Raw genomic sequence first — 54960 nt, 5'->3', positions numbered from 1 at the left:
GCCCGTGTCCTACCGTCACCCGCATGACGAGAAAGCACAGGGCCGGCGACCCGGCCTGGATGGATCTGCGGATGGCGGCCGACGACGACGCCACATGGACAGCGCAGGAGTTCTACCGGGAACTCTTCGGCTGGGAGTTCCACACGGAGAGCGACGACGAGGGCTGGATCTACCGCGGCAACGACATCGTGGGAGGCTGCCATCTCGGCGGTGACGGCTCCGGATGGCGCGTGTACCTCAAGGTCAACGACCTCCGGGCGAAGATCCGGAGAATCATGGGCACCGACCCCTGGCGCAACATCACGCTGCACAACTCGCAGGAGAACCCGACCGCAGTCATCGAGGTGCACGACTCGATCGGCCTGTGGGAGGGTGACGGTGGATTCGTCTGGGATGAGGGGCACGGCACACCCGCGTGGATCGACCTGTACTCGTGGAATCACCGCAGCTCGAAAGCGTTTTACGCCACCCGTTTCCGGTGGCGCTGGGTCGAGGAGTACGAGCCGAAGATCACCATGGGCGGCCCACCCTTCTACCACGCCACCGAGCGCGCCGGGATCACCGAAGAGGTTGGCTGCATTCCCACCCCGTCGTGGACCATGCCGGGGTGGAGCCTGCACATCCGGGTCGACGACATGGAGAAGGCCCTCGAGCTGGTCCCGCGACTCGGTGGTGAGACGCTGTACGGTCCGTACCGGGCACCGGCCGGCATGCTGGCGGGAATCGTCGACCCGGCGGGGAACCAGCTCGGCCTCATCTCCGGCGACCGGGTGGACCCGTGGGAGATCTGGGGCGGGCCACCGCGCATCATCCCGCTGGAGGAGTTCTAGTCCCGACAGCCATCCTCTTCCCGATCAGGTAGCGTTGACCAGCGGATGAAGGGAGGTGCCGCCATGGCCGACGTCGATGCCCTCGACCGTCTGGAGAAGATCATCCGTGCGGACGGGGGAGTTCCTCCGGAACGCGCGGCGGAGCTCTCCGAGCTTCTCGACGATCCCCCGATCAAGGACGTCGTCGCCCTCGTCGAGCGTTCCTCGGCGGTCCGTGCGGCGGTGATCCTGCGTCTGCTGTCACGGCAGCGGGCGATCGCGGTGTTCGATGCACTCGACGCCGCCCATCAGGCGGATCTCATCGACGCCCTCGGCGACGAGTCGGTCACCGATTTCTTCGGGGAGCTCGATCCGGACGACCGGGTCTCGCTTCTCGACGAGCTGCCGGCCGAGATCGCCGAACGGTTCATGCGCACCCTCGACACGACGGAGCGTGACATCACCGGTGTCGTCCTCGGTTACCCGAAGGGGTCGATCGGTCGTCGCATGTCGCCGGAGGTGCCGCACATCTACGACGACATGACCGCCGAGGAGATCCTGCAGAAGCTGCGGCGCGTGGCGCCCGACGTCGAGACGATCTACACGCTGCCGATCATCACCCGCGACCGGCGCCTGGTGGGCGTGACCTCGCTGCGCGACCTGTTCACGGCGGAGGGGGCCACCCCGGTGGCCGACCTCATGGCGACGCCGGTGTTCGCCCACGCGCAGGACGAGGCGGAGGCCACCGCCCGCTGGTTCGTGCCGCTGGACATGCTGGCGATGCCGGTGGTCGATGAATCGGAACGCCTCGTCGGCGTGCTCACCTTCGACGACGCCGCCGACATCCTCGAGGAGGCCGACTCGGAGGACACCGCCCGATCGGGTGCCTCCGAGCCGCTGCAGCAGCCGTACCTGTCGACGCCGCTGGTGAAGATCGTGAAGTCGCGCATCGTGTGGCTGCTCGTCCTGGCCGTCTCTGCGCTGCTCACGGTGCAGGTGCTCGACACCTTCGAGGACACCCTTGCCGCCGCGGTGGTGCTCAGCCTGTTCATCCCGCTGCTCACGGGCACGGGCGGCAACACCGGCAACCAGGCGGCGACGACCGTCACCCGTGCCCTGGCCCTCGGCGACGTGCGACCGCGGGACGTCGCCGTTGTCGCGTGGCGTGAGATCCGCGTGGGCATGCTGCTGGGTGCCGTGCTCGGTTCGCTCGGTTTCGTGCTGGCGACGCTGGTCTACGGGCTCAGCATCGGCATGGTCATCGGTTCGACGCTGCTGCTCGTGTGCACGTTCTCGGCGACGGTGGGTGGGGTCATGCCGATCATCGCGAAGAAGGTCGGGGCGGATCCGGCGGTGTTCTCCAACCCGTTCATCTCGACACTGTCGGACGCGACGGGCCTCATCATCTACTTTCTCATCGCGAAATCTGTACTCGGACTCTGATGCTTCTTCCAGCTTCCGTTTAAGTTCCCGATCCCCCCGAACTGGGGGGATTTTCGTCGTCGCAGAGGCCTTTTTCGGCAGGTGAAGGTCGTATTCCCCAATGGGGTGACCTGATGCACTGGATTGGCCAAAAGTGGTGTCGTCCATTTATGTAACACGTAGGAAGTGCTCTCAATTTTGCGATCGCTTCACCCAGTCCTGTTAAAAACACACCACAGAAGGATCGTGCACCCACCATGAGCACTCCTCACTCCGACGTGGAGACCCGAAAGGCAGAGGCGGCGGTCGAACCGGCACCGGGCGACCTCAGCGAGACCCGCGACCCCCGCGAGTGGCATCGCCAGGCCTTCGGCATCATCCTCGGTCTGGTCCTCGCGGCCGTCGTCTACTTCATCTTCCCCTCCGATGCCCCCGAGACTGTCATGCAGTCCGCCGGCGCCGACCCGGAGACCGATTACTCTCATCAGGCCATGCGTGTCGTCGCCGCCACCACTGTTCTCATGGGTGCCTGGTGGATGACCGAGGCCATTCCGCTGGCTGCGACCGCACTGCTGCCGATCGCGATCTTCCCGCTCGCGGGCGTCGCGGCGTTCGCTGCCGTGGGCTCCCCCTACGCCAGCTCCACCATCTTCCTGTTCATGGGTGGCTTCCTGCTGGCTCTGGGTCTGCAGCGCTGGAATGTGCACCGCCGCCTGGCGCTGGCCGTCGTTCTGGCCGTGGGCACCAGCCCGAAGCGACTGATTCTCGGCTTCATGATCGCCACCGGCTTCCTGTCCATGTGGGTGTCCAACACCGCGACCGCCGTCGTCATGCTGCCCATCGGCCTGTCTGTGCTGTCCCTGACCGCCGGCCTCGTAGGCGGTATGCGCAAGCAGAAGAAGTTCTCGACCGCCCTCATGCTGGCCATCGCCTACTCGGCGTCGATCGGCTCCCTGGGTACCCTCATCGGTACCCCGCCGAACGCCCTGCTCGCCGGTTACATGGCGGAGTCCCACGACATCGTCATCGGTTTCGGCCAGTGGATGCTCGTCGGTGTTCCGGTGGCCGTGATCTTCACCATCATCGCCTGGCTCGTGCTCATCACCGTGTTCAAGCCGGAGATGGACGAGATCCCGGGTGGTCGTGAGCTCATCCGCGAGGAGATCAAGAAGATGGGCCCGTGGACCCAGCCGCAGATCTCCGTCACCATCATCTTCGTGCTGGCCGCCCTGTCCTGGGTCTTCATCCCGCTCATCATGGACTGGACCGGTTCCGCCCTCGGTTACAACGACGCCATCGTCGGCATCATCGCCGGCCTGCTGATGTTCACCATCCCGGCCGACGGCAAGACCGGTGTCCGCCTGCTCGACTGGAAGACCGCCAACGAGCTGCCGTGGGACGTCCTGCTGCTGTTCGGTGGCGGCCTCTCCCTGTCCGCCATGTTCACCAACACCGGCCTGTCCCTGTGGATCGGTGAGGCCGCCAAGGGCCTGCAGGTCCTGCCGACCTTCCTGCTCATGGGCGCCGTCGCCCTGCTGGTCCTCGTACTCACCGAGTTCACCTCGAACACCGCGACCGCCGCGACCTTCCTGCCCATCATGGGTGGTGTCGCCGTCGGTATCGGTCTCACCGGGGCCACCGAGATGAACGTCCTGCTGCTCACCATCCCGGTCGCCCTGTCCGCCACCTGTGCGTTCATGCTGCCGGTCGCGACCCCGCCGAACGCCATCGCCTTCGGCTCCGGTTACGTCAAGATCGGCGACATGATCAAGGGCGGTATCTGGCTCAACCTCATCGCGGTTGTCCTCATCACCCTGGCCGCCTACTTCATCGCCGTCCCGGTCTTCGGCCTCGTCGTCTAAAACGGTCCTGACCTGGCGATTTGTCTGTTCTGACTGCTGCCATGTAATGTTACATCTCGTTGCACGGCAGCAGCCGGACAGCAAGCGCCCGTAGCTCAACGGATAGAGCATCTGACTACGGATCAGAAGGTTGGGGGTTCGAATCCCTCCGGGCGCACCATTGTCAATCCCGGTTCCTCGCGAGGAACCGGGATTTTTCATGCCCCGAATGCACGCCGGTTCCGCGGCACCCGGGGGCACACTCGAGTGTTGATCCCCCTAGAAGATGTCGATGCGCGCACCCAGGGACTCGGCCTGGACGAGCTGGCTGACCCAGCCGGCCGCGCCGGGGTGGAGGCGCAGCAGGGGGCGGGAGGAGATCTTCACGGGGGAGACGGATTCGCCGCGGGCGCCGTGGCGGGCCTCGAAGCGGACGCGCGCGGCGTAGCCGGAGTCGGCGAGCTGCGAGATGTCGGGGCGGGGCTTGGCCAGGGAGGCGCGGGCGTCGTTGAGCAGGTCGAGGGCCTCGTCGAGGGCGACGACGACGGCGTCGGCGTTGGTCTCGCACATGGCGCGCACGAGGGAGGGCTGGGTGCCGGCGACGCGGGTGGAGTCGCGGAAGCTGCCGGCCGCCAGGGACTGGGCGAGGGCGCCGCCGTTGTCGCCGACGATGGCGAGGGTCTCGGCGAAGACGTGCACGAGGTGGGAGATACGGGCGACGGCGGCGTCGTGGTGGTCGACGCGGGCGGGGATGGCGTCGGCGCCGACGGCGAGGATCATGCGGACGACGTCGGTCCACAGGGAGATCCACTCGTCTGAGGCGTCGGGGGCGTGGTCGTAGGTGATCACCCAGGCGGCGCGGGTGAACAGGCCCTCCTGGGAGGCGGACCAGCCGGAGTCGGCGGTGCCGGCCATGGGGTGGCCGCCGACGTAGCGGTCCTGGAGGCCGCGTTCCTTGACCAGGGCGTACACCTCGGCCTTGACGGAGACGACGTCGGTGAAGCCGCAGGAGGGGGCGTGGTCGACGATGGCGTCGAGCATGCCGGGGATGGCGGGCATGGGGGCCGCCATGACGATGAGGGCCTTGTCCTCCTCGGCGCGACGCAGGGTGTCGGCGAGGTCGTCGGAGGCGTCGAAACCGGCGTCGTTGGCGGCGCGGGCGCCGGCGCCGGAGCGGTTGTAGCCGTAGACGTGGACTCCCCGGGCGGCGAGGTCGCGCATGAGCGAGCCTCCGATCAGGCCCAGGCCGAGGATGCAGATGGAGCGGGTAACGTTCGTCGAGGTCACCTGACAAGTGTCCCACAACAGGACTAGTCTCACCGGTATGGAACACGAGGAGTACGGCCCGAGCTTCGCCGTCACCGCCACGCGGGTGGACGGCCACTGGCAGGTGCGCGCCTTCGACGACGACTTCTCCTCGCTGGACACCTCGGTGAAGGCGGTGCTCGCGCTGCGTAGTGAGGGTCCGGCCTTCGCCCTGCTGTGCGTGGACGACGATTATTTCGTCATTGTCCGCCCCACCCCGAACGGCGTGCAGGCGCTGGTCTCGGACGCGACGATGGCGGTCGACGATGATTTCGCGGCGGAGATCCTCACGGAGCTCGACGCGGAGATCCCGGACCTCGATCCGGATGAGCTCGACGACGTCGACGGGTGGGCGGACGGTGATTTCGACTTGCTCGCGGATCTGGGGTTGAGCGAGGAGGTGCTGGGGGTCATCGCCGACGATGATGATCTGTGGCCCTCGGAGCAGCTGGTCCGCATCGCGGAGGAGCTGGGCTTCGCCGATGAGCTTGTCGACGTCGCGGGGCTCGACGATTGATTCTGCCCCGCGAGGAAGGTCTGGAACGCGCGGAGCGTCTCATGCGGCGCGCCCTGGAGGTGGCCCGCACGACGCCGCCCGGGGATGTGCCGGTGGGGGCGGTGCTCTACGGGCCGGACGGCCGTGAGTTGGCGGTCGCCACGAATCGGCGGGAGGCCGACGGCGATCCGACCGCGCATGCGGAGGTGCTGGCGATCCGGCGGGGCGTCGATAAGCACGGCGACGCGTGGCGTTTGACCGGGTGCACGCTCGTGGTCACCCTGGAACCGTGCACCATGTGCGCGGGCGCGCTGCTCGGCGCGCGGGTGGGGGAGCTCATCTTCGGGGCGTGGGAGCCGAAGACGGGCGCCTGCGGCTCGCTTATCGACGCCGTCCGTGCCCCCGGTCAGCTGCATCGTCCGCAGGTGCGGGGCGGGGTGCTGGAGGGCGAGTGTGCTGCGCTGCTGGAGGGCTTCTTCGAATCTTTACGTTAATGTTATGCGCCATTCGACATGCGTCGGTACAGTGGGATCTACGTCACATCAACGAAAGGTAATGACATGAGCATCGGAGACAAGGCAGAGAAGCTCGGCGGCAAGATCAAGGAGGGCGCCGGCAAGGTGACCGACAACGAGCGCCTCGAGCACGAGGGCAAGGCCGACCAGACCAAGGCCGACTTCAAGGAAGGTGCCCGCGAGGCTGGTCGTGACGTCAAGGAGGCGGGCGACCGCATCCTCGGCTCCGCCCAGGACGCCAAGCGCGACCGCTAATTTGTCAGGCCGCGACACGCTCGTTTAGTCTTGACCGAGGTCGTCTCATCGACCCGAACAAGGTGGCGTGTCCGAGCGGCCGAAGGTGATCGCCTCGAAAGCGATTGTTGGGTAACCCCCAACCGAGGGTTCAAATCCCTCCGCCACCGCAGTGTGAAGGCCCCGACCGATGGTCGGGGCCTTCGTTCATGTCGGGGTGCCTCGGTAGACTGGCCGTGTTTGGTTGTCTCTCACATGAGGAAGCCCATTTACCGTGGCTAAATTTCTGTTCAAGCTGGGACGCTGGTCCTTTCACCGCAAGTGGATTGTCATCCTCCTGTGGCTGGTGACGCTGGCCGGTGTCGCCGGTGCCGCCGTCTCCTTCCAGAAGCCCTTCTCCAACGAGTTCTCCATCGGCGGCACCCCCGCGATCGAGGCGACGAAGGTCCTGGTGCAGAAGTTCCCCGAGGGCGGCAACCCCGTCAACGCGGCGGGCGTCAACGTGGTGTTCGCCGCGCCGGAGGGCGAGCAGCTGGCCGACCCGGAGAACTCGGCGGCCATCGACACGGTGGTCACCCACATCCGGGACAACCTGCCGGACCTCACCGGCACGGAACGCTTCGGCAACCCCGTCGAGGTCTCGCCGGCCCTCCAGGAGGGGGTCGTCGAGATGATGACGGAGCAGGGTCTGCCGGAGGAGACCGCGCGGGATGACGCGTACAACCTGCGCATGCTCTCCGACGACGGGCGGATCGGCTACACCACCTTCACCATTGACGTGCCCTCGTCGATGGACGTCACGGACGAGCACCGGCGCATCGTCAACGAGGCGATGGACATGGGCCGTGAGCAGGGCATCACCGTGGAGGCCGGCGGCGCCGGTTTCGGTGACCCCATCACGGTGAAGACGAGCAGTGAGATCATCGGCCTGGCGATCGCGTTCGTGGTGCTCATCGTCACCTTCGGTTCCCTCATCGCGGCCGGTCTGCCGGTGCTCACCGCCGTCATCGGGGTGGGCATCGGCGCGCTGACGATCATGATCGCCACGGCCTTCGTCGAACTCAACAACATCACCCCGGTGCTGGCCGTCATGATCGGCCTGGCCGTGGGCATCGACTACGCGCTGTTCATCCTCTCCCGCTACCGGGCGGAACGCACGCGCATGCCCGCCGACGAGGCCGCGGGCATGGCGGTGGGTACCGCCGGATCCGCCGTCGTCTTCGCGGGTGCCACGGTCATCATCGCGCTGGCCGCGCTGACGATCGTCAACATCGAGTTCCTCACCGCGATGGGCCTGTCGGCCGCGTTCACCGTGTTCGTCGCGGTGCTCGTGGCGCTCACGTTCATCCCGGCTCTCCTCGGCGTGCTGGGCGACCGCACGTTCAAGGGCCGCGTCCCCGGTGTGGCGGGCAACCGTCTGAAAAAGGACGTCCGCGACGGGAAGCGCCGCCGCGCGAAGCCGACCATGGGCAACCGCTGGATCCGCTTCGTGCGCCGCGTCCCGGGCCTGGTCATGGCGGTCGTCGTGCTCACCCTCGGTGCCCTGTCCTACCCGGTGCTCAACATGGAGCTCTCGCTGCCCTCGGACTCCACGTCCAACCTGGACACCACGCAGCGCAAGTCCGCCGACCTCATGGCCGAGGGATTCGGCGAGGGCGTCAACGCCCCCTTCCTCGTCATCGTCGACGCGGACGACGTCAACCCGGACGCCCCGGCCCTGGCCCCGCTCGTGCAGGCCCAGGAGTCGATGGCGGCGGAGGGGGAGCCGGTGGATCGTCGGGAAGCGGCGGTGACCAGCTCCTACCTGTACACCGTCGGCCAGCTGAAGAACGTCGGCGGCGTGCAGCACGCGCAGCTCATCGGCATGAACCCGGACACCAACGCGGCGCAGATCCTGGTCACCCCGTTCACGGGGCCCGACGACCAGTACACGACCCAGGTCTCCCACGCCCTGCGCGAGCAGGGGGAGCAGATCGCCGACGCCACGGGCGCCGACATCGGCCTCACGGGCCTGACCGCCGTGCAGATGGACATCACCGAACGGCTCTCCGGGGCGATGCCGCTGTACCTGGGCATCGTCGTCGGACTGGCGATCTTCCTGCTGCTCGGCGTGTTCCGCTCGGTCATGGTGCCGCTCGTCGCCGGCCTCGGCTTCCTGCTCTCCGTGGGCGCCGCCTTCGGCATGACCGTGCTCGTGTGGCAGGAGGGGCTGTGGGACCTGGTGAACACCCCGGCGCCGCTCATCTCCTTCATGCCCATCTTCCTCATCGGCGTCACCTTCGGTCTGGCGATGGACTACCAGGTCTTTCTGGTCACCCGCATGCGCGAGCATTACATCAACCTGCGGGTCAAGGCCCACGAGAACCCGGACCCCGACACCCCGCGGGCGGTGTCCCGGCTCGACGCCGTCGAGGAGTCCACCATCGTCGGCTTCACCCGCGGTGCCCGCGTCGTCACCGCCGCCGCGCTCATCATGATCGCCGTGTTCATCGCGTTCATCGACCAGCCGCTGCCGTTCATCCAGATCTTCGGCTTCGCCCTCGGCGTGGGCGTGTTCTTCGACGCCTTCTTCGTCCGCATGGCCCTCGTGCCGGCGACGATGTTCCTCATGGGCAACGCCACCTGGTGGATCCCCCGCTGGCTCAACCGCCTCATCCCCCGCATGGACATCGAGGGCGCCGCCCTGGAGAAGGAGTGGGAGGAGCGGCACGCCGCCGAACAACTGCATCGCAAGGAAATGGAGAAGGTCACCCCATGACCGACCTGTCATTCACGCTCGGGACCGAACTCGGCTCCGGGCCCGGCCGCCACGGGCGCACCGGCACGATCCACACCCCGCACGGGGACATTCAGACGCCGGCGTTCATCCCGGTCGCCACGAAGGCCACGGTGAAGACACTTACCCCGGAGCAGATCGAGCAGACCGGCGCGCAGGCGATCCTGTCGAACGCCTACCACCTCTACCTGCAGCCCGGCGCCGACATCGTCGACGAGGCCGGGGGAGTGGGGCGCTTCGAGAACTGGTCGGGGCCCACCTACACCGACTCGGGCGGCTTCCAGGTGATGAGCCAGGGTGTCGGCTTCCAGAAGACGCTCACCATGGAGCAGAAGGACGGCCAGGACTGGGGCCGCGAGAAGAAGAGCATGGCGCGCGTCGACGAGGAGGGCGTGGACTTCGTCAGCTTCATCGACGGTTCCCGCCACCGCTTCACGCCGGAGATCTCCATGCAGATCCAGCACCAGCTCGGCGCGGACATCATCTTCGCCTTCGACGAGCTGACCACCCTCATGGACACCCGCTCGTACCAGGAGGCCTCCGTCGAGCGCACCCACCGGTGGGCGGCGCGCTGCATCGACGAGCACAACCGCCAGACCGCGCTGCGCGAGGGCAGGCCGCTGCAGTCGCTGTGGGGTGTCATCCAGGGAGCCCAGTACGAGGACCTGCGCCGGCAGGCCACCCGCGATCTCGTGGAGCTTTCCGACGCCAGCGTCGCCGCCGGGCAGCGCGGCTTCGGGGGATACGGCATCGGTGGGGCGCTGGAGAAGGAGAATCTGGGCACGATCGTGGGGTGGGTGTGCGATGAACTGCCCGTCGACAAGCCGCGTCACCTGCTGGGCATCTCCGAGCCGGACGACATCTTCACCGCCGTGGAGGCGGGCGCGGACACCTTCGACTGTGTCGCCCCGACCCGCCTGGCGCGCCGGGGTGGTGTGTACACCCTCGACGGGCGTCTCAACCTGGTCAACGCCGGGTTCAAGCGGGACTTCCGCGGTATCGACGAGGAGTTCGGCGGCTACGTCTCGGAGAACTACTCCCGTGCCTACCTGCGGCACCTGTTCAAGGCGAACGAGTTCCTCGGGATGACGCTGTGCACGATCCACAATCTGAGCTTCATGATCAGGCTGGTGGACAATGTCCGCGCCTCGATCGAGGGAGGGTACTTCGAGGAGTACCGTGCGGAGTTCATGGGCCGGTACTACGCGAAGAAGAAGTAGTGCCTACGCCGGCAGCGCCCAGGCGCGGGAGCCGGGGGTCGACAGCCGGACGCGTGTACCCTCCGGGTGGACGTCGGACTCCTCCGGGTTGGCCAGGCTGGCCAGCAGCCGCTGACCCTGCCAGTCGAGCTCGTAGTCGATGCGCTCGCCCATGAACGCGGAGACCGTGACGGTGGCCAGATCCCCGGCGTCCGGGGTGTCCGGCTGGACCGGCGTGAGCTGCAGGGCCTCGGGGCGGATGAGCAGCACCGCCGGGGCGTGGCCGTCCGCGAGGTCGGGGTGCGCGGGGACGGTGATCCCCTGCCCGAAGGCGGTGATGCGCGCCCCGTCCTCCTCCACGCAGGCGTCGTCGACGTCGATGAGGTTGGCGCGGCCGACGAAGCCGGCGACGAAACGGGTGGCGGGGCGGCGGTAGAGCTCGGAGGGGGAGGCCACCTGCTCGATGCGCCCGGCGTTCATGACGACGACGAGGTCCCTCATCGCCATCGCCTCGGACTGGTCGTGGGTGACGTAGACGGCGGTGGCCCCGAGCTCGCGCTGCAGCTGGCGGATGCGCAGGCGCATGCGCTCGCGGAGGGTGGCGTCGAGGTTGGACAACGGTTCGTCGAAAAGCATGACCTGGGGGCGGGTGACCATGGCGCGGGCCAGGGCGACGCGCTGCTGCTGGCCGCCGGAGAGCTGGCCGTGAACGGACTCGTACCCGCGTCACCTTTCCCCACGCATATTAAAGTGCCGTCAACTGCACATTAATATGCGGTGAACTCAGTAGCCTTCCCGCTTCTTCACCCACGCGATCGCCGCGTAGGTCAGCGGCAGTAGCGCCACCTCGATGAGCGTCTTCCACAGGAAACCCACGACCACGTAGTTGATGAGGTCGGCGACCGTCGCAATCCCGATCACCGGGGCCGCGATGAGGCAGAACAGCAGGGTGTCGCCGAACTCACCCACCACCGTCGAGCCGATGAGGCGCGCCCACAGCGACTTCTCGCCGGTGCGCTGCTTGATCTTCACCAGCACCCACGAGTTGAGCAGCTGTCCCACGACGTACCCCGTCAGTGAGGCCAGCACGATCTGCGGCACGAGGCCCAGGATGTGCGCGAACTCGTCCTGCGAGCCGTAGAAGTCCGCCGGCGGCAGCCAGATCGCCACGTAGAACGACACCACCGCCAGCAGGGTCACCGCGAAACCGGTGAAGATGGCGCGCCGGGCCGCCCGGAAGCCGTAGCACTCGGCCAGGACGTCGCCGAGGACGTAGGCCAGCGGGAAGAGGAAGAAGGCGCCGTCGGTGATGAGCGGGCCGATGGCCACGCCCTTCGTCGCCAGGATGTTGGAGATGAGGAACACCGCGACGAAGAACGCCACGATGATCGGGTAGTAGCTGCGCTGCAGGGGGATGAACCGGGTCGTGGTCATCCCCTGCCCAGGTGCGGGATCGGTGTTGGTCACGACAAGGATGATCCCACACCGCTGCTGCAGAGCGTGGGCGGGTTCCGTCATTCCCGCTACTCTGGAATCATGACTGAGCATGCCGGCCGTTACGCCCCGTCGCCTTCCGGAGACCTGCACTTCGGCAATCTCCGCACCGGCCTGATCGCCTGGCTCTTCGCCCGGCACACGGGCCGGAAGTTCCTGCTGCGGGTGGAGGACATCGACACGCAGCGTTCGACGATCGACTCGGCGCACCGGCAGATCGACGATCTGCTCACGCTCGGCCTCACCTTCGACGGGGACATCCTGTACCAGTCGGAGCGGTTCCCCGCGTACCAGCGGGCGCTGGACATGCTCGGCGCCCGCGGTCTGGTCTACGAGTGCTACTGCTCGCGCAAGGACATCCAGGATTCGGCCCGCGCCCCGCACACGCCTGCCGGTTCCTACCCGGGCACGTGCCGGGATCTGTCGGATGCGGAGCGGGAGGTGAAGCGGCAGGAGCTCGCCGCGCAGGGCCGGACCCCGGCGCTGCGCCTGCGGGCGGACGTCGACGAGTTCACCGTCGAGGACCGCTACCACGGTTCGTACACCACCGAGGTCGATGACTTCGTGCTGCGGCGCGGCGGCCAGGCACCCGACTGGGCGTACAACCTGGCGGTCGTCGTCGACGACGGTTATCAGGGCATCGACCAGGTGGTCCGCGGCGACGACCTGCTCTCGTCCACCCCGCGCCAGGCCTACCTGGCGACGCTGCTCGGCATTGATCTGCCGGAGTACGCCCACGTGCCGCTCGTCGTCAACGAGCAGGGACAGCGTCTCGCGAAGCGCGACGGTGCCGTGACGCTGCGCGAGATGCTTCTCGACGACCCGGTCCACCGCATTGTCGAGAAGCTCGCCGCCTCCATGGGGTACCCGGGCGTGAACACCCTGCAGAAGCTCCGCGACGTCTTCGATCCGGCGGATCTGCCGCGCGAACCGCTGGTGTGGCGCTGATCACCTTGGTAGTTTTGTCCGTATGAACCAGGACAAAATCGCCGAGCGCATCGTCGCGGACACCCTCGACGCCATCATCTACTGCGACCGCTCCGGCACCATCGAACTGTGGAACGCCGGCGCCGAGCGCATCTTCGGCTGGACCCCCGCCGAGGCCGTCGGCCAGAACCTCGACATCATCATCCCCGAGAAGCACCGCGACGTGCACTGGAAGGGCTGGGAGCGCGTCATGGAGACCGGCGAGACGAAGTACGGCGCCGACCCGCTCGCCGTCCCCGGCCTGCACAAGGACGGCTCCACCATGTCGCTCGAGTTCTCCATCATGATGCTTCACGACGACGCCGGCCGCATCGAGGGCATCGCCGCCATCCTGCGCGACGTGTCCAAGCGCTGGAAGCGGGAGAAGGAGTTGCGCGCCCGAGTCCGCGAGCTGGAGTCGCAGAAACCTTAGAGCAGGCTAAAATCCGGGGTGTCCTGAATGTCCACAGACAGTAGGGGCATCATGCACTCCAGCATGACGTCGCGACTCGCGGCAGAATTCCTCGGAACCTTCGTCCTCGTCTTCGGCGGTGCCGGCAGCGCCATCTTCGCCGCCTCCGTCCTCGCCGGCGACAACAGCAACATCAACATGGGCATCGGCTTCGTCGGCGTCTCCCTCGCCTTCGGTCTCACCGTCCTCACCATGGCCTACGCCGTCGGCCACATCTCCGGCGGCCACTTCAACCCCGCCGTCACCCTCGGCGCGGTCCTGGCCGGGCGCGTCGAGCCCGCCGCCGTCGTCCCCTCCTGGCTCGCCCAGCTCATCGGCGGTGTCTCCGCCGGTGGCGTCCTGTGGGTCATCGACTCCGGCAAGGAGGTCTTCTCCGCCGTCGAATCAGGCTTCGCGACGAACGGTTACGGCGACCTCTCCCCGGACGGCTACTCCCTGGCCGCCGTCCTCATCGCCGAGACCGTCCTCACCGCGATCTTCCTCTACATCATCCTCGGCGCCACCGACCGTCGCGCCCCGCAGGGCTTCGCCCCCGTCGCCATCGGCCTGGCCCTCACGCTCATCCACCTCATCTCCATCCCGATCTCCAACACCTCCGTCAACCCGGCCCGTTCCCTCGGCGTGGCCGTCTACGCAGGCTCGGAGCCCCTCATGCAGGTGTGGGCCTTCTTCGTCGCCCCGCTGCTCGGTGCCGCCATCGCCGGCTTCACCTACAAGTTCCTCTTCCCGGACCAGTCGGATCACCTCATGGAGGACATCGGAGCCCCTGCCGAGGTCCGCTAGCGCCCGACAGGTAGATCGCCGGTACGTTCCGCGATTCTCGGGGTGGAAAAACCGCAGAACGTACCGGCGATCACCCTTCCCTGCGTCGAAAAGCACTTCAGGGCCTCCCACCAACGGTGGAAGACCCTGAAAGTCATCTGCGGAGGATGTGGGATTTGAACCCACGAGGGTATTGCTACCCGCACGCGTTCCAGGCGTGTGACATAGGCCGCTAGTCGAATCCTCCTGAGCACCACAACCGCGGTAACCGTGGTCGCTGTGTTCTCGTGAAACAGTACACAACATCGCGCTGAAAACACAAATCGCAGGTCAGGGGCGTCGATAAGCGGGGGAGTTGGCTCTTCACGGCGGGCATGGGTTAGAGTTGTCGGCAGGATCCCGCGCGGCGTTCATCTTGTGAACTCCCCCAGGGCAGGAATGCAGCAAGGGTCAGCGAGCTCTGACGGGTGCGCGGGATCCCCTTTTTTGATTCGGGGGAATCTCACTTTGCGGCGTGAGCGTCTAACATTGTGGCCGAACACTCCCGATGGAAGGCAGGCCCCTAACGTGACGCTCCTCGACTTCGAATCCGACCGGCTCGCTGAGTTCGCGGCGCAGGTCCGCGCAGAGTACGACGACCTCAAGGCCAAGAACCTCAAGCTCGACCTCACCCGCGGCAAGCCGTCCTCCGAGCAGCTCGATTTCGCCGAGCATCTGCTGGCGCTGCCGGGGGAGGATGATCACACCGACGCCGACGGGGCGGACGTACGCAACTACGGCAATCTCAAGGGCATCCGTGACATCCGTGAGCTGTGGGCCGACGTCCTCGGCGTGGATCCGGAGCTGCTCATCGCCGGTGACGCCTCCTCGCTCAACATCATGTTCGACCTGGTGTCCTGGTCGTACGCCTTCGGCAACAACGACTCCGAGCGTCCGTGGCGCGAGGAGGAGAAGGTCCGCTGGATCTGCCCCGTCCCGGGCTATGACCGCCACTTCACGATCTCCGAGCAGTTCGGCTTCGAGATGGTCACCGTCCCGATGCTCGAGGACGGCCCCGACGTTGACGCCATCAAGGAGCTGGTGAAGGATCCGCAGGTCAAGGGCATGTGGGCGGTGCCGGTGTTCGGAAACCCGACCGGCATCACCTTCTCGGAGGAGGTGTGCCGTGAGCTCGCCGCCATGGAGACCGCCGCCCCGGACTTCCGCATCGTGTGGGACAACGCCTACGCCGTGCACACCCTCACCGACGAGTTTCCGCCGGTCCACGACGTCGTGGGCATGGCCGCGGAGGCCGGCCACCCGAACCGTTTCTGGGCGATGTCCTCGACCTCCAAGATCACCCTCGCCGGCGGTGGCGTGAGCTTCTTCCACTCCTCCCGGGAGAACCTCGACTGGTACCTGTCCCTCGCCGGTGTCCGCGGCATCGGCCCGAACAAGGTCAACCAGCTGGCCCACGCCCGCTACTTCGGTGACGCCGAGGGTGTCCGCGCCGTCATGCGCAAGCACGCCGGGTCGCTGGCCCCGAAGTTCACCCGCGTCCTCGAGATCCTCGAGCGTCGTCTCGGCGAGTACGAGGTGGCCCGCTGGACGTCCCCGCAGGGTGGTTACTTCATCTCCCTCGACGTCATCGACGGCACCGCCTCCCGCGTGGTGGAGCTGGCCAAGGAGGCCGGCATCGCGCTGACGGGTGCGGGTTCCTCCTTCCCGCTCAAGGATGACCCGAACAACCGCAACATCCGCCTGGCCCCCTCGCTGCCCCCGGTGGAGGAGCTGGAGGTCGCCATGGACGGTGTGGCCACCTGTGTGCTGCTGGCGGCCGTCGAGAAGCTCGGCGCGTAGATGAACCGCGACGACACCATCTACTGGATCGACCAGCTCATCCCAGGTGAGCTGGAGGTCGGCGAGGATGTCGTCACCGCGGATCTCGGCGACGGGCAGGCTGTGGCGGTGACGCTCGGTTTCGCGGACGTCGACACCGGGCTCGTCGCCGTCGACGAGGGCATCGACGTGCGTTCGGAGCTCATCGTCGTGGCCCGCGCAGACGCAGCGGATCTGACGGCGGTGCTGCGGGCGGCCGTCGGGAAGCTCACGGCGGCGGGCGGGATCCTGCCCGCCCAGCCGGGCACGATGCTGCCGCAGCTCATCGAGGTCGACTCCGTCGGCCATGCCCTGTTCGTGCCCCCGTACCTGTGGGGCGGGGAGACGCCGCGTGTCACGGAGCCCGAGCGGCTGACCGTGCTGCTGCAGCTGGTCATGCTCACCGACTCCGAGTACGCCTACGCCGTCGACGAGGGCCCGGGAGCCCTCCAGCAGGCCCTGGGAGAGGCCGGGATCGATCTGCTCGACTGGACCCGCTAGCCGGGTAGAGTTGGCGCCGTGGCTCTCTACAGGAAATACCGTCCCGCCTCCTTCGCCGAGGTCGTCGGCCAGGAGCAGGTGACCCGACCCCTGTCGGTGGCCCTCGACTCCGGTCGCATCAACCACGCCTACCTGTTCTCTGGTCCGCGTGGTTGCGGCAAGACCTCGTCGGCGCGCATCCTGGCGCGCTCCCTCAACTGCATCGAGGGGCCGACGTCGAACCCGTGCGGCGTGTGCCCGTCGTGCGTGTCGCTGGCCCCGGGCGGGCCGGGCAACCTGGATGTCACGGAGCTGGACGCCGCGTCGCACCGCGGTGTCGACGACATGCGTGAGCTGCGCGATTCCGCCATCTTCGCGCCCGCCGAGTCCCGCTACCGCGTGTTCATCATCGATGAGGCGCACATGATCACCCGCGAGGGTTCCAACGCGCTGCTCAAGATCGTGGAGGAGCCGCCGGAGCACCTCATCTTCATCTTCGCCACGACGGAACCGGAGAAGGTCATCGGCACCATCCGGTCGCGTACGCACCACTACCCGTTCCGCCTGCTCACGCCGCAGTCGATGCGCGGGCTGCTGGAGCGCACCGTCGCCTCCGAAGGTGTGCACGTCGACGATTCGGTCTACCCGCTGGTCATCCGCGCGGGCGGCGGTTCGCCGCGCGACTCGCTGTCCATCCTGGACCAGCTCATCGCCGGCTCAGGCCCGGAGGGCCTGACGTACGAGGTGGCGTTGCCGTTGCTGGGCGTCACCGATCTCTCGCTTATCGACGCCGCCGTCGACGCCCTCGCCACCGGCGACCGCGCCGCGCTCTTCCAGACCGTCGACGACGTCATCGAGGCCGGCCACGACCCCCGCCGCTTCGTCGAGGATCTGCTCGAGCGGCTCCGTGACCTCATGGTGCTGCAGGCCGTGCCCGACGCCTTCGACCTCGGGCTCGTCGACGCCCCCACCGACCGCGCCACCGTCCTGTCCGGGCAGGCCTCGGGTTTCACCGCCGGGCAGCTCGCGCAGCTCGCCGCCACCGTCAACGACCGCATCGCCGACATGCGCGGAGCCACCTCCCCGCGCCTGCTGCTGGAGATCCTCTGCGCCCACCTGCTGCTGCCCGCCGCACCCGTGCAGGGTGCCGGGGGAGTGGCCGCCGTGGCCGCCCCGGCGGCGCAGCCCGCCCCGGCTGCCGCCCCCGCCTCTTCCGCCTCCTCGGGCAAGGTCTTCGAGCGCCCCTCCGTGCGTCGGGCCCGCGAGGAGGCGGAGAAGAAGGCGGCCGAGGCAGCTGAGGCGGCCCGCGCGCCGTCGCAGCCGTCGGAGCCCCAGTCGGCACCGAAGCCGGAGTCGGCACCGGAGCCTGCGGCGCAGGCGGCCCCCGAACCGCCGAAGGCCCCCGAGCCGGCACCGGAGCCCGAGCCGGTGCAGGACCCCGTCGAGACGCTGCGTTCCCGCTGGTCCGCCATCCGCGACGAGGTCGCCCGCCAGAACAAGGTGGCCGCCATCATGCTGGCGGAGGCCCGCGTGCTCGGCCTCAAGGACGACACCCTCGTCCTCGGCCACAACACCGGTGCCCTGGCGGAGCGGCTCAACGCGGAGTCGAACAACGCGGTCATCGCGAAGGTGGTGTCCGAGGAGGCGCGCCGCGAGCTGCAGGTCCACTGTGTCATCGGTACCGACCCGGCCGCCGCCGGGTTCAGTCCGGTCGAGAAGAAGGAAACGTGGAACCCGCAGTCGCAGGCCCCCGCTCCGCGTGAGACCGCAGGCGCCGGCACCGGCTCTGCCGGCAGCGCTGATGCCCCCGAGGAGCCCGAGAGTCCGGCCCCCGCTGAGACACCCGCCGACCCCCCGACGACCTCGTCGTGGGGGAAGCCGCGTGCTCTCGGCGGTGACGCCTCCCCGGCTCCTGCTCCCACTCCCGCGAAGCCGGCACAGACACCACCCACCCCGACACCGCCCGCCGCGGAGAACAAGCCCTCCTGGCAGCGCATCGCCGAACGCGGGCGGGCCAACGCCGCCCGTCAGGCCGCCGAGCGCGCCGCCCGGCCCTCCTTCGACGACGGGGTGCCCCTGCCGCCGGAGCCGATGGACGACCATGAGGCCCCGCCGGAGGAACCGGCACCGGCACCCGCCCCGGAACCGCAACCGGCGGCGTCAACGGTGACGGCGGCGACGTCGCAAAGCGAGGAAGAGGAGGAGATGCTGCAGGCCGCGCAGGAGCCGGGCAACTTCGACCGGCGCGACGCGACGACCATCGCGGTGGAGCTGCTGGAGCAGGAACTCGGCGCGCGTCGCCTGTGAGTCGGTAGACTTGCCGACGACAAAAACACTCCCGATGAAAGGCACCACCATGACTCAGCCGGATATGTCCCAGCTCCTCGCCCAGGCCCAGGAGATGCAGGCCAAGCTGCAGCAGGCGCAGCAGGAGATCCTCGCGACCGAGGTCACCGGTGAGGCCGGCAACGGTCTCGTCAAGGTCACCATGACCGGTGGTGGCGAGGTCACCAACGTCGTCATCGACCCGCAGGTCGTCGACCCGGAGGACGTGGAGACCCTGCAGGACCTCGTCACCGGCGCCTTCCGCGCCGCCCACGAGCAGGCCGGCAACCTCGCCGCCGAGAAGATGGGTCCGCTGTCCCAGGGCGGCGACCCGTTCGGCGGGATGCTCGGCTAGTCACGTCACCCGCAACCCCCGATTCGGTTGAATCGGGGGTTGTCGTTATTCTCCAACTGGACCACCGAAGAAAGGCGACCACGTGTTTGAAGGACCGCTGCAGGATCTCATCGACGAGCTCTCCCGGCTGCCGGGTGTCGGGCCGAAGAGCGCGCAGCGTATCGCCTTCCATCTGCTGGCCGTCGAGCCGGACGACATCAACCGTCTCACCGCGGCGCTGGAGGCCGTGCGCGACGGCGTGACGTTCTGCCGCATCTGCTGCAACATCTCCCGGCAGGAGGTGTGCCGCATCTGCGCCGATTCGGGCCGCGACCGCGGGATGATCTGCGTCGTCGAGGAGCCGAAGGACATCCAGGTCATCGAGCGCACCGGCGAGTACAGCGGCCGCTACCACGTCCTCGGCGGGGCGCTCGACCCGCTGGCGAACGTCGGCCCGAAGGACCTCCACATCACCGAACTGCTGCAGCGCATCGGCGGCGTGCTGCCTGACCGGGAGCTTGCGGACTCGACCCCCGACACCCCGCTTCACGACGTCGCGCCCGTGATCCACGAGGTCATCATCGCCACCGACCCCAACACGGAGGGCGAGGCCACGGCCTCCTACCTGGCGCGCCTGCTCAAGGACTTCCCCGACCTGGTGGTCTCCCGCCTGGCATCCGGCATGCCGCTCGGCGGCGACCTCGAGTTCGTCGATGAGCTGACGCTGTCGCGGGCGCTGAGCGGACGTCTGCAGATCTAGGACGCGGCCTCGTCGAGGAGGTGGTCGGGCACCTCCGTCACCAGCACGACGGCGATGTCGTGGGCCTTCCAGTCGAGATCGCGGACCCGGTCGCGCAGGTCCTCGAGATCCTCGGCGGTGGGGGTGTGGCCCTCGGCGACGACGAACAGTTCGATGTGCAGCACCTGCCCGAGGTCACGGGCGCGGACGGCGGCGTCGGTGACCCAGGGGGTGTCGGTGGCGCAGCATTCGATCCGTTCGATGAGCGGGTTGACCTCCTCGCTGTCGTGGGTGAGGGCCTGGATGTCGGTGAGTCCGGTGATGGCGGACCTGAGGTTGCGGTAGCCGTCGCCTGCGATGGAGACGCCCACGAAGATGGCGGCGAGCGGGTCGGTCCACCACAGGCCGAGGCCGATGCCGAGGACGCCGATGCTGGTGGACACGGCGGTCATCCAGTCGGCCTTGCTCATGTCCGCGTCGGCGTAGAGGGCCTTGTTGTTGAGCACCTTCGCGTAGCGCAGTTTGTAGCGCGCCAGGACCACCGGCGGGATGCCGAAGAGGCTGACGACGACGATCATCACCCACCCCGCCCAGATGTCGTGCCCGAACAGCACCATGATGCCGATGGCGGTGCGCTCCCCGGCCAGCACCCCGCGCGCGGAGTCGAAGATCAGGAGCGCACCCATCGCGAGCAGGGCCGTCGCGGACACGAGCTGGCCGATGCCGACGGCGCGGTGGTGGCCGTAGGGGAACCGGGCGTTGCGCTTGTGGCGGATGAGCCGCATGGCGATGAGGAAGGCGATCGGCGGCAGGAAGGTGAGCGCGTCCTCCACCCAGGCGGCACGCATGGCGTCGGACTGGCCGGCGACGAGGGCGGTGAGGGCGACGGACGGGATGAGGTAACCGATGGAGGCCCACTCGACCCAGATGGCCTTCCGGGAGGTGCGTTCGATGTCCTCCGGCATGTTCTCCGGTGTGTCGCGCAGGTGGCTCACGGGGATTCTCCTTCCGCGGTGGCGTGCGCGCCGGAGTCGCGCAGGTGGTCGGGGATGTCGAAGACGGGGACGACCTGGACGTCGTGGAGTTTCCAGTCCAGCTGGTGCAGCTGGCGGCGCAGGCTGTCGAGCTCGATCATCGTCGGATCGTGTCCCGGTACGGGGACGACGAGCATCTCGACGTGGAAGACATGCCCCTGGTCGCGGACCCGGGCCTCGGCGTCCGCCACCCAGGCGGTGCCGCGGGCGAGGTCCTCGGCCTCGCCGATGAGCGGGTGCTCCTCCTCGTCGAAGGTGAGGGCGCGGGTGTCCAGGAGATCCTGCACGGCGGCGGTGAGGTTGTTCCAGCCGTCCCAGACGATCGACGCGCCGACGACGATCGCGGCGACCGCGTCCGTCCACCACAGGCCCACCCCGATGCCGAGCACACCGACGATGGTGGCCAGCGCCGTCTGCCAGTCCGCCTTGGCCATGTCGGCGTCGGCGTAGAGCACCTTGTCGTGCAGCGTTTTCGCCAGGGCCAGCTTTTTCCGGCCGAGGATCACCGGGGGCGAGGCGGTCGCCGCCATGACCGCGACCATGAGCCATCCGGCCCAGATCTCCTGCCCGAAGAGCACGGTGAGGCCGATGGGCGGGCGTTCCCCGGCGGTCAGCCCCAGGACGGAGTCGACCACGAGGAACCCGCCCATGAGCAGCAGCGCCGTCGCGGAGACCAGGTGCGCGGCGCCGATCGAGCGGTGGTGCCCGAAGGGGAAACGCCGGTTGGCGCCTATGCGGATGACGCGGGCGGCGACGAGGAAGGCGATGGGCGGGAGGAAGGAGAGCAGGTCGTCGAGAAGCGCGGCCTGCATGGCCTGGGACTGGCCCATGACCAGGTAGATGAGGGTGGCGCTGACGACGAGCAGGCCGATGGTCAGCCACTCGAGGCGGATCGCCTGCCGCAGGGCCCGTTGCTGTTTCTCCGGGAGGGCGTCGTGTCCGGAACCGGCGGCCGCCATCAGATCTCCCCGTGCTCCCGGGCGAGGTGGCGCTCGAGGGCGACGAGGAGCTCGTTCTCACCCATCCGCAGGCCCATGACCTGGTCACCGGAGTAGGGGCGGGTGAGCGCCATCTTGTCGGACCAGGGGGCGTCGGCCGTGAGCCCGCCGATGACGACGTCGAGCTCGCCCTCCTTGGTCATGTCCGCGAGGACACTCTCCGGGCCGGTGTGCCACTCGATGCGCGCGTCGATGCTCTCGGCGAAGGAGGTGATGAGGTCCGCCTCGGTGCCGGTGATCTCCCCGGCGTCCCCGATGGTGGTCCACGGGCGGTGCTCGGAGACGCCGACGACGAGGGTGCCGCCGGTGGCCCGGTCGAGGGTGCCCTCGGTGTCGGCGGGGATGGCCCCGCACGCACCGAGGGCCAGCCCGGAGGCGGCGAGCAGGGTCAGAGTCCAACGGCGCACGGGCGCACCTCCCACATATAACAGTGTGAATATGTGGGGTTCAGTGTACCGCTGTCCGGCTCTACTTCAGCCGCTCGAGACGCAGCTTATCGACGACCGCGATCTCCAGCGGCTCCAGCTCCCCGAGCGCGACGCCCATGGCGCGCGCCAGCAGCAGATCCGCAAGCTGCGGGTTCCGGGCGAGGACCGGGCCGTGCATGTAGGTGGCGATGACGCTGCCCTGCACCGCGCCCTCGGCGAAGCGCTGGCGGGTGCCGTCGGAGACATCCGCAGAGGCGGCGACGTCGCAGTTGCCGATGCCGCGGGTAACCCGACCCAGCGGTTCGGCACCGGGGCCCAGCAGGGTCGCTCCGAGGTGATTCTCGAAGCCGGTGAGCGGCTCTGTGAGGTCGGCCGTGAGGCCGGCGCGGGTGGGCGTCGAGGTGATCTCGCCGATGGCGCGGGTCTGCAGGGCGACCGTGGTGGCGTCGATGAGGCCGAGGCCGTCGATGACGCGACCGCCGGCGCGGAAGGACTCGCCGAGGACCTGCAGGCCGGCGCACACGCCGAGGATCGGGCGGCCGGCCCAGGCGGCGCGGGTGAGGCCGCCGTCGGCGATGAGGTGCTCCGCCGCCAGGATCTGGGCGGTGTCCTCGCCGCCGCCGAGGCAGTAGAGGTCGAGGGACTCGGGCACTGACTCGCCGAGCTTGACGGGGAGGATCTCGGCGTCGACACCGCGCATGCGGGCGCGCTGGCGCAGGACGAGGGCGTTGCCGTCGTCGCCGTAGGTGCCCAGGACTTCGGGAAGCACGAGTCCGATGGTGAGGTCAGCCACGGGTGGTCTCCTTCTGCAGGGCGGCCTTCAGGTCACGGAAGGCGGTGTAGTTGGCCAGGACCTCGATGCGCCCGGTGGGGCAGGCGAGGATCGCCTTGAGGGGGTCGGGGATGAGTTCGTGGGAGATGTCGGCGTAGGTCAGGCGCACCGCCAGGTCGGTGCCGCGTTCGCCGGCGGCCTTGACGGCCAGACCCTCGAAGTCCTCGAAGCGGACGTCCCACAGCCAGGAGAGATCCTCGCCGTCGGCGACCTGGCCGTTGACGGCGATGACGAGGCCGTCCGCCGAGCGGTCGACCATGGACAGGGCCTCCTGCCAGCCGGCGGGGTTCTTGGCCAGCAGCAGGTGGATGTCGCGCTCGCCGAGGCGGATCGTCGAGTAGCGGCCGGCGACGTTGTCGACGGACTCGGCGGCGGCGACGGCGTCGGCGAGCGGGACATCGCAACCCTCCACCGCCGCGGCGATGGCCTGGGTGGCGTTGCCGCGGTTGGCGCGGCCCGGCAGCTTGAGGTCCAGTGCGGAGTCACCGTGCGGGGAGGACAGGCCGTCGTCGGTGATGGTCCAGGTGGGGGTCGGGCGGCGGAAGGTGCGGCCGTCGGGCAGCGGCTTGACCGCCCACCAGTCGTCGACCTCGCGGACGACGTGGCCACCGGTGCGCGGGCAGGAGACGGAGTCACCGATCCAGCCGGCACCGGCGGAGACCCAGACGACGTTAGGGGCGTCGTAGGCGACGGAGGTCATGAGGACGTCGTCGCAGTTGGCGATGACGAGCATCTCCGGATTCGCCATGACCGCCCCGCGCAGGGCGCGCTCGATCTTGTTGATCTCACCGACGCGGTCGAGCTGGTCGCGGGTGAGGTTGAGCAGCACCAGCGCCTGCGGGCGGAGACGCTCCGCGACCGAGGGCACGTGCAGTTCATCGACCTCGAGCACGATGTGTGAGGCGTCCTTGCCGGCCAGCAGTGCGGAGATGATGCCGGCGTCCATGTTGTCGCCGCCGTCGTTGGTGGCGACCGTGTGCCTCGTGCGGACGGCGGCCGCCAGCATCCGGGTGGTCGTCGACTTGCCGTTCGTGCCGGTGACCAGCACCGCCGGACGTCCGCGACCCAGGTTCTCCATGATGGACGGGTCGATGGCGTTGGCCACCAGGCCGCCGATCATGCCACCGGCACCGCGGCCGGTCAGGCGCGAGGCGGTGGTGGCCACCGTGGCGGCAGTGGTGGCCGCCCGGGATCGCAGGCGGCGCAGGACACCGGAACGTGGGGAACTCATGCCACCACAGTAGTCCTAGCGTCCGGCGCGGTCCTGCACCCGCGTCACCGCGTCGAGGAACTCCGCGTCGGTGAGCAGGGGGATGCCCTTGCGCACCGCGTGCATCGCCTTGCCGCGCAGATTCTCGGTGTCGTTGCACACCATGACGCTGGTCGTGCGGGTGAGTTTCTCCGAGTAGACGAGCTCGGCTTTCATGCACGCCTCGATGAGTCGGTCGGGGTCCATCCCGACCTCGGGGGCGACGACGACCTCCATGCCGCGCACCAGGTTCTTTCCCGGGACGTGCACGCCCGGGTTGGGGTGCGGGCGGGGTGCCTCCATGGCGTCGACGCGTACGTGGGAGCGCTGCAGGCCGAAACGGTCGGCCCGCAGGTCATCCGGCGTGGTCGCAGCGAGGTCGCCGCGGTCGCGGAGCTCGAAGAAGACGTCGATGAGCAGGTCGTTGATCTCCCGTGACGTCTCGTGCTCGGGGCGCTGCGCACGCTCGACGGTGGCGACGGGCGACGGCGCGTCGATGCCCAGGGCCGCCGCGAGGTTGCCCAGGCGGGTGTCCGGCAGCGGGATACGCTGACGACGCGCGGTCGCCAGCGTATCGACGATCGCCACCGGCTTCGGAACGTGCCCCACCCGCTGACGCCGACGTCGGCCCCGACCCCGGCCCCGCCCGCGGGAACGGTTGGAACGGGCGGCGGCGTTCATGGCGCGCCGGGCCTCGGAGACGAGGAAGCCCCACACGCGGGGGGCGTTGTGGACGACGAGGGTGCGGTCGTCGAGAAGCCTGTCGAGGGTCTTGAGCACCTGCGAGAAACGCTGCCCCTCCGCGACCTCCTCATGGGTGAGGCCGTGGAAGTGGTGCGGGCCCGGATCGCTGCCCGGGTTGAGAACGGCGTGGTACTCCTCGCCGATCTCCCCGTCCTCGTCGAAGGTGAGGACGTCGACGGACACGAGACGACCCGTCGACGGGTGGATCCCGGTGGCCTGCGTGGTCACAGCAACGAACGGGTACGCCGGCGCGGGCGTGGACTCACAGTCGCCGTTGATCATGGTCATTGTTCAGAGTCTAGTGCGTGCGAGGTGGGACAACGCCGACAGGTTAGAATGTTGACACGAACTTAACTGGGAAAGGGGCGGGTGATCGAACGGTGCGGATGTCCGAGCTGAGCAGGATCAGTGGGGTCAGTGTCCCCACCATCAAGTACTACCTGCGTGAGGGTCTGCTGCCCTCCGGCGAACAGACCAAGGCCAACCAGGCCTCCTACTCCGAGTCACACCTCACGCGCCTCAAACTCATCGCGGTGATGAGCGGCATCGCCCGCCTGTCCCTCGCGGAGATCAAGATCGTCCTCGATGAACTCGACGGCCCCGGCAGCGTCGTGGACACCATGGCCGTCATGCAGAACGCCCTCGCCGGCCGCCCCTCCCGGGAGGCGGAGGCCTTCGCGGAGGATTCCCGGAGGATCCTCGACACCATCGTCGACGACCGCCAGTGGAATGTCCGCCGCGACTCCTCCGCCTACGAGGCCGCCGTCAGCGCCCTCTCCGAACTGCACACCACCGACCTGCAGTGGGACTGCGAGATGATCGGCCAGTACGCCGCCCACGCCGAGGCCATGGGCGCGCTCGACGTGCAGACCCTCACCCTCGACGGATCCTCGGACAATCTCCTCGTCCAGATGGTGACGGGTACGCTCCTGCGTCGCCAGCTTGTCGACGCCCTCATCCTCCTCGCCCAGCAGCACACCACTCGTACGCGCCTCGGGGTGGAATAGCGGAAAGGGGAGTGCGCAGTTGCGCACTCCCCTTTCCACGTCGGGCGATTTAGACGCCGCCGGCCAGGACCGGGGCCTCGACCTTCAGGGCACGGTTGACCGCGGAGGTCAGGGCCTTGATGGAGGCGCGGGTGATGGAGCCCGCGATGCCCACGCCCCACGCGGCGGAGCCGTTGACGGTGGCGTAGATGTAGCAGGCGGCCTCGGCGTCATCGCCGGAGGAGCGGGCCTGCTGGGAGTAGAACTGGACCTCGGCGTCGATGCCCAGCTGCTCGAGGGCGTTGGCGTAGGCGGCGACGGGGCCGTTGCCGGTACCGGTGATCTCCTTCTCGGAGCCCTCGTGGATGACGGTGGCGGTGACGGTGGCCTCGTCGGTGTCGGTCTCGGCGTTGACGATGCGGATGGAGACCTCCTCCACCGGCTCGGTGACATCCAGGTACTCGGTGGCGAAGACGTCCCACATCTCCTTGGAGTTGACCTCGCCGCCCTCGGAGTCGGTGATCGCCTGGACGACGGAGGAGAACTCGGCCTGCATCTGACGCGGCAGGTTGATGCCGTGGTCCGTCTTCATGATGTAGGCGACACCGCCCTTGCCGGACTGGGAGTTGACGCGGATGACGGCCTCGTAGTCGCGGCCGACGTCCTTCGGGTCGATGGGCAGGTAGGGGACCTCCCAGACGGCCTTGCCCAGCTCCTCCCAGGTGACCTCGGTGTTGTTGGCGCCCGGCTTGACCTTGTCGGCCATGGCGTCCAGGCCCTTGTTGACGGCGTCCTGGTGGGAGCCGGAGAAGGCGGTGAAGACCAGGTCGCCGCCGTAGGGGTGGCGCTCCGGGACGCGCAGCTGGTTGCAGTACTCGACGGTGCTGCGGATCTGGCGGATGTCGGAGAAGTCGATCTGCGGGTCGACGCCCTGGGTGAACATGTTCAGGCCCAGGGTGACCAGGCAGACGTTGCCGGTGCGCTCACCGTTGCCGAACAGGCAGCCCTCGATGCGGTCGGCGCCGGCCAGGTATCCCAGCTCGGCGGCGGCGACGCCCTCACCACGGTCGTTGTGGGGGTGCAGCGACAGGATGACGGAGTCACGGCGGTCCAGGTTGCGGTGCATCCATTCGATGGAGTCGGCGTAGACGTTCGGGGTGATCATCTCGACGGTGGACGGCAGGTTGATGTTGATCGGGTTGTCCGGGGTGGGTGCCATGACCTCGATGACGGCGTTGCAGACCTCCAGGGCGAACTCCAGCTCGGTGCCGGTGAAGGACTCCGGGGAGTACTGCCAGCGCCAGTTGGTGCCCGGGTAGTCCTGGGCGATGGTCTGGATCAGCTCGGCGGCGTCGACGGCCAGCTGCTTGATGGCCGGCTTGTCCTTGCGGAACACGACGCGGCGCTGCAGCTCGGAGGTGGAGTTGTAGAAGTGCACGATGACGTTCTTCGCGCCCTCGCACGCCTCGAAGGTGCGGCGGATGAGGTGCTCGCGGGCCTGGACCAGCACCTGGATGGTGACATCCTCCGGGATCATGTCCTTCTCGATGATCTCGCGCACGAAGTCGAAGTCCGTCTGGGAGGCGGAGGGGAAACCGACCTCGATCTCCTTGAAGCCCATCTGCACGAGCAGGTTGAACATGCGGCGCTTACGCTCCGGGCTCATCGGGTCGATGAGGGCCTGGTTGCCGTCGCGCAGGTCCACGGCGCACCACTGCGGGGCGACGGTGATCTTCTTGTCCGGCCAGGTGCGGTCCGGCAGCACGATGTCCTCGACCTCCTCGGCGAAGGGGCGGTAGCGGTGTACCGGCATGGAGGAGTTGCGCTGCTTGTTCCAGAAGCGCTGGCCCTCGGCGCGGGGGCCGTCCGGGGTGCGGATCTCGGAGGGGGCGGAGATGAAGGAGTCGTTCGGGGACATCGGAGTTTCCTTTTCGGGTCTGTCTGTGGCTGCGGACTACCAGGGGCCGGCAACGGCCTTCACTGTAGTAGCCTGCGAGGTCTCACCGCTGATGAATGGGGTGTTCAGCGGGAGCAGCGACCGGCAACACCAAACTCCGCGACGGGGTGCCGGTCGCTTCTCTAGTGGACCTGGGACCCGCCGCGGCGAAGAAGAAGGAGGTTCGCGCGGGAGAACATGCTGTGAAGTCTACACACTGGCGAGGGTGGCGCAATGCATAACTGTGAAGAATCACGAAACCCCTGGCCAGACCCTCTGGTGGAGGGTGGTCAGGGGTGTGGTCGGGTGATCCTTAGACCACTGCGGAGAGGTATTCGAAGGGTGCCTTGACCCAGTTGAAGAGGAACTCGAAGGGGAGGATGGCCCAAGAGCTGACGAAGGAGCTGAAATCCATGGTGGATCCTTTCGGTTGGTGTTGAACAGGGTCCACGCTAAGAATCTGATCTAGGAGACCTATGACTTTCGTCTGGGGAAATTGTGGCAACCCGGGGCTTGGCGTGCAGGTTGCCTGCTGCGGGCAGAAAGAACCCCTTGGCCCCGGTTTTCCGGGGTCAAGGGGTTCGGGGCACTCCCTTAGAAGTGGGAGATGACGACCTGGAACGGCCACTGAATCCACTTGATGAAGAACTCGATCGGCTCGATGAGCCAGTTAACAACCTCTGTGGAACCGTGAAGCATGTGGTGCTCCCTTCTGTAGACAGATGTACTGCTACTGATGCTACGGAGGGCGGGCACCTACGGCAATGATGAATTCCGCAGAATCAACAATCCCGCCCGACCGGCGAACCGGTGGGGCGGGAAAGAGTGAAGATCAGGTGAGCTTACTTGGAGGAGCCCTCGGTGGACTCAGAGGAACCCCCGGTGGAGGACAGCAGGCCCTCGAAAGCGCCGAAGATGCTCTTGACGAAATCGACGATGCCACCGAAGAGGTCGTCAGAGAAGGCGGAAGACAGAGCCTCGGCGAAGTCCTTGATGTTGTCCATGGTGGACTCACTTTCTTGAGAAGTTTTTGAACCGTCGGTCGCATTAGCCACACACGCAACGACCGGCAACCCCGCGGGGGTGCCGGTCGGGGTGTCGAGAAAGCTAGACGAGGGAGCTGAGGAACGGCCAGGCGTTGACGACGGAGGACGCGAGGCCGTCGAAAAGCAGGAAAAACGGAAGCGGAATGACGCTGAGCATGTGGGTCTCCTAACAAAAGTGGGCTCACTGGATAGGATGGCGCGGTGACCGCCAGCCAGCCGAGGTTTCGCCTGCTTATCGACGCCGCCTTCATCTTCCTCGTCGGCGCCGTGTTCCGGGTCCTTCTGCTCGGGGTGATGGCGCGGGCGAACGACGACTCGGTGGACGGTCTGCTGGGGAAGTGGGACGCGCAGTACTACCTGGCGATCGCGGAGTACGGGTACTTTGAAGCCCCCGTCACCACGGATGTGCCGGTGCACCACCGGACGCTGGCGTTCTTCCCCGGGTTCCCGCTGCTGGTGAGGGCTGTCCACCAGCTGACCGGACTGGACTTCGTGACGGCCGCCATCCTGGTCAACCTCCTGGCAGGCGTGGCGATGACCGCCGGGGCAATGACCATCGCCCTGCGGATGGGTGCCGACCGGTGGGGGCGGGCCGCCGCCGGCATTCTCGTGTCCGCGGCGCCGATGTCGATCACCTTCTCCATGCCGTACACGGAGGCCCTGTTCGGGGCCCTGGCGTTCTGGGCGCTCGTCGCCCTCATCGACCGCCGATGGGGATGGGCGGCCGGCCTCATCCTGCTGCTCGGGGGCACTCGCCTGACGGCGGTCGCGCTCATCGCTGTGTTCGGCCTGCTCGTGCTGCTGCGGGCGCGCCGGGAATGGCGGGCCTGGGCCTGCCTGGCGGCGACTCCGTGGTTGCTCATCGGCCACGTGGCCTGGGCGAGCTGGCACACCCGCGAAGCAGGCGGTTACTTCGGGATCCAGGCGCAGGGGTGGCACTCGGGCTTCGACTTCGGCGCAGCCACCGTGCGCTGGGTGTGGGAGGTTCTCACCACCGGTACCGACGCCGGGTACTTCCTCACCATCGCGGTGATGCTGGTCTCCGTCGCCGCCCTCATCGCTGCATGGGGGCGGGGGCCGGCGGTGGTGTGGTGGTTCGCGGCGATCCTCATGGCCACCGTGCTGCTGTCCGACGGGATCATGCACTCCCGCCCGCGCCTTCTTCTTCCGGCGGTGATCCTCATGCTGCCGTGGGGGCTGTGGGTGGTCGACAGGCTGCCGCGGTGGGGGAGTGCCCTGGCCGGGGTGGCCTGGGTGGTGTTCGGGGCGTGGTACTCCGCGTACATGCTCGCCGTCTTCGACTGGGCGATCTGAGCGGTTTCAGGCCAACTTGGCGCGAACCTCCCCCCGCTCTGGGTTAGTTGCCGTGGAATGTACTGGCGGTCGGAATGTGTGCCGGGCCCCGGTGGCGTCGATAAGCACTCAACTGACTCCCTTGCGGGAGAGCACCACCGTCGCCGTCACCATGGCGATGAACGCCAGAGCCATGAACAGCCATCCGGAGACGGTGGATACCTGGAATTTCTCGCCCAGCACGAGGTAGCCGAGGGAGAAGGCGACGATCGGTTCGGAGATCGTCATGGCGGGCAGGGAGTTCTTCAGTGCGCCCGCGTTGAAGGAGTACTGCTGGACGATCGTTCCCAGGGTGGCGCCGAGGATGAGGGCGTAGGTCTCCCAGTTGGTGACGATGGCCCACACCCCGCCGTGGATGAAGATGTCGACGAAGGCCTTGCTCAGCACAGCGACGTAACCGAAGAGGGCACCGGTGACGATACCCAGGAGCAGGGCCTTCTCCCGGCGGATCTGCTTCTGTGCCACCCGCTCCAGCGTGATGAGCACCACCGCGCCGACCGCGAGGGCCGGCAGCCAGCGTTCCAACGGGGGCTGCGGGTCGCCGGGCAGGGGACGACCGAGCATGACCAGCACGGCGACGCCGATGGTGAGGGTGCCCGCCCAGAACATCTCGTGCGCGGAGATGCGGCGGCCGTCGTATTTCGCGGCCAGCGGCAGGGTGAACATGAGCGACAGCACGAGGATCGGCTGCACCACGAGCAGGGTGCCGAAGCCGAGGGCCACCACCTGCAGGCCGTAGCCGAGCAGGGCGGTGCCGGTGCCGGCCCACCACAGGGGCCGGGAGATGGCGTTCCAGAAGGGCGAGCCCTTGAGGGAACCGTCGGAAGGGGCCTGTTCAGCGATGCGATGGCGCACCACGGTGCCCCACGCGATGGTGAGGGCGGAGGCCAGTGCGAACAACACGGCCAGCAGATTGCTGTGCACGCAATTAACCATAGTGAACGCGCCTGAACGCGCAGGGTGGGGCACGCGCACTCAAGTACTCGTCAGTGCACGTCACCGGGTACGATGAAGCAGAACTTTGGCACCCCAGACGAAAGGCGGCCCACACTGTGGCTCTGATCGTTCAGAAATATGGAGGCTCCTCCCTGGAGACGGCGGAGCGTATCCGAGCCGTCGCCGAACGGATCGTCGCCACGAAGAAGGCCGGCAATGACGTCGTCGTGGTCTGCTCCGCGATGGGCGACACCACCGACGAACTCCTCGACCTGGCGGCCCAGGTCAACCCGGTTCCCCCGGCGCGTGAGATGGACATGCTGCTCACCGCCGGTGAGCGCATCTCCAACGCGCTGGTGGCTATGGCGATCGCCTCGCTCGGCGCGGAGGCGCAGTCCTTCACCGGTTCGCAGGCCGGTGTGCTCACCACGGAGCGTCACGGTAACGCCCGCATCGTCGACGTCACCCCGGGGCGCGTTCGTGAGGCGCTCGACGAGGGCAAGATCTGCATCGTCGCCGGTTTCCAGGGTGTGAACAAGGACACCCGTGACGTCACCACCCTCGGTCGCGGTGGTTCCGACACCACGGCCGTGGCCCTGGCTGCGGCGCTCAACGCGGATGTGTGCGAGATCTACTCGGACGTCGACGGCGTGTACACCGCCGATCCGCGTATCGTCCCGAATGCGCAGAAGCTGGAGAAGCTCTCTTTCGAGGAGATGCTCGAGCTGGCGGCCGTCGGTTCGAAGATCCTGGTCCTACGCGCCGTGGAGTACGCGCGTGCGTTCAATGTTCCCCTGCGAGTTCGCTCGTCTTACAGCAATGATCCCGGCACCCTGATCGCCGGTTCGATGGAGGATATTCCCGTGGAAGAAGCAGTTCTCACCGGCGTAGCTACCGACAAGTCCGAGGCCAAGGTCACCATCCTGGGCATCCCCGACAAGCCGGGCGAGGCCGCCACGGTGTTCCGCGCTGTCGCCGACGCCGAGATCAACATCGACATGGTGCTGCAGAACGTCTCCTCCCTCGAGGACGGCACCACCGACATCACCTTCACCTGCCCGCGTGCCGACGGCCCCCGCGCCATGGAGCTGCTCAAGAAGATGCAGGCCAAGAGCGGCTGGTCGAACGTGCTGTACGACGATCAGGTGGGCAAGGTCTCCCTCGTCGGCGCCGGCATGAAGTCCCACCCGGGCGTCACCGCCGACTTCGCCGAGGCGTTGCGTGACGCGAACGTCAACATCGAGCTCATCTCCACCTCGGAGATCCGCATCTCGGTGCTCACCCGCGAGGCCGATCTGGATGCCGCCGCCCGCGCCCTGCACGAGCGTTTCGAGCTCGGCGGCGACGCCGAGGCCGTCGTCTACGCCGGCACCGGCCGCTAGTTCACCCTTCTACCAGGAGATTTCATACTTATGACCACCATTGCTGTCGTCGGTGCCACCGGCCAGGTCGGTCGCGTGATGCGATCGATCCTCGAGGAGCGCAACTTCCCGGCCGACAAGGTCCGTTTCTTCGCGTCTCCGCGTTCTGCGGGCACCACCCTGGAGTTCCGCGGTGAGGAGATCACCGTGGAGGACCTCACCCAGGTCACCCCGGAGTCCGTCGCCGACGTCGACATCGCCCTGTTCTCCGCCGGCGGTTCCACCTCCCGTGAGTGGGCCCCGGTGTTCGCCGAGGCCGGCGCCACCGTCATCGACAACTCCTCCGCCTGGCGCAAGGACGACGAGGTCCCGCTGGTCGTTTCCGAGGTCAACGGCGCGGAGGCGAAGTCCCCGTCCAAGGGCATCGTCGCCAACCCGAACTGCACCACCATGGCCGCCATGCCGGTGCTCAAGCCGCTGCACGACGCCGCCGGACTCACCCGCCTGCACGTCTCCTCCTACCAGGCAGTCTCCGGTTCCGGCCTCGCCGGTGTGGAGACCCTGGCGAAGCAGACCGCCGAGGTCGGCGACCAGAACGTCGAGCTGGTTCACGACGGTTCCGTCGAGGCCCCGGCCGACCTGGGCCCCTACGTCGCCCCGATCGCCTACAACGCCCTGCCCCTGGCCGGCGCGCTCGTCGACGACGGCTCCCTCGAGACCGACGAGGAGCAGAAGCTGCGCAACGAGTCCCGCAAGATCCTGGGCATCCCGGGTCTGCGCGTCGCCGGCACCTGCGTCCGCGTGCCCGTCTTCACCGGCCACACCCTGACCATCCACGCCGAGTTCGAGCGCCCCATCACCGTCGATGAGGCCAAGGCCCTGCTTGCCGACGCCCCCGGCGTCGAGCTTGTCGACGTCCCCACCCCCCTCGAGGCCGCCGGCAAGGACAACTCGCTCGTCGGCCGCATCCGCCAGGACCAGTCCGTCGACGACAACAAGGGCCTCGTGCTCGTCGTCTCCGGCGACAACCTGCGCAAGGGCGCCGCGCTGAACACCGTGCAGATCGCTGAACTGCTGGTGTAGCGGCTTTTAGATCCGAACACCCTCCCGCCGGCGACAGCCCGGGGAGGGTGTTCGTCATTTCCCGGAGAGGACTTTGGGGTGAAGTGGCGGGTGATGGTGGTGGGGTGCATGAAATGAGCGGCAGTTCACGCAGTCTTTATTTCAGGGCGAAGGGTCGTCGTCACTGCTCCCGGTCGTCGGGCCGGGTGGCCTCGATGAGGTCCTTCCGCGCGCGGGCGACGCGGGAGCGGATGGTGCCCACGCGGACGCCGGCGATCTTGGCGGCCTCTTCGTAGGTGTAGCCGAGCACCTGGGTGAGGATGAGGGCCTCGCGGCGTTCGGGGGGCAGGGCGTCGATCAGCGTGCGGGCGTCGATCCACTCGGACCAGGAGGAGGCGTTTGCGCCGTCGACGGGGGTGGTTGCGGCGGCGTCCTCGTACTCGGTGACGGACTTGCGGGGGCGGGCCATGTCGTGGCGGATGTTGTCCACCCACACGCGGCGCGCGAGGGAGAGCAGCCAGGTGCGTGCGGAGGAGCGGGCGGCGAAGCGGGGGAGGGCGCTCATGACGCGGAGGTAGGTCTCCTGGGTGAGGTCGTCGGCGATGTCGCGGCCGCCGAGGTGGGCCAGAAGGCGCCAAACGTCGTCCTGGGTGGCGCGGATGAACTCCGTGAGGGCACCGCGGTCACCCCGCCCGGCGCGGAGGGCCAGGTCGGTGACGCGGGCGTCGTCATGGGCGGAGTGCTTCGTCACGCTTAACGACGTTACCAGTGCAAACGGCAGGCAAATGTTTGGATAGGTACCCTGGGGTTGCGCGGCTCACAATATGGGCCTAGGCTATCAACCAGCAGCCACCGATAGGTGGAGTAAATTATCAATCGAGAAAGAGGGAGCCATGAGCGACCAGAACTCCAAGGCGAACGACATCGTCGAGCGCGGACTTCGCCCGAACGTTACCGGCCAGACCACCCGCCACAACGGGGCACCGGTGGCCTCCGAGAACATCTCCGTCACCGCCGGCCCGCAGGGCCCGAACATTCTCAATGACATCCACCTCATCGAGAAGCTCGCCCACTTCAACCGTGAGAACGTTCCGGAGCGTATCCCGCACGCCAAGGGTCACGGTGCCTTCGGTGAGCTGCACGTCACCGCCGACGTCTCCCAGTACACCAAGGCCAAGCTCTTCCAGCCCGGCACCGTCACCCCGATGGGTATCCGCTTCTCCACCGTCGCCGGTGAGAAGGGTTCCCCGGACACCTGGCGCGACGTCCACGGTTTCGCGATGCGTTTCTACACCGAGGACGGCAATTACGACATCGTGGGTAACAACACCCCGATCTTCTTCATCCGGGACGGCGTGAAGTTCCCGGACTTCATCCACTCCCAGAAGCGCCTCGGTCGCAACGGCCTGCGCGATGCCGACATGCAGTGGGATTTCTGGACCCGCACCCCGGAGTCCGCGCACCAGGTCACCTACCTCATGGGCGACCGCGGCACCCCGAAGACCACCCGTCACATGAACGGCTACGGCTCCCACACCTTCCAGTGGGTCAACGAGGCAGGCGAGGCTTTCTGGGTGAAGTACCACTTCCTCTCCCGCCAGGGCGTGGAGAACTTCACCGACGCCGAGGCTACCGAGATGGCCGGTATCAACGCCGACCACCACCGCCAGGACCTCTACGAGGCCATCGACCGCGGCGACTACCCGGTCTGGGACGTCAAGGTCCAGATCATGCCGGCCGCCGACGCGGAGAACTACCGCTGGAACCCCTTCGACCTGACCAAGACCTGGTCCAAGAAGGACTACCCGCGTATCGACGTCGGCCACTTCGTCCTCAACCGCAACCCGCGCAACCACTTCGCGCAGATCGAGCAGATCGCCCTCGACCCGGGCAACCTCGTCCCGGGCATCGGCCTCTCCCCGGACCGCATGCTGCAGGCACGCGCCTTCGCGTACGCCGACCAGCAGCGCTACCGCATCGGGCCCAACTACCGTGACCTGCCGGTGAACCGTCCGATCAACGACGTCAACACCTACAGCAACCGCGGCCCCATGGCGTACTTCTTCGACGACGAGGATCAGCCGACCTACTCGCCGAACCGCTTCGAGAAGGGGGCCGGTTACCTGGACAACGGTGAGGACTCCTCCTCCGGTCAGTCCTACGGTCAGGCCGCCGATGTCTACGTCAACCCGGATCCGCACGGGACCGATCTGGTCCGCGCCGCCTACGTCCAGCACCCCGAGGACGACGACTTCATCCAGCCGGGCATCCTCTACCGTGAGGTGCTCGACGAGGCCGCCAAGCAGCGTCTCGCCGAGAACATCGCCGGTGCCATGGAGGGCGTCTCCGAGTCCGTCGAGGAGCGTTGCTACTGGTACTGGTCCAGCGTCGACGAGGACCTCGGCCAGCGCGTGAAGACTGCCTTCGCCGCCAAGAAGTAACCGCTCAGGCCTCGCGCCGCCCGCACCCACCACCTGGTGGGGCGGGCGGCTTCGCCGATTCAGGACACCTGTTCGTATCCTGTGGATCCCATGTCCGGGGCGCGGAGCATGATGAGCACATGAATACATCCACCCGTATGTCGCTGGCGATGGCTGCGGCCCTCGCCCTCACCGCCTGTTCCCCCGCCGAGCAGGAGGTCGTCGTGGTCACCGAGACCGTCACCACCGTCGCGGCCGAATCGACCCGGCCGTCGCCCACCACCCGCATCCCCACCACGGCCACGGCCGAGCCCGTCGCGCAGGAGACCGTCACCCGGGAGGCCACCCCGACGACGCGGGCGGTTGCTGAGGAGACTGAGGTGGGGACCGCGACTGAATCCGCCGGCGGTCCCTCCCGCCAGCACGATGCGGCGCTGGAGTCGGCCCGCCGGTATCTGAACTACACGAACTTCTCCCGCCAGGGGCTCTATGAGCAACTTCTCTATGAGCAGTACCCGCCCGAGGCCGCCGAGTACGCGGTGGACAACGTCCAGACCGACTGGAACGCGAACGCGGTGGGGGCGGCGCAGGATTACGTTGCCTACTCCGGTTTCTCCCGCAGCGGGCTCTACGAACAGCTGGAGTACGAGGGCTACACCCCCGCGCAGGCCCAGTACGGTGTCGACAACGTCCAGACCGACTGGAACGCCAACGCCCTCCGCACCGCGCGTTCGTATCTCGACTTCACCGCCATGTCCGACGCTGAACTCTACGACCAGCTCATCTACGAGGGGTACACCCCCGATCAGGCGTCGTACGCGCTCACCAACCTGTAGGGGCCTCCATTCCGCAGAAACCATCCCGCCGCGGTGCCAGGATGAAGGTATGCGCCCCCTTCGACTCCTGCCCGCGGTGATCCTCCTGGTGGCCGCCTGCGCCCCGCCCACCCCGGCACCGGGACCGGCGCCGACGACGGTGGCGGTGACGGAGACGGGGCCGGCGTCGATAAGCACGGTGACGGAGCGCCCTTTACGGGAACCGGCGCCGACCACCCCGCCCGCGGAGTCGCAGCGCTTCGCGCTCGAGCGGGCGCGGGAGCTCAACAGCTATGAGATCTACTCGGCGACCGGGCTCGAGTTCGCGCTCATCAACGAGGGGGTCAGCCGGGAGGATGCGCGGTGGGCCGTCGACAATCTCGGTGAGGACTGGAACGAGAACGCCCTCGAGGCGATCCACGAGCTCAACCAGTTCACCATGAACTCCCGTGCCGGGATGCTCCGCGACCTCAAACAGGGCGGTTTCACCCAGGAGGAGGCGCAGTACGCGGTCGATCATGCGGCGATCGACTACCGGGAGAACGCCCTGCAGACGGCGTACTGGATCTACGATTTCGAGGACCAGATGCTTTTCGACGACCTGCGCGCGCTCCTCATCGAGGAGCACGGCTTCCTCCCGGAGGAGGCCGACTGGGCGGTCGAGAACATGTACCCGGACGCGGTGGGTTAGGCCCCCGGCTGGTAGGCGCGGTCCTCCGCGTGCTTCTTGTCCACGACGGTCACACCGTAGATGGACCGGCCGATGTAGTACGAACCGACCGAGGCGACGATCCACACGCCCGCGATGGCCAGGACGGCACGGACGAAATTGTTGAGGTCGAAGCCCGTGGAGGACCAGTCGATGATGAGCTTGGACACCATGAGCAGGGGGAATCCCACTCCGATGACCGGGCCCAGCAGGTTGACGCGGGTCAGGGCGTCGGGGGCGCGCCACATGGCGACCGACGTGGTCACCACCATGAGGGTGGCCACGACCACCAGGACGGAGACGATGATCTCTGCGACCGACATTATCGACGCCCCCTCGAGATGATGCGGGCCATGGACAGGGTCGGCAGCACGCCACCGGCGATGGCGGCCAGCAGCGCCACCTCGTACCCGATCGACGTCGGGTTGGTCAGCGTCCAGGTGAGGAAGATACAGATCATCGTGTAGAAGATGAGGTCCGCCAGCACCGCGCGGGCGAGCACGTCAGAGGTGCGCAGCACGAGCACCAGACCGGACAACAGGGTCGCCGCCATGATGGCGATGCAGACGGCGAGGATCCACTCGAAGGGGGTCACCGGGTCTTCTCCTTCCGGTCGATCGGATACTCGTAGAACTTCGGGTCCAGCGTGGTGGCCGAGCCCTGGCCGGGCACACCGTGATCGATGGACTTCACGTGCGGGGCCATGCGCTCCTCCATGTCGGCGAGGGATTTGAAGACCTCCACCGGGTCGGAGCCGAAGGCCGCCTGCACCAGCAGGATGTGCGGGTCCCCCTCGTGCTCCGGGGCCCGCAGGCCCAGCGACAGGGTGGAGGGGGTGGTGGTGATGGACGTGGTGAACCAGAAGATCTGCCACTCGGTGGTCACCCGCAGCGGGTAACGCACGACGACCGGGTCATAGCCCGCATCCGGGCGGAAACCCGCCCACGCCACCTGGAAACCGGCGACGAAGATCTCCTTGATCCACCAGGGAATGTAGAGCAACAGGTGCATGTCAGCGGCCTCCCTGGAGGTCGGTCATGTCGGGGACACCGATCGGGTCCTCGCCGAGGACGGCATGGGCGTAGCCGTCGACATCGAGGAGGCCTTCGGTGGCGGTGAGGGTGGCGTCGATGAGCGGGCCCGCGAAGATGAACATGGCCAGCGAGCCCACCATGAGCACCGCCGACGGGGCGATGAGGCGGCCGGAGATCCGCAGCTCCTTCGGGTAGCGCTGCATCGGCTTGCCCCAGAACACATCGCGCCACACGCGCAGCATGGACAGCAGCGCACCGATCGACGCGATGACGATGACGGCGATGACCAGCCACGCCCACCAGTCGACGGCGCGGGCGATCTCGAAGACGAGGAGGATCTTGCCCCACATGCCCGAGAACGGCGGGAAACCGACGATGGAGAACGCGCCCGCGGCGAACAGCGCCGCCACCAGCGGATCGCGCCGCGCCAGGCCGGAGAGCTTCGACAGCAGGCCGGTGGCGTAGGTCTCCTCGATCGCACCCGAGGTGAGGATGAGCGCGCCGACGGTGATCATGTGGTGCAGCGTGTACAGCAGGCCGGCGGCCAGCGCCCGCTGCGGATCATCCGAGGTGAACGCCAGCATGACCAGGATGAAGGGCATGCCGTTGATCATCTGGTAACCCAGCACGCGGCGGATCGAGTTCTCCGCCAGACCGGCGAACGCGCCGATGAGCATGGAGACGACCATGATCGCGATGATGAGCCAGTTCCAGCGGTCCTCGAGGTCGAAGATGTTCACGTAGATGCGGTAGAGCATGTACACCGCGACCTTCGTGTGCAGGCCCGAGAACAGGCCCATGACCGCCGCCGAGGACTCCGGGTAGGTGCGCGGCAGCCACGTGTGGACCGGGAAGACACCGGCCTTGGCGCCCACCGCGATGACCACCAGACCCATGGCCACGACCGCCGGGCCGTTGCCTGCCGCAACCCCCTGCAGCGCCGCGATGTTCACCGAGCCGGTGACACCGTAGAGCACGCCGACACCGATGAGCAGCAGCGTGGAGGCCGCCAGGTTGACCAGCACGAACGCGCGACCACCGGCCAGGCGCGCCCATGTGCCGGACATGGCGATGAGGCCGTAGGACGGCAGCAGCATGACCTCGATGAACACGAAGAAGTTGAACAGATCGGCGGTGAGCAACGCGCCGTTGACACCCGTGATGAGGATGAGCGTCAGCGAGGCGTAGTAGCGGGAGACCGTCTCACCGGAGATGGTGGCGAACCAGTTGGCGGTGGCCGCGACGATCATCGTCGTGATGATCATGATCGCCGCGAAGGTGTCCGCCGCGAACGGGATGGCCACACCGCCGACGTAGAGGCCCACGTTGTGGGCGATGGGGCCGTGCTCCGCGGTGTAGGTGAACAGCCAGACACCGGCGGCGATGCCGGCGACCGGGATGCCGATGTGGAGTACGTCGCGGGCCCAGCGCCACGGCAGGAGCACCGCGATGGCTGCGGTGAACAGCGGGATGGCGGCGAAGAGCGGGAGAGTCCAGTCCATTACTTGCCTCCGTTGCCGGCCGCGCGGCCGAGGGTGGCGACGGGATCGGCGGCGATGTTGTCGTCCGCCGGCTCGGGCACGTCGGTGTCGTCGTCGCGACCCAGGGCCGCGAGCGTGAGCAGGATCGTCGTGGTGGCCATGGCGATGACGATGGCCGTCAGCACGAAGGCCTGCGGCAGCGGGTCAGCCGCCACGTCGAGCGGGGTGCGGTCCGGGAACGGCTCACCGCGCCAAGCACCCACACCAGAGGCCAGCAGGGTGAGGTTGCCGGCGTGCCCCAGCAGGGACATGCCGAACACGATGCGCACCATGCCGCGCTGCTGGATGAGGTACACGGATCCGGTGACCAGGATCGCGATGGTCAGGGCGAGGATCATCGGTCGGTCTCCTTGTCGGTGGCCGTCGTGGTCTCGGCGTCGGCGACGAGCACCGAACGCGGGGCGTCCGCCGGGTTGATGGGCTCGGGGAAGGCCTCCACGTGCTCCTCGCCCGGCTCGATGGTCGGGGTGGCGGGGAGGGGACCGCCGTCGTCGATACGCGCGTAGTTGAGGTCGTTGACGTCGACGCCCGGGCGCAGGTAGCCGCCGAGGGCGTTGATCGCCATCGTGAGCATGCCCAGCACCGCCAGGTAGATGCCCAGGTCGAAGATGAGCGAGGTGGTCATGTGCTCACCCAGGATGTAGCCGTGGATGGCGTAGAGGAAGGACCCCTCGAGCAGTCCGATGAAGCCCGCGCCGACGGCGGTCATGATGCCGATGCCGGTGAGCCACACCGGGGTGGACTCGCGGAAGACGATGCCGTCCTGGCCCTTGGACAGGTACGCCAGGCCGATCGCGGCACCCATGATGAGCGCCGCGACGAAGCCGCCGCCCGGATCCTGGTGGCCGCGCAGGAACACGAGCACGCTGAGGATCGCCAGCACGGGGATGACCAGCACGATGACCTTGCGCATCGGGATGGAGTTGAGCTGCGACTGGCCGAAGGGTGCCGGGCGGGTGCCCTCCTTGAAGGGGTGGCGCGGCATGGAGTGGGCGACGGCGGCGATGACGATCGCCGCCATGCCGAGCACCGAGAGCTCACCGAGGGTGTCCAGGGCACGGAACTCGACGAGGATCGTGGCGACGACGTTCTGGCCGCCGGTGATCTCCGGGGCCTCGGTGAGGTACCACATGGCCAGCTCGGAACGCTCGCGGCGCCCCAGCAGCGCGAACACGCCGCCGAACGTGACCACACCGGCCGCGAGGGCGATGACCAGCGAGCCGATCTGACGACGCCCCGACCGGACCTTCGGGAACAGGTTCGGCTGGTAGCGCAGGACCATCATGATGACGATGACGGTGAGCGCCTCGACGGTGAGCTGGGTGAGCGCCACATCGGGGGCACCGAGCAGCATCATCTGCAGGCTCATGCCGACGCCGACGGTGCCGATGAGGACGGCCGCGGACAGACGCGAGCTGGTGATCGCCAGGCCCACGACGGACACGGCGATGATGACCAGCGGGATGAGATCCCACGGGTTGTCCAGGCCCGCGGTGCGCGGGGCCGGGGTGATGCCGTCGACGCCCGGGGAGAGGAACGTCGCCCCGCCCAGGACGATGACGCACAGCACCAGCGGCAGCAGGTGACGCGAGGGGTTGTGGGTGTTGGCCATCGCACCGACGGCGCGGCCGAAGAGCGTGGAGACGCGGACCCCGGACTCGAGGATCTCGTTGCCGGAGGACGGGAACATCTTCCGCCCCTCCAGCGCCGGCCAGATCCGCTTGCGGAACACCACGCCGATGACGCCGATGATGAGCACCGCCACGGAGATGAGCAGCGGGGTGTTGACGCCGTGCCACAGCGCCAGATGCGACTCGTGCTCGGCGCCGATGGAGGCGGTGACGGCCTCGAGGGGGGCGTCGGCAAGCCCGACCAGGAAGGCCAGCGGCAGGGACATGAGACCCGGCAGCGCGGCGGGCAGCCACAGGCTGACGGGGGCCTCGTGGACCTTCGACATGTCGCGCGGGCCGTCGATGAACGCGCCGAAGACGATCTTCGCGGAGTAGGTGAACGTCAGCACCGCACCGATGGCGGCGACGAACAGCAGCAGGCCGGAGTAGGGGGCGTCCTGGAAGGCGGTGAGCATGCCCTCCTTCGACAGGAAGCCGAGCAGCGGCGGGACCGCGGCCATGGAGGCCGCGCCGATGACCACCGAACCGAACGTGAAGGGCATGCGGTCCCACAGGCGGCCGAGGCGGCGGATGTCACGCGACCCGGTCTCGTGGTCGATGACGCCGATGAGCATGAACAGGCTCGACTTGAACAGTGCGTGGGCGGCGGTGTGCACCACGGCGGCAGCGAGGGCGAAGGGGGTGCCCACACCGATCGTCGCGACGATCCAACCCAGGTGGGAGACCGTCGAGTACGCGGTGAGCTGCTTGAGATCCGTCTTCTGCACCGCGAACGCGGCCGACATGACCGCGGTGGTCATACCGGCGATGATGAGCAGACCGTTCCAGACGGCGACGTCGTGGAACACGGTGGAGAAGCGCAGCAGCAGGTAGATACCGGCCTTGACCACGGCCGCCGCGTGCAGGAACGCGGAGACCGGCGTGGCGGCGGCCATCGCCTCCGGCAGCCAGAAGTGGAAGGGCAGCTGCGCCGACTTCGTGAACGCCGACACCGCGACCAGCACCGCCAGACCGGCGGTGACGCCCGGACGCTCCGCCCAGAAGTCGGCGGCCAGGATCTCCGACAGACGCGTCGTGCCGGCGGTCGTCGCGGCGACGGCCACGGCCACGAGCAGCGTCAGGCCGCCGATGAACGTGAGGATGAGGGTACGGATCGACCCGGCCTCACCCGAGGACCCGGAACGCGCGATGAGCATGAACGACGCCAGCGACACCAGCTCCCACGCGAGGAACAGGAGGATGACGTCGTCGGCGAGCACCAGCAGCAGGATCGACAGGGTGAACGCCGTCATGATCGTGTAGAAACTGGTGTTGCCCCGGCCCTTCGGTAGATACGCCGCCGAATAGATGAACACCACCGCGCCGATGACCAGCGCCAGCAGCGCGAAGAACACACCGAGCGCATCACCCCGCAGCGCGATCGAGACATCCATACCCGGGGCGACGACATCCGTCACCCACACGTAGTCGAAGGTGAGGGGTCGGCCGTCGATGACGGCGGGAAGTTCTCGACCGAGCGCCACCGCCCCCGCGATGAAGAGGGCGGCGAGGGGCCACCCTGCCTTTCTGTCCAGCAGCCGCACCGCCGGTGGGGCGCCCGCCACCGCCACGGCGGCGAGCGTTATGACAAGAATGAGGGTCACAGGGAAACCACGCTCTTAGGTGATAGATGGTCGGAATCTCATCTGACGTTACCAGCCGGGGCCCCCGGTGCGCCTACCACATCCGATGCCCCCTCTACCAGTACTTTCTGTAGACATGAGCTCCTCCATCCGCCACCTCGTCGTAGCGCTGCTGCTGGTCGTCCCCCTGGTCGTCGGCGCGGCCGTCGCCGCCGCCACCCACCTCGACCCCGCATCCGCCTGGAGCAGCGGGGAGGAACCCGCCGCCGCCCCCGCCGTCGCCGCCGCCGCCCCGGAGCTTGTCGACGCTCGCCGCGCCGCCGGTGAGGCCGGGGCCCAGGCCGGGTTCCTCACGACCGGCACCGGCGAACTGGCGGATGGCGTCGCAGAAATGAAGACAGGTGCCGAGGCGCTGCCCGGCCAGTTCAACGAGGCCGTCACCGGCGCGCAGCAGCTCCACCAGGGGCTCGTCGAGCTGCAGGCCGGCGTCGGCCAGCTGGGGACGGGCGCGGGCGAGGTCGCGGACGGCGTCGGCGGGGCCGTCGACCAGGTCATCGGACTCGGGGCGCTGCAGGGCCAGCTGCTCGAGGCCATCGACGCCACCGTCGCCGACCTCGACGGCGCCGACGACCCGGACGTGGTGGAGGCCCGCGCCCAGCTCATGGACCTGCGCGGCCAGGTGGAGCTCATCCGCCTCGACGGGCCCGTCGCGGAGCAGCTGCAGGCGCTCAAGGACGGCTCGCGGGAGATCGCCAACCAGCTCGGCGTCCCCGGCTACGCCTTCCACGACGGCATCTACTCCGCCACCCGCGGTGCCCAGGACCTCTCCTACGGGCTCACCCAGGCGCAGGGTGGCGTCGGCGAGGCCGTCTCCGGCGTCGAGGCGCTGCAGGAGGGTGCCCAGCGTATCGACGACATGGCCACCCGCACCCAGGACCGCATCTCCGCCGTCCAGCGCGCCCTGCCCGCCTCCCCGGCCCCGGTCGGCGAGGTCGAGGAGGCGGTCGAGCCCGCCCTCTCCCCGCTGTTCGCGCTGCTCATCGCGGCTGTCGTCATGGTCGGTGGGGCTTTCGCCGGTGCTTCTCGACGCTGGTGGGTACTCGTGGCGGCCACCGTCGGCCTCACCGCGGCGGGTGTCCTGCTGCTGTGGCTCGTGGCCCCGGCCTCGACGTCGGTGATGCTCGGGTGGTCCGCGGTGGTGCTCGCCCTCGGCGCGGTGGCCGCGGCGGTGGGCACCCGGGCGCTGCTCGGGCTGTTCGGCGTGGCCGGCGGTGCGGCGGCGGCCGGGGTGCTTGGGCTGGTGCAGCTCGGCGTCGTCGGCTGGGTGTGGAAGACGCTCACCACCACCGACATCTCCGCCGCCTGGCAGGTCGCGGCCAACCTCTCCCCGCTGGGGTGGGCCACCTCCGGCCTCACCGTCGCGGGTAACGACGGCTCCCTCGGCGTCCTCTGGCTCTCCCTCGGTGTCCTCGGCGCGATGGCCGTGCTGGGCCTGGGCGCGGCGGCGGTGGAGCGACGCCGGGTGCACGGGTAGATCATCGTGCAGCAGTGAGATTCTGCAGGGGCGAAAAGGGGCCTACTGCACGATGATCTACCTCCCCCGGCCCGGGGGCGACGAAAAATCCCCCTCACCGTGTGGTGAGGGGGATCATCTGGTGGTCGGGATAACAGGATTTGAACCTGCGACCTCTTCGTCCCGAACGAAGCGCGCTACCAAGCTGCGCCATATCCCGGTGTTCCGCGGATGTTCTCCGTGGTACCTGGAATACCATAGCCCACATTCACAGAAAGCCGCAAAACGCCAGGTCAGGACTCGGTTTCCGTGATGCGCAGCAGCGTTGCCGAGGGGCGGCAGAACAGGCGCAGCGGCACGAACTTCGACGTACCGAGGCCGTTGGACACGTGCATCTTCATCCGCCCGAAGTCGTGGAGCCCCTGGACGCGCTCCCGGTCGATGCCGCAGTTGGTCACCAGCGCCCTCGAACCCGGCAGGCACAGCTGGCCGCCGTGGGTGTGGCCGGAGAGGGAGAGCTGGTAGCCGTCGCGCTCGAACTCGGAGAGGACGCGCGGCTCCGGGGAGTGGAGGAGCGCGAGGGAGAGGTCGGCGTCGGGGTTGGGCGGGCCGTCGATAAGCGAGTAGTCGTCGAGCTCGTGGTGCGGATCATCGACGCCGGCGGCGGCGATGCGCACCGGGCCGACCTGGAACTCCAGGCGCTGGTGGGTGGCGTCCTGCCAACCGCGCTCGATGAAGGCGGCGCGCATGTCGCGCCACGGCAGGTCGATGTAGGAGGGGATGCGGCGGATGCCGAAGAGGTACTTGAAGGGGTTCGGCAGCTGCGGTGCCCAGTAGTCGTTGGTGCCGAAGACGAACATGCCCGGCCGGTTGAGCAGCGGGCCCAGCGCGCGGAGGACGTCGGGGACGGCGCGCTCATCGGAGAGGTTGTCGCCGGTGTTGACCACCAGGTCCGGGTTGAGGGAGTCGAGGGCGGAGACCCACGCCTCCTTCGTCGACTGCCCGGGGATCATGTGCAGGTCAGAGATGTGGAGCAGGCGGAACTCGTCGCGCCCGCGCAGCGTGCCCGGCGGCAGGAGGGGGACGGTGACGTCCTTGAGCTCGAAACGACGCAGCTCGGTGTTGCCCCACGCGGCCAGCCCCACCCCGGCGAGGGCGGCGGCGCCGACGGCACTGATCAGCGAGTAGATGGTCTTCTTCACCCGCACCACTGTACCGGCGGAGTATCGTGGCCCCCATGAGTGAGCTGAAGGACAAGATCCGCGCCGACCTGAAGACCGCGATGCTGGCCAAGGACAAGGGCCGCACCGGCACCATCCGCATGCTGCTGGCCGCCATCCAGGGGGAGGAGACCACCGGCGCCAAGCACGAGGCGACCGACGAGGACATCCTCAAGGTCATCGCCCGCGAGATCAAGAAGCGCCGCGAGTCGGCCCAGATCTACACCGACAACAACCGCCCCGAGCTCGCCGAGACCGAGCTGGCGGAGGTCGCCGTGCTGGAGGAGTACCAGCCGGCTCAGCTGGATGAGGCCGGCGTCGAGAAGCTTGTCGACGACGCGGTGGCCACCGTCGCCGCCGAGCAGGGCATCGAGCCCGGCGAGGTCTCCATGAAGCAGATGGGCCAGGTCATGAAGGCCGCCACCGCGGCCGCCGCCGGCCAGGTCGACGGCAAGCGCCTGTCGACGGCCGTGCGCGCCAGGTTGGCGTAGCTATAGTCCCAGGGCGTCACGCAGCTGGTTGGTCATCTCGTCGATGTCCTCCTGCGTGAGGTCCGGGATCTGGGGGATCGGCGGGGGAGACTGCGACGGCTGACGCGGCGCGGGGGCCGGCTGCGGGGCCGGAGCCTGGGTGACGCCGCGGGAGAGCTCGATGATGACCGTGCTGCCCGGCTCGAGGATGCCCTGGTTGAGGGCCCGCTCGACGCGGCCCCGCGGCTGGGTGCCGTCGACGGTACGGACCTCCACCCGGTAGCCCTGCCCCTCGAGGGTGGACCGCGCCTGCTGCTCGGTCATGCCCACCACCTCGGCGAGGACACCGTGCGTGGTGCCGAGATCGTACTTGGGATCATGCCCGGCCAGGCCCCCGTTGAGGGCGGCGGGCACCTGGTTGGCGGTCTGGAACCACGACTCCGCGGCCTCCCGGCCACCGAAGAGATCACCCGAACCGCACTGGCGCACCGGGGAGGTGCACAGCGGGGAGGAGCTGGTGCCGTCGTTGTAGATGTACGGTGCCGCCGCGAAACCGCTGTTGAAGCCCAGGAACGCCGAAGACAGGTGTGACTCGGTGGTACCCGTCTTGGCGGCGGCCTGCCCACCCCAGCCGGTGACGTTCGCCGCGCGGGCGCCGGTACCGGTGATGAGGTCCTCGGCCATGCCGCCGGCGAGGGCGTTCGCCACACCCGAGTCAAGGGCCTGCTCGCAGGCGGGGCGCTCGAGGAAGATCTCCTGGCCCTCCCGGTCGGTGACCGAGACGATGGGGTTCGGCTCGCACCAGCGGCCCCCGGAGGCCAGGGTGGCGCCGACGTTGGACAGCTCGAGCGGGTTCACCGCGGTGGGGCCCAGGGTGTAGGAGCCGAGGTTGGCGTTCTTCATGTACTCCGCGATGGAGCTCTCCCCGTCGAAGGTGCCGGGCACCTCGTAGCTGCGCAGACCGAGTTTGACGGACATGTCCACCACGGCCGGCACGCCCACCTGCTCGATGAGCTGGATGAACGTGGTGTTCGGGGAGTGGGCCAGCGCCTCACGCAGCGTCATCTGGTCCTTGTAGTTGCCGGCGTTCTCCACGCAGTAGGTGTTCGGCGGGCAGTTCCGGGCGCCGCCGGTGCCCAGGCCCTCGGCCTCGTAGCGGTCGGGGACGTCGAGGACCGTCTCCAGACCCATGCCCTGCTCGATGGCCGCGGCGGCGGTGAACACCTTGAACACCGAGCCTGCGCCGTTGCCCACCAGGGAGCTGGGCTGCGGCAGGACGGTCTCACCCGCGTCGAGGTTGAGGCCGTAATTGCGGGAGGAGGTCATGGCGAGGATGTCGCGGGACTCGGTGCCCGGCTCGACGACGTTCATCACCTCGGCGACACCGGTGGTCATGGGGTCGACGTTGCGGGAGACGGCCGCGCGGGCCGCGTCCTGCACCTGCGGGTCGAGGGTGGTGGTGATGGTGTAGCCGCCCTCCATGAGGCGTTCCTTCTCCACGCCCTTCGACTCGAGGTAGGTGAGGGCGTAGTCGCAGAAGAAACCGCGGTCCCCGGCGGCGATGCAGCCGTTGGGCAGGGTGGCGGGGGACTCCAGCACGCCGAGTGGTTCGGCGATGTGGGCGTCGGCCTGCTCGGCGGTGATGACCCCCTGGTTGGCCATCGCGCGCAGCACCGTGTCGCGGCGCTGCGTGGCCCCGTCAGGGTTGGTGTACGGGTTGAGGTACTCCGAGGACTGGACCATGCCCGCCAGCAGCGCGGACTGCGGGACGCTGAGCTCCGCGGCGCTGATGCCGAAGTAGGTGCGGGCCGCCGCCTCGATGCCGAAGGAGCGGTTACCGAAGGGCACCAGGTTGAGGTAGCGGGTGAGGATGTCGTCCTTGGACAGATTGCGGTCCAGGTCGGAGGCCATGCGCATCTCCCGCAGCTTGCGGGGGATGGACTGCTCGACGGCGGCGGCCTGCTCCGCCTCGTTCTCCGCGTCGATGAACAGCAGGTAGTTCTTCACGTACTGCTGGTTGATCGTCGACGCGCCCTGCTCGACGCCGCCGGCCAGCACGTTGGTGGCCATGGCGCGGACGGTGCCCTGGATGTCGACGCCGTCGTGCTCGTAGAAGCGGTGATCCTCGATGGCGACGATCGCGTCCTTCATGTGCTGCGAGATCTGCTCGTTACTCACCGGGTAGCGGCGCTGGTTGTACAGCCAGGCCATCGGCTGGCCGGTGGAGTCGGTGATGGTGGTGACCCCGGGGGTGGTGCCGTCGGTGAGGTCCGCGAGGTTCGACTGCATCGTCTCGTTGGTTCTCGCGATGCCCACGCCGGAGATGCCCGCGACGGGGGCGAGGGCGAGGGCACCCGCTACACCTGCGACAATGGCGGCGGCGGTGATATTGGCCAAGGATTTCGACACAGACACGCCCCTTACCCTACGCAGTGGAGGGGGGTGGAGGGAACTATTGATTGCCCCTGGAAGTGTGACGTATTCGACTTAGTGTTAAGGCTGTGAATACACTTACACGCAGAAAGACCCCGCCACTTCCGGCCTGTCTGATTGGAGAGCACGATGGCAACCCCGCTCGCTGGAGAGTCCTTCCGTTCCCCGTTCGAGCAGCAGCAGCCCGTCTGTTACGAGCGCGGTGAGTGGATCACTCACGCCAAGTGTCGCGCCGGCGATCCGGACGCGCTGTTCGTCCGCGGCGCGGAGCAGCGCAAGGCCGCCGTCATCTGCCGCCACTGCCCGGTGGTCACCGAATGCCGGGCCGACGCCCTCGACAACAAGGTCGAGTTCGGCGTGTGGGGCGGCCTCACGGAGCGCCAGCGTCGTGCGCTGCTGCGCAAGAACCCGCACATCACCAACTGGGCCGAGTACCTGTCCTCCGGTGGGGAACTCAACGGCATCTGACCCGGGTACTGTGGTGCCATGACCAATTGGGAATACGCCACTGTTCCGCTGCTCAGCCACGCCACGAAGCAGATCCTCGACACCTGGGGCGAGGACGGCTGGGAGCTCGTCACCGTCATCCCGGGGCCGAACCCGGAGAATGTCGTCGCCTACATGAAGCGGGAGAAGAACTGATGAGCACCGTCTCCGAGCGCCTCGCCGAGCTGCGCATCGACCTGCCCGAGGTGGCCGCCCCCGTCGCCGCCTACGTCCCCGCGATCCGCACCGGCAACCAGGTGTGGACCTCCGGCCAGCTGCCGTTCGTCGACGGCCAGCTCGCCGCCACCGGCAAGGTGGGGGAGGACGTCTCCGAGGAGGAGGCCGCCCGTCTCGCCCGCACCGCGACCCTCAACGGCCTGGCCGCGATCGACGCCCTCGTCGGCATCGACAAGGTGACCCGCGTCCTCAAGATCGTCGGTTACGTCGCCTCCGCCCCGGGATTCTCGGCCCAGCCGGCCGTGGTCAACGGTGCGTCCAACCTCATGGGTGAGATCTTCGGGGAGGCCGGGGAGCACGCCCGTTCCGCCGTCGGAGTCGCAGAACTCCCGCTCGGTGCCCCGGTCGAGGTCGAGCTCATCGTCGAGGTCGCGGACTAGACCCTTTTCTCGGGCATTCGGTTCGGCATGCAGGGTCAACCGGGCTAAGCTGGTGCGCATGGAGCATCCTGCCTACAGCCAGCTTCGACCGGTCTCTGAGTCCGTGTCTGTCGTCCTGTGCCCGAACCCGGGGTACGCCTCCCTGGAGGGTACGAACTCGTGGGTCATCCGTACTGAGGGTGACACCCACAGCATCGTCATCGACCCCGGCCCGGAGGATGAGGGACACCTCAATGTGCTCGGAGCGAAGGCGGACAAGGTCGGCCTCGTCCTGCTGACCCACCACCACCCGGATCACGCTGACGGTGCGCACCGCTTCCGCCAGCTCACCGGCGCCCCCATCCGGGCGTTCGATCCCACCATCTGCGCCGGCGATGTCGCCCCGATCACCGACGGTGAGATCGTCTCCGCCGACGGCGTCACCCCGCAGATCGAGGTCGTGCACACCCCGGGCCACACCGCGGACTCCGCGTGCTTCTTCGTCTGGTCCGGCAAGCCGGGGGAGTCCACCCTGGAGGGCATCATCACCGGTGACACCATCGCCGGCCGCCACACCACCATGATCTCCGAGACCGACGGTGACCTGGGCCAGTACCTGGACACCCTGCGTCTGCTGGAGGAGCGCGGCCAGGGCATCACCCTGCTGCCGGGCCACGGCCCCGAGGGCGAGGACATCTCCGCCTTCGCCCGCAAGTACATCGATCGCCGTGAGCACCGCCTCAACCAGATCCGGGAGGTCCACTCCCGCCTGGGCGAGGACGTCGACCTCAAGACGCTCATCGACGAGATGTACGACGATGTCGACCCGGTGCTGCGCCACGCCGCCGAGCAGTCGACCCGCGTCGCCCTGCGCTACCTGGCCGCTCAGAAGTAGCCGCAGCCCCCGGACACGCGACACCCGCCGCCCTCCCCGAGGAGGTGCGGCGGGTGTCTCTTTCTGCGGGTCAGCGGGCGCGCTTGGCCAGCGACTCGGTGTCCACGATGAGGACGGACTTGCCCTCGAGGCGGATCCACCCACGGTGGGCGAAGGTGGCCAGCGCCTTGTTCACGGTCTCACGGGAGGCACCGACGAGCTGGGCGATCTCCTCCTGGGTGAGGTCATGGTTGACGCGCAGGGCGCCACCCTCCTGGGAGCCGAAGCGGTTGGCCAGCTGCAGCAGGGTCTTGGCGACGCGGCCCGGGACGTCGGTGAAGATGAGGTCGGCCAGGGAGGCGTTGGTGCGGCGCAGGCGGCGGGCCAGGACGCGCAGGAGCTGCTGGGCGATCTCCGGGTGGTCGGACACCCACTGCCTGAGCATCTCCGAGTTCATGGTGGCGGCCTGCACCTCGGTGACGCAGACGGCGGAGGAGGTGCGCGGGCCCGGGTCGAAGATGGAGAGTTCGCCGAACATGTCGGAGGGGCCCATGACGGTGAGGAGGTTCTCCCGGCCGTCGGACGCGTGGCGGGCGAGCTTCACCTTGCCGGCGGTGATGATGTAGAGACGGTCGCCCGGTTCGCCTTCCTCGAAGATGGTTGTTCCACGGGGGAAACGGACGGTCTCCATGTCCTTGATCAGGTTGTTCACGGCAACCGGATCAACCCCCTGGAAGATTCCGGCGCGGGACAGGATCTCCTGTACACCTTCCACTTGACGCTCCTCGGTCCTATCGACGGCGCGCCGGGAGGACCCACGGGATGGTGGTGGGGCCCTGGTGAGGGCACAAATGTAACTCTCGGCGCAGTGTGTTCCTTACCACCCTACCGTGGAATTGGTCACGTGTGAGCCACCTCAGGGAAATTTGTCACATCTCTTCAGTGTTTTCCCCGGCGGTGTCCCTGTCGTCATTGTCGACCCTGTCCCCGCCCGGTTCGTCGGCAAGCTCGGGGACGGGCTCGGCGGCCGCAGGTGCCGACGGCAGGATCCACGACTCCAGCTTCTCCATCTGCATGGCGAAGAGGGCGAGGATGATCGGAGCAGCGACGACGAGAACGACGGTCATGGGAAATCATCGTAGTGGCTAAGCTGTCCGGTATGCCGGTCAGATCCCCACGCCCCCACCCCGCCGCCCGCGGCACCGAGACTGACCTGGGGCGCACCCGCCGAGCCCGCCGGATCAACCGGCAGCTGGCGGAGGAGTACCCGGACGCACACTGCGAGCTCGACTTCGCCGACGCCTTCCAACTGACGGTGGCGACGGTCCTGTCGGCCCAGACCACCGATGTCCGCGTCAACCAGGTCACCCCGGAGCTGTTCCGCCGCTTTCCGACGCCCGCGTCTCTCGCCGCCGCCGACACCGCCGAGCTGGAGGAGATCCTCCGCCCCCTCGGCTTCTTCCGGGCCAAGGCGAAGAGCCTGCTGGGGCTGGGGGAGGCGCTCATGGCGAGGTTCGACGGCGAGGTGCCGCGTGACCTCGACGACCTGGTGTCCCTGCCCGGGGTGGGGCGCAAGACGGCGCTCGTCGTCCGTGGCAACGCGTTCGGTCTGCCCGGGCTGGCGGTGGACACCCACGTCTCCCGCCTGGCGCAGCGGCTCATACTCACCGATTCGACCGATGTACTGCGGATCGAGCATGATCTCACCGAGCGCATCGAGAAGAAGGAGTGGACCATGTTCTCCCACCGGATGATCTTCCACGGACGTCGCGTGTGCCATGCCCGCCGCCCGGCGTGCGCCGAGTGCGTCATCGCGAGGGACTGTCCCTCCCGGGAGGTGGCGGCATGAATCGGCAGGCCCTGTGGACGGTCATCATCGGCGTCGTCCTCACCGTCGCCGTCGTGGCGGGCGCGTTCGTCATGCTGCGCACCGTCAATGACCCGGGCCCGGAGAACGGTGCGCAGGCCCCCGAGGACGCCGGCCCCCTCACCACCGACGCCCTGCTCTCCGAGGTCGGTGACCGGCCCGACTGCCCGGCGACCGGGGTCGGCGGTGTCACCCTCGACTGCCTCGGCGGGGAGAACGGCCCGGCGGCGGCGGAGGGCATCACGGTGGCCAACGTGTGGGCCTGGTGGTGCGGTCCGTGCCGCGACGAGCTGCCGTACTTCGACGAGTTCGCCGCCGCCCACCCCGAGTACACGGTTGTCGGCGTCCACGCGGACCGCAACCCCGGTAACGGGGCCGCGATGCTGGATGAGCTGGGGATCTCCCTGCCGAGCTACCAGGACCTCGACAACGCCTTCGCCGGCACGCTCGGCCTGCCCGGCGTCATCCCCATCACGGTGGTCTTCGACGGGGACGAGCAGCTGCAGATGTTCCCGCGGACCTTCGAGTCGGCGGCCGAGATCGAGGAGGCCGTGCAGGCGGCGGTGACCGGTCGATGAGGATGGATTTCGGCCCGGACTCGCCGGGGGAGAACACGCGACTGGCGCCGGAACGGGCACCACGCTGGATGCGCTCCCTGCTCAGCGACGTCACCCGGGCCCGTGCCCACCCCGACGTGCGCGGTGTCGACGCCCGCGGGCGGTCCGGCCCCGTCAAGGCGGACCGCTCGGCGGCGGTGCTCATGCTCTTCTCCGGGGCGGATCACCTGCAGGCGGATCCGCCGCAGGACGCGGCGCTGCTGCTCACGCACCGCTCGCCGTCGATGCGCTCGCACTCCGGGCAGATCGCCTTCCCCGGTGGGCGGGTCGACGACACCGACCTCAACGCGGTCGACGCCGCCCTCCGTGAGGCGTGGGAGGAGACCGGCCTGGACCGCACCACGGTCACCCCGGTCGCCGAGCTGGAGCCCGTGCACATCCGGGCCTCCGGCTACCCGGTGCACCCCGTGCTGGGCCACTGGCACACGCCCGGGGAGGTCGGGGTGGCCAGCCCCACCGAGGCCGACGACGTCTTCCCCGCCTACCTGTCGGACCTGGTCGACCCGCGTAACCGCCTCATGGTCGGCTGGTCGGGGTGGAAGGGGCCAGCGTTCACCATCAACGACTACCTGGTGTGGGGTTTCACCGCGGGGCTCATCTCCGCGCTGCTGCACCAGGGCGGCTGGGAGCAGGAGTGGGACCGCGAGACCACGCTCGACCTGCAGGACACGCTGGCGAAATCGCGGAACAACGAGCCTCGCTATTCGGACCCGGGCAACCGGGTAAGATTTCTGCGATAACCGACGACACCCTGATTGGACGCATCGCCCCGTGACCCCCGCCCTCCTCGTAGACGGTCTCATCCTGCTGGCCCTCGTGGCGGCGATCGTCACCGGCTGGCGGCAGGGGGCGTTCGCCTCGGTGCTGGCGACCATCGGTGTCGTGGCGGGACTCATCCTCGGGGCGGCCCTGGCGCCGCCGGTCATGCAGCTCACCGAGTCGGTGGCGCTGCGGTTCCTCCTGGGGCTGGGCACGATCATCATGCTCGTCGGTCTGGGCAATCTCATCGGCGGGGTGCTCGGGTCGTCGTTACGCGACCGGATGCGGATGCGCGCCTCGCAGACCATCGACTCGGCCGTGGGCGCGTTGTTCACCGCCGCCGCCACCCTGCTGGTCATCTG

General features: G+C 68.1%; 56 protein-coding genes, 4 tRNA genes, 1 other RNA gene and 1 pseudogene (1 of these 62 running past the window's edge). 36 read left to right on the top strand and 26 right to left on the bottom strand.

Annotation, left to right across the window (positions count from 1 at the left end):
• The first annotated feature begins 23 nt into the window (after positions 1–23).
• The 4 genes from B9Y70_RS03815 to B9Y70_RS03800 all read left to right on the top strand — a co-directional run bounded on the left by B9Y70_RS03815 (position 24) and on the right by B9Y70_RS03800 (position 4253).
• Positions 24–830, top strand: coding sequence for a VOC family protein (locus B9Y70_RS03815; RefSeq protein WP_143337504.1), 807 nt, complete (start codon positions 24–26; stop codon positions 828–830).
• Positions 831–893: 63 nt separating this feature from the next.
• Positions 894–2252 (top strand): magnesium transporter, encoded by a 1359-nt coding sequence (mgtE, locus tag B9Y70_RS03810; protein ID WP_085549147.1) that lies wholly within the window; start codon positions 894–896, stop codon positions 2250–2252.
• Between the two features lie 236 nt (positions 2253–2488).
• Positions 2489–4093, top strand: coding sequence for an SLC13 family permease (locus tag B9Y70_RS03805; protein ID WP_085548936.1), 1605 nt, complete (start codon positions 2489–2491; stop codon positions 4091–4093).
• 84 nt (positions 4094–4177) lie between these two features.
• A tRNA-Arg gene (locus B9Y70_RS03800) sits at positions 4178–4253 on the top strand.
• Positions 4254–4351: 98 nt separating this feature from the next.
• Here the strand turns inward: B9Y70_RS03800 and B9Y70_RS03795 are convergent.
• Complete coding sequence (locus B9Y70_RS03795; RefSeq protein ID WP_085548935.1) at positions 4352–5359, bottom strand: prephenate dehydrogenase; 1008 nt, start codon at positions 5357–5359, stop codon at positions 4352–4354.
• 37 nt (positions 5360–5396) lie between these two features.
• Between B9Y70_RS03795 and B9Y70_RS03790 the strand changes: the two genes are divergently transcribed.
• The 6 genes from B9Y70_RS03790 to tgt all read left to right on the top strand — a co-directional run bounded on the left by B9Y70_RS03790 (position 5397) and on the right by tgt (position 10618).
• Positions 5397–5894 (top strand): tRNA adenosine deaminase-associated protein, encoded by a 498-nt coding sequence (locus B9Y70_RS03790; RefSeq protein WP_085548934.1) that lies wholly within the window; start codon positions 5397–5399, stop codon positions 5892–5894.
• Positions 5891–6367, top strand: coding sequence for a nucleoside deaminase (locus tag B9Y70_RS03785; protein WP_273044630.1), 477 nt, complete (start codon positions 5891–5893; stop codon positions 6365–6367). The genes B9Y70_RS03790 and B9Y70_RS03785 overlap by 4 nt, the downstream gene beginning before the upstream one ends.
• A gap of 66 nt (positions 6368–6433) precedes the next feature.
• Positions 6434–6643 carry a CsbD family protein gene (locus B9Y70_RS03780; protein WP_085548932.1) on the top strand — a complete coding sequence of 70 codons (210 nt, stop codon included), beginning with the start codon at positions 6434–6436 and terminating at the stop codon, positions 6641–6643.
• 61 nt (positions 6644–6704) lie between these two features.
• Positions 6705–6792 (top strand) — tRNA-Ser (locus B9Y70_RS03775).
• Positions 6793–6896: 104 nt separating this feature from the next.
• The gene (locus B9Y70_RS03770; RefSeq protein WP_085548931.1) at positions 6897–9380 is read left to right on the top strand and encodes an MMPL family transporter; all 2484 of its coding nucleotides are present in this window, start codon (positions 6897–6899) and stop codon (positions 9378–9380) included.
• Entirely contained in the window at positions 9377–10618 is a 1242-nt protein-coding gene (gene tgt, locus B9Y70_RS03765; protein WP_085548930.1) for a tRNA guanosine(34) transglycosylase Tgt, read from the top strand. Before B9Y70_RS03770 ends, tgt begins: the two co-directional genes overlap by 4 nt.
• Positions 10619–10621: 3 nt before the next feature.
• Here tgt and B9Y70_RS13135 read toward each other — a convergent pair whose 3' ends face one another.
• From B9Y70_RS13135 to B9Y70_RS03755, 3 genes and pseudogenes are all read right to left on the bottom strand, one after another.
• On the bottom strand, positions 10622–11077 hold the full coding sequence (locus tag B9Y70_RS13135) for a TOBE domain-containing protein (protein ID WP_275886733.1): 456 nt from the start codon (positions 11075–11077) through the stop codon (positions 10622–10624).
• A gap of 147 nt (positions 11078–11224) precedes the next feature.
• Positions 11225–11290: pseudogene (locus B9Y70_RS13130) on the bottom strand (hypothetical protein); the annotation flags it as partial.
• A gap of 90 nt (positions 11291–11380) precedes the next feature.
• Positions 11381–12115, bottom strand: coding sequence for a queuosine precursor transporter (locus tag B9Y70_RS03755; protein ID WP_085548929.1), 735 nt, complete (start codon positions 12113–12115; stop codon positions 11381–11383).
• Between the two features lie 18 nt (positions 12116–12133).
• On the opposite strand from B9Y70_RS03755, the gene gluQRS reads away from it, so the two are divergent.
• Genes gluQRS through aqpZ form a run of 3 tightly spaced genes read left to right on the top strand, consistent with a single transcriptional unit; the run spans position 12134 to position 14312 of the window.
• Positions 12134–13039 (top strand): tRNA glutamyl-Q(34) synthetase GluQRS, encoded by a 906-nt coding sequence (gene gluQRS, locus B9Y70_RS03750; protein ID WP_085548928.1) that lies wholly within the window; start codon positions 12134–12136, stop codon positions 13037–13039.
• A gap of 22 nt (positions 13040–13061) precedes the next feature.
• On the top strand, positions 13062–13490 hold the full coding sequence (locus B9Y70_RS03745; protein ID WP_085548927.1) for a PAS domain-containing protein: 429 nt from the start codon (positions 13062–13064) through the stop codon (positions 13488–13490).
• 51 nt (positions 13491–13541) lie between these two features.
• Complete coding sequence (aqpZ, locus tag B9Y70_RS03740) at positions 13542–14312, top strand: aquaporin Z (RefSeq protein WP_240309125.1); 771 nt, start codon at positions 13542–13544, stop codon at positions 14310–14312.
• A 140-nt stretch (positions 14313–14452) separates the two neighbouring features.
• Here aqpZ and B9Y70_RS03735 read toward each other — a convergent pair.
• Positions 14453–14538: transfer RNA gene (locus B9Y70_RS03735), tRNA-Ser, on the bottom strand.
• A gap of 143 nt (positions 14539–14681) precedes the next feature.
• On the opposite strand from B9Y70_RS03735, the gene ffs reads away from it, so the two are divergent.
• The 6 genes from ffs to recR all read left to right on the top strand — a co-directional run bounded on the left by ffs (position 14682) and on the right by recR (position 20047).
• Positions 14682–14778: signal recognition particle sRNA small type (ffs, locus tag B9Y70_RS03730), an RNA gene on the top strand.
• 80 nt (positions 14779–14858) lie between these two features.
• Positions 14859–16130 carry an aspartate aminotransferase type Ic gene (locus B9Y70_RS03725; protein ID WP_085548925.1) on the top strand — a complete coding sequence of 424 codons (1272 nt, stop codon included), beginning with the start codon at positions 14859–14861 and terminating at the stop codon, positions 16128–16130.
• The gene (locus B9Y70_RS03720; RefSeq protein ID WP_085548924.1) at positions 16131–16649 is read left to right on the top strand and encodes a suppressor of fused domain protein; all 519 of its coding nucleotides are present in this window, start codon (positions 16131–16133) and stop codon (positions 16647–16649) included.
• An 18-nt stretch (positions 16650–16667) separates the two neighbouring features.
• On the top strand, positions 16668–18935 hold the full coding sequence (locus B9Y70_RS03715; RefSeq protein WP_085548923.1) for a DNA polymerase III subunits gamma/tau: 2268 nt from the start codon (positions 16668–16670) through the stop codon (positions 18933–18935).
• A 49-nt stretch (positions 18936–18984) separates the two neighbouring features.
• Positions 18985–19308, top strand: coding sequence for a YbaB/EbfC family nucleoid-associated protein (locus B9Y70_RS03710; protein ID WP_085548922.1), 324 nt, complete (start codon positions 18985–18987; stop codon positions 19306–19308).
• A gap of 82 nt (positions 19309–19390) precedes the next feature.
• Positions 19391–20047, top strand: coding sequence for a recombination mediator RecR (gene recR / locus B9Y70_RS03705; protein WP_085548921.1), 657 nt, complete (start codon positions 19391–19393; stop codon positions 20045–20047).
• Here recR and B9Y70_RS03700 read toward each other — a convergent pair.
• From B9Y70_RS03700 to B9Y70_RS03675, 6 genes are all read right to left on the bottom strand, one after another.
• Complete coding sequence (locus B9Y70_RS03700; protein ID WP_240309124.1) at positions 20044–21021, bottom strand: cation diffusion facilitator family transporter; 978 nt, start codon at positions 21019–21021, stop codon at positions 20044–20046. The genes recR and B9Y70_RS03700 overlap by 4 nt on opposite strands.
• The gene (locus B9Y70_RS03695) at positions 21018–22019 is read right to left on the bottom strand and encodes a cation diffusion facilitator family transporter (protein ID WP_085548920.1); all 1002 of its coding nucleotides are present in this window, start codon (positions 22017–22019) and stop codon (positions 21018–21020) included. Before B9Y70_RS03695 ends, B9Y70_RS03700 begins: the two co-directional genes overlap by 4 nt.
• Positions 22019–22465 (bottom strand): transporter substrate-binding domain-containing protein, encoded by a 447-nt coding sequence (locus B9Y70_RS03690; protein ID WP_085548919.1) that lies wholly within the window; start codon positions 22463–22465, stop codon positions 22019–22021. The genes B9Y70_RS03695 and B9Y70_RS03690 overlap by 1 nt, the downstream gene beginning before the upstream one ends.
• 61 nt (positions 22466–22526) lie before the next feature.
• Positions 22527–23279, bottom strand: coding sequence for a type 1 glutamine amidotransferase (locus tag B9Y70_RS03685; protein ID WP_085548918.1), 753 nt, complete (start codon positions 23277–23279; stop codon positions 22527–22529).
• Positions 23272–24549: a Mur ligase family protein gene (locus B9Y70_RS03680; protein WP_085548917.1), complete on the bottom strand. Its 1278-nt coding sequence runs from the start codon at positions 24547–24549 to the stop codon at positions 23272–23274. Before B9Y70_RS03680 ends, B9Y70_RS03685 begins: the two co-directional genes overlap by 8 nt.
• Positions 24550–24564: 15 nt before the next feature.
• Positions 24565–25599 (bottom strand): exonuclease domain-containing protein, encoded by a 1035-nt coding sequence (locus B9Y70_RS03675; protein ID WP_085548916.1) that lies wholly within the window; start codon positions 25597–25599, stop codon positions 24565–24567.
• 98 nt (positions 25600–25697) lie between these two features.
• Between B9Y70_RS03675 and B9Y70_RS03670 the strand changes: the two genes are divergently transcribed.
• Entirely contained in the window at positions 25698–26318 is a 621-nt protein-coding gene (locus B9Y70_RS03670; protein ID WP_085548915.1) for a MerR family transcriptional regulator, read from the top strand.
• Between the two features lie 49 nt (positions 26319–26367).
• Here B9Y70_RS03670 and leuA read toward each other — a convergent pair whose 3' ends face one another.
• Positions 26368–28215, bottom strand: coding sequence for a 2-isopropylmalate synthase (gene leuA, locus B9Y70_RS03665; RefSeq protein WP_085548914.1), 1848 nt, complete (start codon positions 28213–28215; stop codon positions 26368–26370).
• A gap of 860 nt (positions 28216–29075) precedes the next feature.
• The gene (locus B9Y70_RS12745) at positions 29076–29237 is read right to left on the bottom strand and encodes a hypothetical protein (protein WP_159449776.1); all 162 of its coding nucleotides are present in this window, start codon (positions 29235–29237) and stop codon (positions 29076–29078) included.
• Positions 29238–29480: 243 nt separating this feature from the next.
• Here B9Y70_RS12745 and B9Y70_RS03660 point away from each other — a divergent pair, with 243 nt between their 5' ends.
• Positions 29481–30593, top strand: coding sequence for a hypothetical protein (locus tag B9Y70_RS03660; RefSeq protein ID WP_240309123.1), 1113 nt, complete (start codon positions 29481–29483; stop codon positions 30591–30593).
• A 108-nt stretch (positions 30594–30701) separates the two neighbouring features.
• On the opposite strand, the gene B9Y70_RS03655 is transcribed toward B9Y70_RS03660, so the two are convergent.
• A complete protein-coding gene (locus B9Y70_RS03655) occupies positions 30702–31556 on the bottom strand; it encodes a DMT family transporter (RefSeq protein WP_085548913.1) in 855 nt (284 codons plus the stop codon).
• A 128-nt stretch (positions 31557–31684) separates the two neighbouring features.
• Here B9Y70_RS03655 and B9Y70_RS03650 point away from each other — a divergent pair, with 128 nt between their 5' ends.
• The gene (locus tag B9Y70_RS03650; protein WP_085548912.1) at positions 31685–32950 is read left to right on the top strand and encodes an aspartate kinase; all 1266 of its coding nucleotides are present in this window, start codon (positions 31685–31687) and stop codon (positions 32948–32950) included.
• A 30-nt stretch (positions 32951–32980) separates the two neighbouring features.
• The gene (locus B9Y70_RS03645) at positions 32981–34012 is read left to right on the top strand and encodes an aspartate-semialdehyde dehydrogenase (RefSeq protein WP_085548911.1); all 1032 of its coding nucleotides are present in this window, start codon (positions 32981–32983) and stop codon (positions 34010–34012) included.
• Between the two features lie 160 nt (positions 34013–34172).
• Here the strand turns inward: B9Y70_RS03645 and B9Y70_RS03640 are convergent, their stop codons facing one another.
• Positions 34173–34742: an RNA polymerase sigma factor gene (locus tag B9Y70_RS03640; protein ID WP_085548910.1), complete on the bottom strand. Its 570-nt coding sequence runs from the start codon at positions 34740–34742 to the stop codon at positions 34173–34175.
• A 142-nt stretch (positions 34743–34884) separates the two neighbouring features.
• On the opposite strand from B9Y70_RS03640, the gene B9Y70_RS03635 reads away from it, so the two are divergent.
• The 3 genes from B9Y70_RS03635 to B9Y70_RS13125 all read left to right on the top strand — a co-directional run bounded on the left by B9Y70_RS03635 (position 34885) and on the right by B9Y70_RS13125 (position 37917).
• Positions 34885–36432 (top strand): catalase, encoded by a 1548-nt coding sequence (locus B9Y70_RS03635; RefSeq protein ID WP_085548909.1) that lies wholly within the window; start codon positions 34885–34887, stop codon positions 36430–36432.
• Positions 36433–36551: 119 nt separating this feature from the next.
• Positions 36552–37247, top strand: a complete 696-nt coding sequence (locus tag B9Y70_RS03630) for an Ltp family lipoprotein (protein ID WP_143337502.1) — start codon at positions 36552–36554, stop codon at positions 37245–37247.
• A gap of 49 nt (positions 37248–37296) precedes the next feature.
• Entirely contained in the window at positions 37297–37917 is a 621-nt protein-coding gene (locus B9Y70_RS13125) for an Ltp family lipoprotein (RefSeq protein ID WP_085548907.1), read from the top strand.
• Here the strand turns inward: B9Y70_RS13125 and B9Y70_RS03620 are convergent.
• Genes B9Y70_RS03620 through B9Y70_RS03595 form a run of 6 tightly spaced genes read right to left on the bottom strand, consistent with a single transcriptional unit; the run spans position 37914 to position 43784 of the window.
• Positions 37914–38258 carry a Na+/H+ antiporter subunit G gene (locus B9Y70_RS03620; protein WP_085548906.1) on the bottom strand — a complete coding sequence of 115 codons (345 nt, stop codon included), beginning with the start codon at positions 38256–38258 and terminating at the stop codon, positions 37914–37916. The two genes, B9Y70_RS13125 and B9Y70_RS03620, sit on opposite strands and share 4 nt — an antisense overlap.
• On the bottom strand, positions 38258–38530 hold the full coding sequence (locus tag B9Y70_RS03615; protein ID WP_085548905.1) for a cation:proton antiporter: 273 nt from the start codon (positions 38528–38530) through the stop codon (positions 38258–38260). The genes B9Y70_RS03620 and B9Y70_RS03615 overlap by 1 nt, the downstream gene beginning before the upstream one ends.
• Positions 38527–38946 carry a monovalent cation/H+ antiporter subunit E gene (locus tag B9Y70_RS03610; RefSeq protein ID WP_085548904.1) on the bottom strand — a complete coding sequence of 140 codons (420 nt, stop codon included), beginning with the start codon at positions 38944–38946 and terminating at the stop codon, positions 38527–38529. Before B9Y70_RS03610 ends, B9Y70_RS03615 begins: the two co-directional genes overlap by 4 nt.
• A 1-nt stretch (position 38947) precedes the next feature.
• Entirely contained in the window at positions 38948–40471 is a 1524-nt protein-coding gene (locus tag B9Y70_RS03605) for a monovalent cation/H+ antiporter subunit D family protein (protein ID WP_085548903.1), read from the bottom strand.
• On the bottom strand, positions 40471–40848 hold the full coding sequence (locus B9Y70_RS03600) for a cation:proton antiporter subunit C (protein WP_085548902.1): 378 nt from the start codon (positions 40846–40848) through the stop codon (positions 40471–40473). Before B9Y70_RS03600 ends, B9Y70_RS03605 begins: the two co-directional genes overlap by 1 nt.
• Complete coding sequence (locus B9Y70_RS03595; protein ID WP_085548901.1) at positions 40845–43784, bottom strand: DUF4040 family protein; 2940 nt, start codon at positions 43782–43784, stop codon at positions 40845–40847. Before B9Y70_RS03595 ends, B9Y70_RS03600 begins: the two co-directional genes overlap by 4 nt.
• 115 nt (positions 43785–43899) lie before the next feature.
• On the opposite strand from B9Y70_RS03595, the gene B9Y70_RS03590 reads away from it, so the two are divergent.
• Positions 43900–45297: a hypothetical protein gene (locus tag B9Y70_RS03590; protein WP_085548900.1), complete on the top strand. Its 1398-nt coding sequence runs from the start codon at positions 43900–43902 to the stop codon at positions 45295–45297.
• Positions 45298–45419: 122 nt separating this feature from the next.
• Here B9Y70_RS03590 and B9Y70_RS03585 read toward each other — a convergent pair.
• Positions 45420–45496 (bottom strand) — tRNA-Pro (locus B9Y70_RS03585).
• Between the two features lie 73 nt (positions 45497–45569).
• Positions 45570–46478 (bottom strand): metallophosphoesterase, encoded by a 909-nt coding sequence (locus tag B9Y70_RS03580; RefSeq protein ID WP_085548899.1) that lies wholly within the window; start codon positions 46476–46478, stop codon positions 45570–45572.
• A gap of 35 nt (positions 46479–46513) precedes the next feature.
• On the opposite strand from B9Y70_RS03580, the gene B9Y70_RS03575 reads away from it, so the two are divergent.
• Positions 46514–46987: a GatB/YqeY domain-containing protein gene (locus B9Y70_RS03575; RefSeq protein ID WP_085548898.1), complete on the top strand. Its 474-nt coding sequence runs from the start codon at positions 46514–46516 to the stop codon at positions 46985–46987.
• Here B9Y70_RS03575 and B9Y70_RS03570 read toward each other — a convergent pair whose 3' ends face one another.
• Positions 46988–49381 carry a penicillin-binding protein gene (locus B9Y70_RS03570; protein WP_085548897.1) on the bottom strand — a complete coding sequence of 798 codons (2394 nt, stop codon included), beginning with the start codon at positions 49379–49381 and terminating at the stop codon, positions 46988–46990.
• A 147-nt stretch (positions 49382–49528) separates the two neighbouring features.
• Between B9Y70_RS03570 and B9Y70_RS03565 the strand changes: the two genes are divergently transcribed.
• From B9Y70_RS03565 to B9Y70_RS03555, 4 genes are read left to right on the top strand one after another with little or no spacing between them, the layout of a single operon-like run.
• Entirely contained in the window at positions 49529–49867 is a 339-nt protein-coding gene (locus tag B9Y70_RS03565; protein ID WP_085548896.1) for a WhiB family transcriptional regulator, read from the top strand.
• An 18-nt stretch (positions 49868–49885) separates the two neighbouring features.
• Positions 49886–50041 (top strand): Sp36 family protein, encoded by a 156-nt coding sequence (locus B9Y70_RS12605; RefSeq protein ID WP_143337501.1) that lies wholly within the window; start codon positions 49886–49888, stop codon positions 50039–50041.
• Positions 50041–50502 (top strand): RidA family protein, encoded by a 462-nt coding sequence (locus tag B9Y70_RS03560; RefSeq protein WP_085548895.1) that lies wholly within the window; start codon positions 50041–50043, stop codon positions 50500–50502. The genes B9Y70_RS12605 and B9Y70_RS03560 overlap by 1 nt, the downstream gene beginning before the upstream one ends.
• 58 nt (positions 50503–50560) lie before the next feature.
• On the top strand, positions 50561–51376 hold the full coding sequence (locus B9Y70_RS03555; protein ID WP_085548894.1) for an MBL fold metallo-hydrolase: 816 nt from the start codon (positions 50561–50563) through the stop codon (positions 51374–51376).
• A gap of 70 nt (positions 51377–51446) precedes the next feature.
• On the opposite strand, the gene glxR is transcribed toward B9Y70_RS03555, so the two are convergent.
• Both glxR and B9Y70_RS03545 read right to left on the bottom strand, forming a co-directional pair.
• Positions 51447–52130, bottom strand: a complete 684-nt coding sequence (glxR, locus tag B9Y70_RS03550; RefSeq protein ID WP_085548893.1) for a CRP-like cAMP-activated global transcriptional regulator GlxR — start codon at positions 52128–52130, stop codon at positions 51447–51449.
• Between the two features lie 154 nt (positions 52131–52284).
• The gene (locus tag B9Y70_RS03545; RefSeq protein ID WP_085548892.1) at positions 52285–52482 is read right to left on the bottom strand and encodes a hypothetical protein; all 198 of its coding nucleotides are present in this window, start codon (positions 52480–52482) and stop codon (positions 52285–52287) included.
• A 32-nt stretch (positions 52483–52514) separates the two neighbouring features.
• Between B9Y70_RS03545 and nth the strand changes: the two genes are divergently transcribed.
• The 4 genes in view from nth to B9Y70_RS03525 are tightly spaced (at most 31 nt apart) and all read left to right on the top strand, a layout consistent with a single transcriptional unit that may run on beyond the window.
• A complete protein-coding gene (gene nth, locus B9Y70_RS03540; protein ID WP_085548891.1) occupies positions 52515–53204 on the top strand; it encodes an endonuclease III in 690 nt (229 codons plus the stop codon).
• On the top strand, positions 53201–53800 hold the full coding sequence (locus B9Y70_RS03535; protein ID WP_085548890.1) for a TlpA family protein disulfide reductase: 600 nt from the start codon (positions 53201–53203) through the stop codon (positions 53798–53800). The genes nth and B9Y70_RS03535 overlap by 4 nt, the downstream gene beginning before the upstream one ends.
• Positions 53797–54579: an NUDIX hydrolase gene (locus tag B9Y70_RS03530; protein ID WP_085548889.1), complete on the top strand. Its 783-nt coding sequence runs from the start codon at positions 53797–53799 to the stop codon at positions 54577–54579. The genes B9Y70_RS03535 and B9Y70_RS03530 overlap by 4 nt, the downstream gene beginning before the upstream one ends.
• Positions 54580–54610: 31 nt before the next feature.
• Positions 54611–54960, top strand: the beginning of a protein-coding gene (locus tag B9Y70_RS03525) for a MarP family serine protease (RefSeq protein WP_085548888.1). It continues 844 nt past the right edge of the window; only the first 350 of its 1194 coding nucleotides appear in the window; its start codon is at positions 54611–54613; the stop codon falls past the right edge of the window.

It is taken from the genome of Corynebacterium pollutisoli, from assembly GCF_900177745.1.
GTDB lineage: Bacteria > Actinomycetota > Actinomycetes > Mycobacteriales > Mycobacteriaceae > Corynebacterium > Corynebacterium pollutisoli.
Note: the sequence above shows the minus strand (reverse complement) of the source record. Positions and strands in the feature narration are given on the sequence as shown.

Bases quoted from the DNA above. Each gene is read 5' to 3' on its own strand.
- B9Y70_RS03815 (WP_143337504.1), top strand. From the start codon at position 24: ATGACGAGAAAGCACAGGGCCGGCGACCCGGCCTGGATGGATCTGCGG.
- mgtE (WP_085549147.1), top strand. From the start codon at position 894: ATGGCCGACGTCGATGCCCTCGACCGTCTGGAGAAGATCATCCGTGCG.
- B9Y70_RS03805 (WP_085548936.1), top strand. From the start codon at position 2,489: ATGAGCACTCCTCACTCCGACGTGGAGACCCGAAAGGCAGAGGCGGCG.
- B9Y70_RS03790 (WP_085548934.1), top strand. From the start codon at position 5,397: ATGGAACACGAGGAGTACGGCCCGAGCTTCGCCGTCACCGCCACGCGG.
- B9Y70_RS03780 (WP_085548932.1), top strand. From the start codon at position 6,434: ATGAGCATCGGAGACAAGGCAGAGAAGCTCGGCGGCAAGATCAAGGAG.
- tgt (WP_085548930.1), top strand. From the start codon at position 9,377: ATGACCGACCTGTCATTCACGCTCGGGACCGAACTCGGCTCCGGGCCC.
- B9Y70_RS13135 (WP_275886733.1), bottom strand. From the start codon at position 11,077: ATGAACGCCGGGCGCATCGAGCAGGTGGCCTCCCCCTCCGAGCTCTAC.
- B9Y70_RS03755 (WP_085548929.1), bottom strand. From the start codon at position 12,115: ATGACGGAACCCGCCCACGCTCTGCAGCAGCGGTGTGGGATCATCCTT.
- gluQRS (WP_085548928.1), top strand. From the start codon at position 12,134: ATGACTGAGCATGCCGGCCGTTACGCCCCGTCGCCTTCCGGAGACCTG.
- B9Y70_RS03745 (WP_085548927.1), top strand. From the start codon at position 13,062: ATGAACCAGGACAAAATCGCCGAGCGCATCGTCGCGGACACCCTCGAC.
- aqpZ (WP_240309125.1), top strand. From the start codon at position 13,542: ATGCACTCCAGCATGACGTCGCGACTCGCGGCAGAATTCCTCGGAACC.
- B9Y70_RS03720 (WP_085548924.1), top strand. From the start codon at position 16,131: ATGAACCGCGACGACACCATCTACTGGATCGACCAGCTCATCCCAGGT.
- B9Y70_RS03710 (WP_085548922.1), top strand. From the start codon at position 18,985: ATGACTCAGCCGGATATGTCCCAGCTCCTCGCCCAGGCCCAGGAGATG.
- B9Y70_RS03695 (WP_085548920.1), bottom strand. From the start codon at position 22,019: ATGGCGGCCGCCGGTTCCGGACACGACGCCCTCCCGGAGAAACAGCAA.
- B9Y70_RS03680 (WP_085548917.1), bottom strand. From the start codon at position 24,549: ATGAGTTCCCCACGTTCCGGTGTCCTGCGCCGCCTGCGATCCCGGGCG.
- B9Y70_RS03675 (WP_085548916.1), bottom strand. From the start codon at position 25,599: ATGACCATGATCAACGGCGACTGTGAGTCCACGCCCGCGCCGGCGTAC.
- B9Y70_RS03670 (WP_085548915.1), top strand. From the start codon at position 25,698: ATGTCCGAGCTGAGCAGGATCAGTGGGGTCAGTGTCCCCACCATCAAG.
- leuA (WP_085548914.1), bottom strand. From the start codon at position 28,215: ATGTCCCCGAACGACTCCTTCATCTCCGCCCCCTCCGAGATCCGCACC.
- B9Y70_RS12745 (WP_159449776.1), bottom strand. From the start codon at position 29,237: ATGGACAACATCAAGGACTTCGCCGAGGCTCTGTCTTCCGCCTTCTCT.
- B9Y70_RS03645 (WP_085548911.1), top strand. From the start codon at position 32,981: ATGACCACCATTGCTGTCGTCGGTGCCACCGGCCAGGTCGGTCGCGTG.
- B9Y70_RS03635 (WP_085548909.1), top strand. From the start codon at position 34,885: ATGAGCGACCAGAACTCCAAGGCGAACGACATCGTCGAGCGCGGACTT.
- B9Y70_RS03630 (WP_143337502.1), top strand. From the start codon at position 36,552: ATGAATACATCCACCCGTATGTCGCTGGCGATGGCTGCGGCCCTCGCC.
- B9Y70_RS13125 (WP_085548907.1), top strand. From the start codon at position 37,297: ATGCGCCCCCTTCGACTCCTGCCCGCGGTGATCCTCCTGGTGGCCGCC.
- B9Y70_RS03620 (WP_085548906.1), bottom strand. From the start codon at position 38,258: ATGTCGGTCGCAGAGATCATCGTCTCCGTCCTGGTGGTCGTGGCCACC.
- B9Y70_RS03610 (WP_085548904.1), bottom strand. From the start codon at position 38,946: ATGCACCTGTTGCTCTACATTCCCTGGTGGATCAAGGAGATCTTCGTC.
- B9Y70_RS03605 (WP_085548903.1), bottom strand. From the start codon at position 40,471: ATGGACTGGACTCTCCCGCTCTTCGCCGCCATCCCGCTGTTCACCGCA.
- B9Y70_RS03600 (WP_085548902.1), bottom strand. From the start codon at position 40,848: ATGATCCTCGCCCTGACCATCGCGATCCTGGTCACCGGATCCGTGTAC.
- B9Y70_RS03590 (WP_085548900.1), top strand. From the start codon at position 43,900: ATGAGCTCCTCCATCCGCCACCTCGTCGTAGCGCTGCTGCTGGTCGTC.
- B9Y70_RS03575 (WP_085548898.1), top strand. From the start codon at position 46,514: ATGAGTGAGCTGAAGGACAAGATCCGCGCCGACCTGAAGACCGCGATG.
- B9Y70_RS03565 (WP_085548896.1), top strand. From the start codon at position 49,529: ATGGCAACCCCGCTCGCTGGAGAGTCCTTCCGTTCCCCGTTCGAGCAG.
- B9Y70_RS12605 (WP_143337501.1), top strand. From the start codon at position 49,886: ATGACCAATTGGGAATACGCCACTGTTCCGCTGCTCAGCCACGCCACG.
- B9Y70_RS03560 (WP_085548895.1), top strand. From the start codon at position 50,041: ATGAGCACCGTCTCCGAGCGCCTCGCCGAGCTGCGCATCGACCTGCCC.
- B9Y70_RS03555 (WP_085548894.1), top strand. From the start codon at position 50,561: ATGGAGCATCCTGCCTACAGCCAGCTTCGACCGGTCTCTGAGTCCGTG.
- B9Y70_RS03545 (WP_085548892.1), bottom strand. From the start codon at position 52,482: ATGACCGTCGTTCTCGTCGTCGCTGCTCCGATCATCCTCGCCCTCTTC.
- nth (WP_085548891.1), top strand. From the start codon at position 52,515: ATGCCGGTCAGATCCCCACGCCCCCACCCCGCCGCCCGCGGCACCGAG.
- B9Y70_RS03535 (WP_085548890.1), top strand. From the start codon at position 53,201: ATGAATCGGCAGGCCCTGTGGACGGTCATCATCGGCGTCGTCCTCACC.
- B9Y70_RS03530 (WP_085548889.1), top strand. From the start codon at position 53,797: ATGAGGATGGATTTCGGCCCGGACTCGCCGGGGGAGAACACGCGACTG.